This is a genomic window from Sphingomonas pollutisoli (assembly GCF_029167165.1).
Classification (GTDB): Bacteria; Pseudomonadota; Alphaproteobacteria; order Sphingomonadales; family Sphingomonadaceae; genus Sphingomonas; species Sphingomonas pollutisoli.
The window spans coordinates 509,487-564,325 of the sequence record NZ_JARFNJ010000001.1; the positions used below are offsets into that span (position 1 = coordinate 509,487).

The 54,839-nt window shown below is 67.4% G+C and carries 56 protein-coding genes and 1 pseudogene (1 of these 57 only partly in view); 20 read left to right on the plus strand and 37 right to left on the minus strand.

Annotation, left to right across the window (positions count from 1 at the left end; translation table 11 throughout):
* From tsaB to PX554_RS02485, 4 genes are all read right to left on the minus strand, one after another.
* On the minus strand, positions 1-506 hold the 5' portion of the coding sequence (tsaB, locus tag PX554_RS02470; RefSeq protein ID WP_275498643.1) for a tRNA (adenosine(37)-N6)-threonylcarbamoyltransferase complex dimerization subunit type 1 TsaB. The gene continues 112 nt to the left of window position 1, outside the view; only the first 506 of its 618 coding nucleotides appear in the window; it begins with the start codon at positions 504-506; its stop codon lies off the left edge, out of view.
* A 6-nt stretch (positions 507-512) separates the two neighbouring features.
* Entirely contained in the window at positions 513-1,112 is a 600-nt protein-coding gene (locus PX554_RS02475; protein WP_093223601.1) for a malonic semialdehyde reductase, read from the minus strand.
* A 50-nt stretch (positions 1,113-1,162) separates the two neighbouring features.
* Positions 1,163-1,735 (minus strand): NifU family protein, encoded by a 573-nt coding sequence (locus tag PX554_RS02480; RefSeq protein ID WP_093223787.1) that lies wholly within the window; start codon positions 1,733-1,735, stop codon positions 1,163-1,165.
* An 83-nt stretch (positions 1,736-1,818) separates the two neighbouring features.
* Positions 1,819-2,643: an aspartyl/asparaginyl beta-hydroxylase domain-containing protein gene (locus tag PX554_RS02485; RefSeq protein WP_275498647.1), complete on the minus strand. Its 825-nt coding sequence runs from the start codon at positions 2,641-2,643 to the stop codon at positions 1,819-1,821.
* 164 nt (positions 2,644-2,807) lie between these two features.
* Here PX554_RS02485 and PX554_RS02490 point away from each other — a divergent pair, with 164 nt between their 5' ends.
* The 9 genes and pseudogenes from PX554_RS02490 (at position 2,808) to PX554_RS02530 (ending at position 12,016) form a co-directional block, all read left to right on the plus strand.
* Complete coding sequence (locus tag PX554_RS02490) at positions 2,808-5,717, plus strand: M16 family metallopeptidase (RefSeq protein ID WP_275498649.1); 2,910 nt, start codon at positions 2,808-2,810, stop codon at positions 5,715-5,717.
* Between the two features lie 95 nt (positions 5,718-5,812).
* Positions 5,813-6,211 (plus strand): annotated as a pseudogene (locus PX554_RS02495) (SUF system Fe-S cluster assembly regulator); the annotation flags it as partial.
* A gap of 155 nt (positions 6,212-6,366) precedes the next feature.
* Positions 6,367-7,839 (plus strand): Fe-S cluster assembly protein SufB, encoded by a 1,473-nt coding sequence (sufB, locus tag PX554_RS02500; protein WP_093223598.1) that lies wholly within the window; start codon positions 6,367-6,369, stop codon positions 7,837-7,839.
* Between the two features lie 2 nt (positions 7,840-7,841).
* Complete coding sequence (locus PX554_RS02505; RefSeq protein ID WP_275498655.1) at positions 7,842-8,147, plus strand: hypothetical protein; 306 nt, start codon at positions 7,842-7,844, stop codon at positions 8,145-8,147.
* Positions 8,134-8,973, plus strand: a complete 840-nt coding sequence (gene sufC, locus PX554_RS02510; RefSeq protein WP_093223594.1) for a Fe-S cluster assembly ATPase SufC — start codon at positions 8,134-8,136, stop codon at positions 8,971-8,973. Before PX554_RS02505 ends, sufC begins: the two co-directional genes overlap by 14 nt.
* A 145-nt stretch (positions 8,974-9,118) precedes the next feature.
* Positions 9,119-9,943: a SufD family Fe-S cluster assembly protein gene (locus tag PX554_RS02515; RefSeq protein WP_176787119.1), complete on the plus strand. Its 825-nt coding sequence runs from the start codon at positions 9,119-9,121 to the stop codon at positions 9,941-9,943.
* The gene (locus PX554_RS02520) at positions 9,940-11,205 is read left to right on the plus strand and encodes a cysteine desulfurase (protein WP_275498660.1); all 1,266 of its coding nucleotides are present in this window, start codon (positions 9,940-9,942) and stop codon (positions 11,203-11,205) included. Before PX554_RS02515 ends, PX554_RS02520 begins: the two co-directional genes overlap by 4 nt.
* Complete coding sequence (locus tag PX554_RS02525; RefSeq protein ID WP_093223591.1) at positions 11,202-11,663, plus strand: SUF system Fe-S cluster assembly protein; 462 nt, start codon at positions 11,202-11,204, stop codon at positions 11,661-11,663. Before PX554_RS02520 ends, PX554_RS02525 begins: the two co-directional genes overlap by 4 nt.
* The gene (locus tag PX554_RS02530) at positions 11,663-12,016 is read left to right on the plus strand and encodes a HesB/IscA family protein (RefSeq protein WP_093223590.1); all 354 of its coding nucleotides are present in this window, start codon (positions 11,663-11,665) and stop codon (positions 12,014-12,016) included. Before PX554_RS02525 ends, PX554_RS02530 begins: the two co-directional genes overlap by 1 nt.
* Positions 12,017-12,158: 142 nt before the next feature.
* Here the strand turns inward: PX554_RS02530 and PX554_RS02535 are convergent, their stop codons facing one another.
* Positions 12,159-13,016: a helix-turn-helix domain-containing protein gene (locus tag PX554_RS02535; protein ID WP_275498664.1), complete on the minus strand. Its 858-nt coding sequence runs from the start codon at positions 13,014-13,016 to the stop codon at positions 12,159-12,161.
* Between the two features lie 280 nt (positions 13,017-13,296).
* Between PX554_RS02535 and PX554_RS02540 the strand changes: the two genes are divergently transcribed.
* The 4 genes from PX554_RS02540 (at position 13,297) to PX554_RS02555 (ending at position 18,499) form a co-directional block, all read left to right on the plus strand.
* Positions 13,297-14,346 carry a quinone-dependent dihydroorotate dehydrogenase gene (locus PX554_RS02540; RefSeq protein WP_093223587.1) on the plus strand — a complete coding sequence of 350 codons (1,050 nt, stop codon included), beginning with the start codon at positions 13,297-13,299 and terminating at the stop codon, positions 14,344-14,346.
* Positions 14,347-14,389: 43 nt separating this feature from the next.
* Complete coding sequence (gene ggt, locus PX554_RS02545; protein WP_275498666.1) at positions 14,390-16,129, plus strand: gamma-glutamyltransferase; 1,740 nt, start codon at positions 14,390-14,392, stop codon at positions 16,127-16,129.
* Positions 16,130-16,204: 75 nt separating this feature from the next.
* Entirely contained in the window at positions 16,205-17,989 is a 1,785-nt protein-coding gene (locus tag PX554_RS02550) for an AMP-dependent synthetase/ligase (RefSeq protein WP_275498668.1), read from the plus strand.
* Between the two features lie 321 nt (positions 17,990-18,310).
* Positions 18,311-18,499 (plus strand): hypothetical protein, encoded by a 189-nt coding sequence (locus PX554_RS02555; RefSeq protein WP_093223582.1) that lies wholly within the window; start codon positions 18,311-18,313, stop codon positions 18,497-18,499.
* A 163-nt stretch (positions 18,500-18,662) separates the two neighbouring features.
* On the opposite strand, the gene PX554_RS02560 is transcribed toward PX554_RS02555, so the two are convergent.
* Genes PX554_RS02560 through PX554_RS02570 form a run of 3 tightly spaced genes read right to left on the minus strand, consistent with a single transcriptional unit; the run spans position 18,663 to position 21,167 of the window.
* Entirely contained in the window at positions 18,663-19,634 is a 972-nt protein-coding gene (locus PX554_RS02560; RefSeq protein ID WP_275498960.1) for a quinone oxidoreductase family protein, read from the minus strand.
* Positions 19,634-20,260 carry a nucleotidyltransferase family protein gene (locus tag PX554_RS02565; protein WP_275498670.1) on the minus strand — a complete coding sequence of 209 codons (627 nt, stop codon included), beginning with the start codon at positions 20,258-20,260 and terminating at the stop codon, positions 19,634-19,636. Before PX554_RS02565 ends, PX554_RS02560 begins: the two co-directional genes overlap by 1 nt.
* On the minus strand, positions 20,247-21,167 hold the full coding sequence (locus PX554_RS02570) for an XdhC family protein (RefSeq protein WP_275498672.1): 921 nt from the start codon (positions 21,165-21,167) through the stop codon (positions 20,247-20,249). The genes PX554_RS02565 and PX554_RS02570 overlap by 14 nt, the downstream gene beginning before the upstream one ends.
* Before the next feature lie 110 nt (positions 21,168-21,277).
* On the opposite strand from PX554_RS02570, the gene PX554_RS02575 reads away from it, so the two are divergent.
* On the plus strand, positions 21,278-22,390 hold the full coding sequence (locus PX554_RS02575) for a glycerophosphodiester phosphodiesterase (protein ID WP_275498962.1): 1,113 nt from the start codon (positions 21,278-21,280) through the stop codon (positions 22,388-22,390).
* A gap of 9 nt (positions 22,391-22,399) precedes the next feature.
* Positions 22,400-22,648, plus strand: coding sequence for a hypothetical protein (locus PX554_RS02580; protein ID WP_093223576.1), 249 nt, complete (start codon positions 22,400-22,402; stop codon positions 22,646-22,648).
* Between the two features lie 109 nt (positions 22,649-22,757).
* On the opposite strand, the gene PX554_RS02585 is transcribed toward PX554_RS02580, so the two are convergent.
* The 4 genes from PX554_RS02585 to PX554_RS02600 are packed head-to-tail and all read right to left on the minus strand — an operon-like array spanning position 22,758 to position 25,461.
* Positions 22,758-23,204: a hypothetical protein gene (locus PX554_RS02585; RefSeq protein ID WP_275498674.1), complete on the minus strand. Its 447-nt coding sequence runs from the start codon at positions 23,202-23,204 to the stop codon at positions 22,758-22,760.
* Positions 23,201-23,578 carry a PaaI family thioesterase gene (locus PX554_RS02590; RefSeq protein ID WP_093223573.1) on the minus strand — a complete coding sequence of 126 codons (378 nt, stop codon included), beginning with the start codon at positions 23,576-23,578 and terminating at the stop codon, positions 23,201-23,203. Before PX554_RS02590 ends, PX554_RS02585 begins: the two co-directional genes overlap by 4 nt.
* Complete coding sequence (locus PX554_RS02595; protein WP_093223571.1) at positions 23,578-24,009, minus strand: PaaI family thioesterase; 432 nt, start codon at positions 24,007-24,009, stop codon at positions 23,578-23,580. The genes PX554_RS02590 and PX554_RS02595 overlap by 1 nt, the downstream gene beginning before the upstream one ends.
* A gap of 54 nt (positions 24,010-24,063) precedes the next feature.
* Positions 24,064-25,461, minus strand: coding sequence for a DEAD/DEAH box helicase (locus tag PX554_RS02600; RefSeq protein WP_093223570.1), 1,398 nt, complete (start codon positions 25,459-25,461; stop codon positions 24,064-24,066).
* Between the two features lie 269 nt (positions 25,462-25,730).
* On the opposite strand from PX554_RS02600, the gene PX554_RS02605 reads away from it, so the two are divergent.
* Positions 25,731-26,084: a response regulator gene (locus tag PX554_RS02605; protein WP_093223779.1), complete on the plus strand. Its 354-nt coding sequence runs from the start codon at positions 25,731-25,733 to the stop codon at positions 26,082-26,084.
* 77 nt (positions 26,085-26,161) lie between these two features.
* On the opposite strand, the gene pnp is transcribed toward PX554_RS02605, so the two are convergent.
* The 13 genes from pnp to rimP all read right to left on the minus strand — a co-directional run bounded on the left by pnp (position 26,162) and on the right by rimP (position 38,355).
* Positions 26,162-28,507 (minus strand): polyribonucleotide nucleotidyltransferase, encoded by a 2,346-nt coding sequence (gene pnp, locus PX554_RS02610; RefSeq protein WP_275498680.1) that lies wholly within the window; start codon positions 28,505-28,507, stop codon positions 26,162-26,164.
* Positions 28,508-28,741: 234 nt separating this feature from the next.
* Positions 28,742-29,011, minus strand: a complete 270-nt coding sequence (gene rpsO, locus PX554_RS02615) for a 30S ribosomal protein S15 (protein WP_093223567.1) — start codon at positions 29,009-29,011, stop codon at positions 28,742-28,744.
* A gap of 20 nt (positions 29,012-29,031) precedes the next feature.
* The gene (gene truB / locus PX554_RS02620) at positions 29,032-29,985 is read right to left on the minus strand and encodes a tRNA pseudouridine(55) synthase TruB (RefSeq protein ID WP_275498682.1); all 954 of its coding nucleotides are present in this window, start codon (positions 29,983-29,985) and stop codon (positions 29,032-29,034) included.
* A gap of 32 nt (positions 29,986-30,017) precedes the next feature.
* Positions 30,018-30,440 (minus strand): DUF6491 family protein, encoded by a 423-nt coding sequence (locus tag PX554_RS02625; protein ID WP_275498684.1) that lies wholly within the window; start codon positions 30,438-30,440, stop codon positions 30,018-30,020.
* A 28-nt stretch (positions 30,441-30,468) separates the two neighbouring features.
* Positions 30,469-31,047, minus strand: a complete 579-nt coding sequence (locus tag PX554_RS02630) for a thymidine kinase (RefSeq protein WP_275498686.1) — start codon at positions 31,045-31,047, stop codon at positions 30,469-30,471.
* Positions 31,048-31,440: a type II toxin-antitoxin system VapC family toxin gene (locus PX554_RS02635; protein ID WP_275498688.1), complete on the minus strand. Its 393-nt coding sequence runs from the start codon at positions 31,438-31,440 to the stop codon at positions 31,048-31,050. It lies immediately after the preceding gene.
* Positions 31,437-31,775, minus strand: coding sequence for an AbrB/MazE/SpoVT family DNA-binding domain-containing protein (locus PX554_RS02640; protein WP_275498689.1), 339 nt, complete (start codon positions 31,773-31,775; stop codon positions 31,437-31,439). The genes PX554_RS02635 and PX554_RS02640 overlap by 4 nt, the downstream gene beginning before the upstream one ends.
* Positions 31,741-32,139, minus strand: coding sequence for a 30S ribosome-binding factor RbfA (gene rbfA, locus PX554_RS02645; RefSeq protein ID WP_275498691.1), 399 nt, complete (start codon positions 32,137-32,139; stop codon positions 31,741-31,743). The genes PX554_RS02640 and rbfA overlap by 35 nt, the downstream gene beginning before the upstream one ends.
* A gap of 135 nt (positions 32,140-32,274) precedes the next feature.
* Positions 32,275-35,052: a translation initiation factor IF-2 gene (gene infB, locus PX554_RS02650; protein WP_275498693.1), complete on the minus strand. Its 2,778-nt coding sequence runs from the start codon at positions 35,050-35,052 to the stop codon at positions 32,275-32,277.
* Complete coding sequence (locus PX554_RS02655; protein WP_093223556.1) at positions 35,053-35,916, minus strand: DUF448 domain-containing protein; 864 nt, start codon at positions 35,914-35,916, stop codon at positions 35,053-35,055.
* Positions 35,897-36,133, minus strand: coding sequence for a tautomerase family protein (locus tag PX554_RS02660; protein ID WP_093223555.1), 237 nt, complete (start codon positions 36,131-36,133; stop codon positions 35,897-35,899). The genes PX554_RS02655 and PX554_RS02660 overlap by 20 nt, the downstream gene beginning before the upstream one ends.
* A 6-nt stretch (positions 36,134-36,139) precedes the next feature.
* Positions 36,140-37,759 carry a transcription termination factor NusA gene (gene nusA, locus PX554_RS02665; protein ID WP_093223553.1) on the minus strand — a complete coding sequence of 540 codons (1,620 nt, stop codon included), beginning with the start codon at positions 37,757-37,759 and terminating at the stop codon, positions 36,140-36,142.
* On the minus strand, positions 37,759-38,355 hold the full coding sequence (rimP, locus tag PX554_RS02670) for a ribosome maturation protein RimP (protein ID WP_093223552.1): 597 nt from the start codon (positions 38,353-38,355) through the stop codon (positions 37,759-37,761). Before rimP ends, nusA begins: the two co-directional genes overlap by 1 nt.
* A gap of 164 nt (positions 38,356-38,519) precedes the next feature.
* Between rimP and PX554_RS02675 the strand changes: the two genes are divergently transcribed.
* Entirely contained in the window at positions 38,520-39,728 is a 1,209-nt protein-coding gene (locus PX554_RS02675) for a PQQ-dependent sugar dehydrogenase (RefSeq protein ID WP_093223550.1), read from the plus strand.
* Between the two features lie 143 nt (positions 39,729-39,871).
* Here the strand turns inward: PX554_RS02675 and PX554_RS02680 are convergent, their stop codons facing one another.
* The 5 genes from PX554_RS02680 to rpiA form a co-directional block, all read right to left on the minus strand.
* Positions 39,872-40,687 (minus strand): Cof-type HAD-IIB family hydrolase, encoded by an 816-nt coding sequence (locus tag PX554_RS02680; RefSeq protein ID WP_093223549.1) that lies wholly within the window; start codon positions 40,685-40,687, stop codon positions 39,872-39,874.
* Positions 40,684-41,667 carry a phosphogluconate dehydrogenase (NAD(+)-dependent, decarboxylating) gene (gnd, locus tag PX554_RS02685; RefSeq protein WP_093223547.1) on the minus strand — a complete coding sequence of 328 codons (984 nt, stop codon included), beginning with the start codon at positions 41,665-41,667 and terminating at the stop codon, positions 40,684-40,686. Before gnd ends, PX554_RS02680 begins: the two co-directional genes overlap by 4 nt.
* Positions 41,668-41,790: 123 nt before the next feature.
* Entirely contained in the window at positions 41,791-42,915 is a 1,125-nt protein-coding gene (gene tal / locus PX554_RS02690) for a transaldolase (RefSeq protein WP_275498702.1), read from the minus strand.
* The gene (tkt, locus tag PX554_RS02695) at positions 42,916-45,000 is read right to left on the minus strand and encodes a transketolase (RefSeq protein ID WP_275498704.1); all 2,085 of its coding nucleotides are present in this window, start codon (positions 44,998-45,000) and stop codon (positions 42,916-42,918) included.
* 109 nt (positions 45,001-45,109) lie between these two features.
* Entirely contained in the window at positions 45,110-45,790 is a 681-nt protein-coding gene (gene rpiA / locus PX554_RS02700; RefSeq protein ID WP_275498706.1) for a ribose-5-phosphate isomerase RpiA, read from the minus strand.
* Between the two features lie 123 nt (positions 45,791-45,913).
* Between rpiA and PX554_RS02705 the strand changes: the two genes are divergently transcribed.
* Positions 45,914-46,543 carry a DedA family protein gene (locus tag PX554_RS02705; protein ID WP_275498708.1) on the plus strand — a complete coding sequence of 210 codons (630 nt, stop codon included), beginning with the start codon at positions 45,914-45,916 and terminating at the stop codon, positions 46,541-46,543.
* Positions 46,544-46,573: 30 nt separating this feature from the next.
* On the opposite strand, the gene PX554_RS02710 is transcribed toward PX554_RS02705, so the two are convergent.
* From PX554_RS02710 to PX554_RS02730, 5 genes are all read right to left on the minus strand, one after another.
* Entirely contained in the window at positions 46,574-48,028 is a 1,455-nt protein-coding gene (locus PX554_RS02710; RefSeq protein WP_338061558.1) for a hypothetical protein, read from the minus strand.
* A gap of 81 nt (positions 48,029-48,109) precedes the next feature.
* Positions 48,110-48,523: a hypothetical protein gene (locus PX554_RS02715; protein WP_275498712.1), complete on the minus strand. Its 414-nt coding sequence runs from the start codon at positions 48,521-48,523 to the stop codon at positions 48,110-48,112.
* Between the two features lie 28 nt (positions 48,524-48,551).
* Positions 48,552-49,088, minus strand: coding sequence for a demethoxyubiquinone hydroxylase family protein (locus PX554_RS02720; protein ID WP_275498714.1), 537 nt, complete (start codon positions 49,086-49,088; stop codon positions 48,552-48,554).
* Positions 49,085-49,570 (minus strand): disulfide bond formation protein B, encoded by a 486-nt coding sequence (locus PX554_RS02725; RefSeq protein WP_275498716.1) that lies wholly within the window; start codon positions 49,568-49,570, stop codon positions 49,085-49,087. Before PX554_RS02725 ends, PX554_RS02720 begins: the two co-directional genes overlap by 4 nt.
* A 3-nt stretch (positions 49,571-49,573) precedes the next feature.
* Positions 49,574-50,920, minus strand: coding sequence for a S41 family peptidase (locus PX554_RS02730; protein ID WP_275498718.1), 1,347 nt, complete (start codon positions 50,918-50,920; stop codon positions 49,574-49,576).
* A gap of 203 nt (positions 50,921-51,123) precedes the next feature.
* Here PX554_RS02730 and PX554_RS02735 point away from each other — a divergent pair, with 203 nt between their 5' ends.
* Together PX554_RS02735 and PX554_RS02740 are read left to right on the plus strand one after the other, a co-directional pair.
* Positions 51,124-52,386: a NupC/NupG family nucleoside CNT transporter gene (locus PX554_RS02735; RefSeq protein ID WP_275498720.1), complete on the plus strand. Its 1,263-nt coding sequence runs from the start codon at positions 51,124-51,126 to the stop codon at positions 52,384-52,386.
* Positions 52,387-52,479: 93 nt separating this feature from the next.
* Positions 52,480-52,968 (plus strand): GNAT family N-acetyltransferase, encoded by a 489-nt coding sequence (locus PX554_RS02740; protein WP_275498722.1) that lies wholly within the window; start codon positions 52,480-52,482, stop codon positions 52,966-52,968.
* Between the two features lie 151 nt (positions 52,969-53,119).
* On the opposite strand, the gene PX554_RS02745 is transcribed toward PX554_RS02740, so the two are convergent.
* Both PX554_RS02745 and PX554_RS02750 read right to left on the minus strand, forming a co-directional pair.
* Positions 53,120-54,445, minus strand: a complete 1,326-nt coding sequence (locus PX554_RS02745; RefSeq protein WP_275498724.1) for an ammonium transporter — start codon at positions 54,443-54,445, stop codon at positions 53,120-53,122.
* A gap of 26 nt (positions 54,446-54,471) precedes the next feature.
* Positions 54,472-54,810, minus strand: coding sequence for a P-II family nitrogen regulator (locus PX554_RS02750; protein ID WP_275498726.1), 339 nt, complete (start codon positions 54,808-54,810; stop codon positions 54,472-54,474).
* Positions 54,811-54,839 lie beyond the last annotated feature (29 nt).

Genomic DNA, 54,839 nt, shown 5'->3' on the forward strand with positions numbered 1-54,839 from the left:
GCATCGCCCCGCCCCGGATCGACGTCAACGAGCAGCCGCACCCCGCTGCCGACCGCGAAGCGGCCCTCGAGCGCGGCGAGCGCGGCTTCGGGGCGAAGCGAAACCAGTTCGCTTCGCGCGCGAAGCGGGGCGTCGAAGGTCTGCATGAAGACCTCGCCATGCCCGCCCTCGATGATGGTCGCGAGCGTGTGCTCACCCGGGTTGCGCACGAACGCCGCGGCGGCGAGCAGCGGCAACGACGAGAAGCCGTCGAGACTGGCACCCCAGCCGAGCGCCAGTGCGCGCGCCGCCGCGATCCCGACCCGCACGCCGGTGAAACTGCCGGGGCCGCAATCGACGAGGATGCGCCCCGCGCGTCCGCCATCGGGCAGCGCCGCGATCATCGGCAGGAGCCGCTCGGCATGGCCGCGCCCGACCACCTCGTGCGCGGCGGCCACGACGATGCCATCTTCCAGCAGGGCGACCGAACAGGCGGCGGTCGCGGTTTCGATGACGAGCGTCCGCAAGCCGGCTCAGACGATCCGATTGAAGGTTTCGAACGGCGGCCGGGGCGAGCGCCCGAACACCGTGGCGGGATCGCCGACGCCCAGCGTGGCGATGAAGTTCGAGGTGATGTTGGGCGTGTCGGCGAAGAACGCCGCGTCGACTGCGGCATTGTCGAAGCCCGACATCGGCCCGGTATCGAAGCCGAGAGCGCGCGCGGCGAGGATCAGATACGCGCCCTGCAGCGACGAGTTGCGGAGCGCGGTTTCCCTGCGCAGCGCCGCCTTGTCGTCGCCCGCGAACCAGGCACGGGCATCGGCATGCGGGAACAGCGTCGGCAGATGTTCGTGAAAATCCGAATCCATGCCGATGATGACGGTGACCGGCGCCTTGCGGATTTTGCCGGCATTGGTGCCGCTCGACAGCGCGGCGAGCTTCTCCTTCGATTCGGGTGTCATGCACCAGACCAGCCGCGCCGGCAGCATGTTCACCGAGGTCGGCCCGAACTTCATCAAATCCCAGATCGCGTGCAGATCGGCTTCGGTGACGGGGGCATCGGTATAGCCGTTATAGCTGCGCGCGGACCGGAAGATCGTGTCCAGAGCGTCATCGGACAGCTTGGCGGCCATGAAGATTCCTCGGTGATGCTGGATGAAAAAAGGCTCTGGTGCGCCGGTCGTCAGACCGCACGCACCTCGGTGACTTCGGGCACGTAGTAGCGCAACAGTTGCTCGATGCCGTTCTTGAGCGTCGCCGAGGACGACGGACAGCCCGAACAGGCGCCCTGCATCTGGAGGAACACCTTGCCCTTGTCGAAACCGCGATAGACGATGTCGCCGCCGTCATTGGCGACGGCGGGGCGCACGCGCGTCTCGATCAGATCCTTGATCTGCGCGACGATATCGGCGTCCTCAGGGTTTTCCGCGAAGTCGTCTTCCGCCGGAACCGAGATCCCGGCGGCGCTGCCACCCCGGAACAGCGGCATGCCGGCACTGAAATGATCGAGCAGCAGCGCCAGGACATCGGGCTTCAACTGCGCCCAGTCGGTCCCCGGCCCCGCGGTTACCGAGATGAAATCCCGGCCGAAAAAGACGCCGGTGACATCGCCGAGCCCGAAGATCGCATCGGCGAGCGGCGAGGCTTCGGCTTCTTCGGGCGTCGCGAAATCACGCGTGCCGCTGTCCATCACGATACGGCCCGGAAGGAACTTCAGGGTCGCGGGATTGGGTGTCGCTTCGGTTTCGATCAACATGCGGTGCATGTGGCGTGGCGTGATGGCGGGATCAAGGCGCGTTTGCGAAAGCTTGTCTTTCCGGTTGGTGCCCCACGGCCACATCAGAAGCTCGTCTTCTTGATCGTTTCGTTCCAGCTCAGGATGTTGTCGCGCGTCTCCTGAACGAAGGCCGAACGGCGGATCAGCCGCAGCACGAGATCCGCGACGATCCTGCCGGGGCGCCGCAGCGGCCGGGCGAACTGGATCAGCAGCACGACGCGCGTTCCGCTGGTGTCGTTCCACACCTCATGGTTGTAGGTATCGTCGAACACCAGCGTCTCACCCTCGGCCCAGCGCACGATGCGGTCGCCGATCCGCATCCGCACATCGCCGTCGCGCGGCACGATCAGCCCGAGGTGGCAGGTCAGCAGCCCCTTGGTGACACCGCGGTGATCCGGGATGTGCGTGCCGGGTGCGAGGATCGAAAAGAGTGCGGTGTTGATGCCCGGTATCCGCGCCACCGCCGCCGCCGTCGCGGGACAGCGCGCGATATTCTCGTCGATCGCGCAGCCATAGCCCGACAGGAAGAACGACTTCCACTGGCCCACGCGCGCGATCGCGCGGTGATCGGGCGAGATCGTCGCGAGGCTCGGCGCGGCGTCGCCCTGCAGCGCGACGCCGAGCGCCTCGTCCCGAATCGCGCGCCAGTTTTCGCGCAGCGGCGCGGTCCAGGCGAAATCGCGCACGTCGAGCACGGGGTCATTGGGCACCAGCGAGGATGCCGCGATCAGCCGATCGAGAACCCCGCGCAGCCGTTTGCCGATCCGGATCGCGAGCGGACGTCCGCGTTCGGCGCGGAGCGGAGACTCCACCGCATCATGGCGCGGCATGGCCGCGCCGGGCGGATGCCCGTGCGGGCGCATGATCGATTCGGTATTGGTACGCACGGCGCCGCCTGAACCCCTTGGAACCGTCGGCGGGCGAAGGCCGACCCCGTCATGGCTAATCGCGATGTGGGTCGGAAACATGGCGAGCATTCCGGTTTTCACGGCGCTTTGTGTTGGAAACGGGGCCGCTGGCGGTGTCCGGCCAAGGACGCTAGGGTCTCGCCATGTTGTCGCTCTCGCGCACGATGCGCCCCCTCATCGTCTATGGCCTCATTGCCAGCCTCCTCACCGGCGTCGCGCCAACGCTCGCGGGGCAGACCGCGCCGGCGTCCGCACCCGCCGACGCGCCGGAAAGCGCGATCGCCAGTCGCGACGCATGGCTCTACAAGGGCAGCGACATCACGCCCGATCCGGCGTGGCATTTCGGCACGCTCAAGAACGGCCTGCGCTACGCGGTGCGCAAGAACGGCGTGCCGCCCGGCCAGATTTCGGTGCGCGTCCGCATCGACGCGGGTTCACTTTACGAACAGGACAGCGAGCGCGGCTTCGCGCATCTGATCGAGCATCTGTCGTTCCGCGGCTCGAAATACGTGCCCGACGGCGAGGCCAAGCGCATCTGGCAGCGAATGGGCACGACGTTCGGATCGGACACCAACGCGCAGACCACGACGACGCAGACCGTGTTCAAGCTCGACCTCCCCTCGGCGACGCCGGCCGGGATCGACGAGAGCCTCAAGATCATGTCGGGCATGGTCTCCGCGCCCAACATCACGCCCGAAGCGCTCAACGCCGAGCGCCCCGCCGTGCTCGCCGAACAGCGCGAGCAGCCGGGCGCGCAGGTGCGTTTCCTCAATGCGCTCAACGCGACGCTGTTCGCGGGCCAGCCGCTCGCCGACCGTTCGCCGATCGGCAACATCAAGACGCTGGAGGCGGCCACTGCCGATTCGGTGCGCGCCTTCCACGATCGCTGGTACCGGCCGAGCCGCGTGCTGGTCTCGATCGCGGGCGATGCCGATCCGGCGACGATCGAGCCGATCATCGCCAAATATTTCGGTGGCTGGCAGGGCATCGGCCCCGCCCCCTCGGACCCCGATTTCGGTACGCCCGATCCGAAGCAGCCGACCGCCGCCACCATCGTCGAACCGAGCCTGCCGACCCGCATCACGCTCGCGGTGGTGCGGCCGTGGCATTTCAACAACGACACGATCCTGTTCAATCAGGCGCGGCTGGTCGATCAGGTCGCGCTCGCGGTCATCAACCGACGGCTCGAGGCGCGCGCGCGCGCCGGCGGCAGCTATATCGCCGCGCAGGCCGCGCTCGACGATCCCTCGCGCTCGGCGAACGTGACGATCGTGTCGATCCTTCCGGTCGGCAACGATTGGGAAGCGGCGCTTCGCGACGTGCGCTCGGTGATCGCCGCCGCGCAAGAACATGCACCGACCCAGGCCGAGATCGACCGCGAACTCGCCGATCTGGAGGTCAGCTTCCGCACCAGCGTCGAAACCGCGCGCGCCGAGGCCGGATCGAAGGAAGCCGACGACATGGTGCAGGCGCTCGACATCCGCGAGACGACGACCGCGCCCGATACGATCCTCAAGGTCTATCACGACGCCGTCGCCAAGAAGATGTTCAACCCCGCCGCCGAACTCGCATCGACCAAGCGCGTGTTCCAGGGCACCGCGACGCGCGCGCTGCTGAGCCTGCAAGCGCCCGACGATGGCGCGACCGCCAAGCTCACCACGGCGCTCACCGCCAAAGTCTCCGCCGTCGGCAAAAGCCGGGTGCAGGGCGCGGTGTCGTTCGCGAAGCTGCCCGCGCCCGGCGGCAAGCCGGCCACGATCGTTTCGCGCGAGAAGGTGCTTCGGTTCGGGCCGGACATGGACCTTACCAGCGTCGCCTATTCGAACGGCGCGAAGCTGATGGTCTATTCGACCAACGCCGAGGACAATCGCATCTACGTGCGGGTGCGCTTCGGCGGCGGCTACAACGCGCTGCCGGCGGACAAGACGACGCCGGCCTGGGCCGCCGAGATGGCGCTGGTCGAGGGGGGCATCGGCAAGCTGCGCCAGGGCGATCTCGACCAGATGACCGCCGGACGGCGAATCGGGCTCGATTTCGATATCGAGGACGACGCTTTCTCACTGTCGGCGCAGACCTCGCCCGCCGATTTCGCCGATCAGATGCGGCTGCTCGCCGCCCAGCTCGCGGCACCGGGGTGGGATCCCAATCCGGTTCTGCGCGCGAAGAGCGTCGCGCTCGCCGGCTATGCCGGCCTTAGCGCGTCGCCGGGCGGGGTGCTGCAGCGCGATCTCGAACGATTGCTTCGCGATGGAGACCAGCGCTGGGGTTCACCCAGCCGCGCGCAGATCGAGGCGCTGACGCCGCAATCGTTCCGCGCGCTGTGGGAGCCGCTGATGAAATCCGGACCCGTCGAGGTGCAGGTGTTCGGCGACGTGCCCGCCGAGCTCGCGATCGCGACCGTCGGCAAGACGATCGGCGCGCTGCCGCCGCGCCCCGCCACGCCCGCGCCCACGCCGCCGGTGCGTTTCCCTGCGCATAATACGACGCCGGTGGTGCTGACGCATGACGGCCCCGACAATCAGGCGGCGGCGGTGATCGCCTGGCCGACCGGCAGTGGCGTCGAAGGGCTGACCGACTCGCGGCGGCTCGACGTGCTCGCCTCGATCTTCAGCGACCGGCTGTTCGACCAGCTCCGCTCGCAGGCTGGTGCGAGCTACAGCCCCAACGTGTCGAGTACTTGGCCGGTCGGCCTTCCCGGCGGCGGACGGATGGTCGCGATCGGGCAGGTCACGCCCGAGAACGTGCCTTTGTTCTTCCGCCTGTCGCGCAGCATCGCCGCCGATCTCGTCGCCAATCCGATCAGCGATGATGAGCTGAAGCGAACGATCGGGCCGATGCTCCAGTCGATCATGCGCCAGTCGACCGGCAACCAGTTCTGGATGCTGCAACTGACCGGCGCGTCGTACGACCCGCGACGGATCGACGCGCTCGCACGGCTGTACCATGATGTCTCGACGATGACGGCGGCGGACCTGCAGGCGACCGCGCGCAAATATCTGCGGCCAGAGGCGGACTGGACGATGGACGTGGTGCCCAAAGCGGCCGCCAAATAGCGCGGCAAACCGGCTTTTGAGGTGTTGACGCGCGCGGTGTTCGGGGCCACATGCCCAATCGGATCGATATTGTCCGATTTGAGAACCGCTCGCAAATGCGCCTTTCCAGCCTGACCGATTATGCCGTGGTGATGCTGTCGGCCGCCGCCCGGCGCTGCGGCGGCGCGGCGCGGCTCAACGCGACGGTGCTCGCCGAGGAGAACGGGCTGCCGCTGCCGACCGTGCAGAAGCTGGTCAGCAAGCTCTCCGCCGCCGGACTGATCGAAAGCACGCGCGGCACCGGCGGCGGCTTCCGCCTGTCGCGGCCGCCCTCGGCGATCACGCTCACCGAGATCATCGAGGCGATCGAAGGCCCGATCGCACTGACCGCCTGCGTCGAGGCGAGCACGCACGACTGCGCGATCGAGGGCGATTGCCGGGTCAAGCCGCATTGGAACGGCGTCAACGGCGCGGTGCGCGGCGCGCTCGCCAACGTGTCGCTGGCGAGCCTGTCCTCTCCCCTCCCGCTTGCGGGAGGGGCAAACCCTTCTCCCCTCCCGCTTGCGGGAGGGGCTGGGGGAGGGCCTGTTCCAACCGTCGAAACACATGGGGACACGCCCTCCCCTAGCCCCACCGCCAAGCGGGAGGGGAATTTGGTGAGGATCATATAATGGCCACCCGCAACGCAGACGCCTTCGCGGCGGCGAACAAGACCTATGAATGGGGTTTCAGCTCGGACATCGAGCAGGACTTCGCGCCCAAGGGGCTGAGCGAGGACATCGTTCGCTTCATCTCGGCGAAGAAGAACGAGCCCGAATGGATGCTGGAGTGGCGGCTCAAGGCCTATCGCCACTGGCTGACCATGCCCGCGCCCGACTGGGCCAAGCTCGACATCCCGCCGATCGATTATCAGGACGCTTATTATTACGCCGAGCCCAAGGCCAAGCCCAAGCTCGGCTCGCTTGACGAGGTCGATCCCGAGATCCTGCGCGTGTACGAGAAGCTCGGCATCCCGATCGAGGAGCAGAAATTGCTCGCGGGCGTCGAGGGCGGCGCGCCGCCGCGCAAGATCGCGGTCGATGCGGTGTTCGATTCGGTTTCGGTCGCCACCACCTTCCGCAAGGAGCTCGAGGCGGCGGGTGTGATCTTCCGCTCGATCAGCGAGGCGATCCGCGAATATCCTGATCTGGTGCGCAAGTGGCTCGGCCGCGTCGTGCCGATGCACGACAATTATTTCGCGGCCCTCAACTGCGCGGTCTTCTCCGACGGGACGTTCGTGTACATCCCCGAAGGCGTGCGCTGCCCGATGGAGCTGTCGACGTATTTCCGAATCAACGCCGAGAATACCGGCCAGTTCGAACGTACTTTGATCGTCGCCGACAAGGGCGCCTATGTCTCGTACCTCGAAGGCTGCACCGCGCCGATGCGCGACGAGAACCAGTTGCACGCCGCCGTGGTCGAACTGGTCGCTCTCGACGATGCCGAAATCAAATATTCGACCGTGCAGAACTGGTATCCCGGCGACGAGAACGGCAAGGGCGGCATCTACAATTTCGTGACCAAGCGCGCGCTGTGCCAGGGCGCGCGCAGCAAGGTGAGTTGGACCCAGGTCGAGACCGGCAGCGCGATCACCTGGAAATATCCGAGCTGCGTGCTCAACGGCGAGAATTCGGTCGGCGAGTTCTATTCGGTGGCCGTTACCAACAACCGCCAGCAGGCCGATACCGGCACCAAGATGATCCACAACGGCAAGGGATCGCGCTCGACGATCGTGTCGAAGGGGATTTCAGCAGGCCGTTCGGACAACACCTATCGCGGTCTGGTGCGTGTCGCGGCGGGCGCCGAGGGCGTGCGCAACTTCACCCAGTGCGATTCGCTGCTGCTTGGCGACCAGTGCGGCGCGCACACGGTGCCCTATATCGAGGTGCGCAACCCGTCCGCGCAGATCGAGCATGAGGCGACGACATCGAAGATCAGCGACGACCAATTGTTCTACGCGATGCAGCGCGGACTCGATCAGGAAGCGGCGGTGGCGCTGATCGTCAACGGCTTCGCCAAGGAAGTGCTCCAGCAACTGCCGATGGAATTCGCGGTCGAGGCGCAGAAGCTGCTGGGGATTTCGCTCGAGGGGTCGGTGGGGTGATCTTGCTGCCGATGCTCCTCGCCGCGCAGGCGCCCGACACGACATCCGATATCGTCGTGACCGGAGAGCGGCTGCGTCGCCTGCGGGTCAACGCCAACGTCGATCGTCGCGGCCGCGTGCGCCGGTGCGAGATCGCGGTGTCGAGCGGCGACGCGGCAATCGACCGGCAAGCGTGTGTGAGTACGCGCGATTGCGTCGCAACCGGCCTCCGTGCTGGCGCGCCGCTCGCGGACTGCGTCGATGCCGCGCTGATCGCTTTCGTCCGCGCCGAGCGCGGCGATCTAGGGAATGAGAATGCTGAAAATTGAAAACGTCCACGCCGAAATCGACGGCAAGGAAATCCTCAAGGGCCTGTCGCTGACGGTGAATGCCGGAGAGGTCCACGCGATCATGGGGCCGAACGGCGCGGGTAAGTCGACGCTCGGCTATGTGCTCGGCGGCCGGCCCGGTTATGAGGTGACGGCGGGGTCTGTCCTGTTCCAACCCAACCCCGTTCGTGCTGAGCCTGTCGAAGCACGTGGCGAAGCCGCAACGCCCGATACGCGCCCTTCGACAAGCTCAGGGCGAACGGAGGGCGAGTGGATCGACCTGTTAGACCTCGCGCCGCACGAGCGCGCTGCCGCCGGGCTGTTTCTCGGCTTCCAATATCCGGTCGAGATCCCCGGCGTGTCGAACGTGCAGTTCCTGCGCGAAGCCTTGAACGCGCAGCGCAAGGGGCGTTCCGAGCCGCCGCTGTCGGGCGCGGAATTCCTCAAGATCGCGCGCGCGCAGGCGGCGGCGATCGGGATGGATGCCGAGATGCTCAAGCGGCCGGTCAACGTCGGTTTCTCGGGCGGCGAGAAGAAGCGCAACGAGATGGTGCAGATGGGCATCCTCAACCCGAGCTTCGCGATCCTCGACGAGACCGATTCGGGGCTAGACATCGATGCGCTGCGCGCGGTCGGCGACGGCATCAACCGCATCATGCGCGGGCCAGACAAGGCGGTGCTGCTCATCACCCATTACCAGCGGCTGCTCGATTACGTGAAGCCGGATGTCGTGCATGTGCTCGCCGGCGGGCGGATCGTGAAGACCGGCGGGCCGGAACTGGCGCTGGAACTCGAAGCGGCGGGCTACGCCGAGGTGACGGCATGAACGTCCTTCTTCCCTTCTCCCCTTGTGGGAGAAGGTGGCCGAGCGCTGCGAGGTCGGATGAGGGGGCGTGTGGCACGCCCCCCCTCGCCCTCCCACTCGACTGCGTCGAGCGGGCCCCTCCCTCTCCCACAGGGGGAGAGGGGATTTGAGCGCCCTCCCCACGCGACGCGATGAGACCTGGCGGTACAGCGATCTGGAGGCTGTCGCGTCGGTGTGGCCGCTGGAAGCACCCAAGGTGATCGAAGTCGCCGCCGGCGAGTCGATCACGCGAGTCATCGTGCAGGATGCGCCGACCGATGCCGTCGCGATCCACGACTATCGCGTGATCCTGCATCCGCGCGCGACCGCGACGCTCCACGTGCTCAACACCGGCGGCAAACTCGGCCGGGTCGCGATCGACGTGACTTGCCACGCGGGCGCACATTTCGAACTCGGCGCGGCGATGCTCGGCGCGGGCGAGCAGACGCTCGAGATCGTGACCACGCTCAACCACGTCGCGCCGAACGCGACCTCGAACCAGACGGTGCGCTCGGTGCTGGGCGGGCATGCAACCGGCAGCTATCTGGGCAAGGTCGCGGTCGCGCGTGATGCGCAGAAGACCGATGCGAGCCAGTCGGTGAAGGCGATGCTGCTCACGCGCACCGCGACCGCCAATGCCAAGCCCGAGCTCGAAATCTTCGCCGACGACGTGAAATGCGCGCACGGCGCCACGGTCGGCGAACTCGATAAGGCCGGGCTGTTCTATCTCGGAAGCCGCGGGCTCCCGCCCGCAGAGGCGAAGGCGCTGCTGCTGCGCGCCTTCATCGGATCGGTGTTCGACGGGATCGCCGACGACGCTGAGCGCGAGGCGGTGGAAGCGGCTGCGCAAGCCGCGCTGGAGCGGATGCTGAATAGCTCCCTGTCCCACCGGGAGAGGGAAGGGGGCCGCCCGGCGCAGCCGGGTGGGAAGGGTGAGGGCGAACGCGCATGACCACCGACCTGCACCCTCACCCTTCCGCGTCTTCGACGCTCCCTCCCTCTCCCAATGGGAGAGGGAATGCCCGCCCGCTCGATCTCGTCGCCGATTTCCCGGCGATCCCTGAAGGCTGGGCGTATCTCGACACCGCCGCCACCGCGCAGAAGCCGCAAGCCGTGATCGACGCCATCACGCGCGGCTACGACACCACCTACGCCACCGTGCATCGCGGCGTGTACCAGCGCAGCGCCGACATGACGCTCGCCTATGAGGCGGCGCGGCGGCGCGTCGCCGGGTTCATCGGGGCTGCGGAAAACGAGATCGTGTTCGTGCGCGGCGCGACCGAGGGGATCAACCTCGTAGCGACCTGCTGGGCGCGCGAACAGCTCAAGCCGGGCGACCGCATCCTGCTGTCGATGCTCGAACACCACAGCAATATCGTGCCGTGGCAGATGGCCGCCGAGGCGGTCGGCGCCGCGATCGACGTGGTGCCGCTGACGCGCGATCACCGCATCGATCTCGACGCGATGGCGGCGATGATCCGTCCCGAACACAAGCTCGTCGCGCTCGCGCATGTCTCGAACGTGCTCGGCTCGGTGCTCGCCGCCAAGCGCGCGACCGGAATCGCGCATTCGGTCGGGGCGAAAATCCTGATCGACGGCTGTCAGGCGGTGCCGCGCCTGCCCGTCGATGTCGCCGAGATCGGCTGCGACTTCTACGTCTTCTCGGGGCACAAACTTTACGGTCCAACCGGGATCGGCGTGCTGTGGGGCCGCGCCGATCTGCTCGATGCGATGCCGCCATACCAGGGCGGCGGTTCGATGATCGACCGGGTGAGCTTCGAACGTACCACCTATGCCCCGCCGCCGACCCGGTTCGAGGCGGGCACGCCGCACATCGTCGGCGCGCTCGGGCTGCACGCCGCGATCGACTATGTCGAAAGCATCGGGCTCGAGGCGATCCACGCGCACGAGACCGCTTTGGTGCGCCAGACGCGCGAGGCGCTGCACGGCATCAACTCGGTGACGCTGTTCGGACCCGAGGATGCGGCGGGAATCGTCTCGTTCAGCATCGAGGGGGTGCATCCGCACGACATCGGCACCATCTTGGACGAGAGCCGGGTCGCGATCCGCGCCGGGCACCACTGCGCGCAGCCGCTAATGGAAACGCTCGGCGTACCGGCGACGGCGCGGGCGAGCTTCGGAGTCTATAACGGCCCGCAGGATATCGAGGCGCTCGTGAAGGGCATCGAGAGAGTTACGAGGATCTTCGGATGAACGAGCAAGGCAGGATCGCGGTGGAACAGGTCGATGCGGTCGAAACGCCGCCGCGCGCGCGCGTGGACGATGCGGTCGCCGAACCGCGCCAGCGCGATTATCTCGAAGGCTTCCTGTCGCAGAAACCGGCAGGCGATGCGCCCGGTGAGCCAGGCGGCGCGCTGTACGAAGGCGTGATCGAGGCGCTCAAGGAAATCTACGACCCCGAGATTCCGGTCAACATCTACGATCTCGGGCTGATCTACGGCGTCGAGGTGACGAGCGAAGGCCATGCCGTCGTGACGATGACACTGACGACGCCGCACTGCCCGGTCGCCGAATCGATGCCGGGTGAAGTCGAACTGCGCGTCGGCGCGGTGCCGGGGATCGGATCGGCCGAGGTCAATCTGGTGTGGGACCCGGCATGGGACCCGCAAAAGATGAGCGACGACGCCAAGCTCGAACTGGGGATGTTGTGATGGCCACCGCGACGCGCGCGCGCCCGGCGGCGCTCAACCTGACCGCATCGGCGGAGGCCCGGATTGCCGAGTTGATGGCGAAGGCGCCCGAGGGCGCGATCGGCGTCAAGCTCTCGACGCCGCGGCGTGGCTGTTCCGGCCTCGCCTATTCGGTCGATTACGTCACCGAGGCCAAGCCGTTCGACGAGCGGATCGACACCCCCGGTGGCACGTTGTTCGTCGATGGCGGTTCGATCCTGTATCTGATCGGCAGCCGGATGGACTGGGTCGAGGACGATTTCGCGGCCGGCTTCGTGTTCGCGAATCCCAATGCCAAGGGCGCGTGCGGCTGCGGCGAGAGCTTCACGGTGTAATCCCTCTCCCATTGGGAGAGGGAGGGAGCCGCCGGAGGCGGCGGAAGGGTGAGGACGAAAAGCTCGTCCTCATACCCGCCCTCACCCTCCCACTCGGCTTCGCCGAGCGTGCCCCTCCCTCTCCCATCGGGAGAGGGTTTCATCACGTATCGCTGATGAGCGGGCTGGCCCGGCCGCCGAGCGCGGAGCGCTGGGTGATCGTCATACGCGACAGCATCGTCGCCTCGTCCTTGATCTGCCCCGGGGTCAGGCCGGTGAATTGCTTGATCTCGCGGATCATGTGCGACTGATCGTAAAAGCCGCGTTCGAGCACGTCGTCGAGCGGCTCGCCGGTGGCGAGCATCGCGTTCGCGGCGCGCAGCGCCCGGTACTTGCGCGCGAGCAATTTGGGCGGCACGCCGTACAACGCCTTGCACTTGCGCTCGACCTGACGGCGCGACAGCCCGGCGATCTCGACGAGGTCATCCATCTCGGGCGAGGGACTCGCCGCCAGCCAGCCATCGACCTGCCGCACGAACCGCCGCGCGCCGGCATCACCCGCTTTGACCAGGTCGCGCACCAGCGTCTCGCCGATCACCACGCGCGCCGCCGGCTCGGCGGTCGTGCGCAGCGCCGCGATCGCATCGCGCAGCCGTGCCGCGCCGAACAATGTCGTCGCGTCGATCGCGCGGTTCATCATCGTCGAGGCGTCGTCGCCGATCATCGCGGCCCAGCCGGCGGGCGTCAGCCCCATGCCGAACACCTCGACCGGTCCTTCGGCACGCACCTTCCACGCGCCGCTGGTGGGGCCGATGACGTGGATGTCGGCCGCGTCCTGCACGCTGCCATCGGGCATGCGGTATTCGGCATGGCGCGCGCTGAGGCGGAAGCGGATCTGCGCATTGTCGGCGCGCTCGGTGTCCTCGAACACCGGCAGGTCGGCGTGGAAATGGTAGAACAGCGTCACGAACTCGGCGACGTCGTCGGCCGGGACGGAATAGTCCAACTTGATCTGGGTCATTGATGCGCCCCCGCTTCTTTGTGCGAAGCCGTTAGCGGTACCGGCGCGCAAAGAAAAGTGGCCCGGCCGGAGACCGGCCGGGCCATGAAGGTGCAGGGCCCCCGGTCGAGAGCCCCTTGGGTCGCAAGCACCTTCTCGCAGAAGGGCTCGGGAGCGTCTTGTACGAATGCGACAAGTAGGGGCGCGCCGAGAAATTTACGTCCGCTGCGGACCGGTGAACCACCGGACCGGACCTATCTTTGGCTTTTGACGATCGCGCGGCGCGGTGCCATCAGGCGATATGGTCTTTTCCGTGGTCCGCCCCCTGCTTTTCGTGTTCGATGGTGAGCGCGCACACGGGCTGACGATCGACGCGCTTGCCGCATGGGGCTCGCTCGGGGCGCCGCTCGGCGGTATCGTGCGCGACCCCCGCCTCGCGACACGCGTCGCCGGTGTGGACTTCGCGAACCCGATCGGGCTGGCGGCGGGGGTCGACAAGGACGGCCACGCGATCGACGGCTTTTTCGGGCTGGGCTTCGGCAGTGTCGAGATCGGCACGCTGACGCCGCTGCCGCAGGCCGGCAACCCGCGTCCGCGGCTGTTCCGGCTGGTCGAGGACAAGGCGATCGTCAACCGCATGGGGTTCAACAACGCCGGGCTCGACGCCGCGCTGCCCCGGATCGCACGGGCGAAACGGGCGGGCGTGCTCGGTGTGAACGTCGGCGCCAACAAGGACGCGGCGGATCGCATCGCCGATTATGTCCACGGCGTATCGCGCGCGGCGGCGGTGGCGGATTATGTCACGATCAACATCAGCTCGCCCAACACGCCCGGTCTGCGCGACCTGCAGCATGGCAGCGCGCTCGCCGAGCTGCTCGCCGCCACCGACGAGGCGCGGCGCGGGCCGGTCAGACAGCCGCCGCTGTTCCTCAAGGTCGCGCCCGATCTTGACATGCCCGCGATCGACGCGATCGCGCGCGCCGCGATCGAACATCGGATCGACGCGCTGATCGTCAACAACACCACGATCGAGCGGCCGTTCGGGCTGTCCTCGCCGTTGAAGGACGAAGCGGGCGGGTTGTCGGGCGCGCCGCTCGCGCCGCTCGCGCGCACCCGGCTGGCCGATTTCCGCAAGGCGACCGGCGGCGCGCTGCCGTTGATCTCGGCGGGCGGCATCGGCACTGGCGCGGAGGCATATCGCCGCATCCTCGCCGGGGCGAGCCTCGTGCAGCTCTACAGCGCGCTTGTCTATGAGGGACCGGGGCTGCCGCGCCGGCTGTGCCGCGAACTGTCCGCACTGCTCGCGCGCGACGGCCATGCCAATGTCGCCGATGCCGTGGGGAAAGGCTGAAAGCGGGTTGCCCCAGCGCGCGAGTGCGTTACGTTTCGCCGCGATGCAAAAAATCCTGGTCGCACTCGCCTTCGCCCTCCTCCCCGTACCGCTCGCTGCCAAAGCGCCGGCGGCGCCCGCGCCGGGGATCGTCTCCGCTGCCGATCCGCGCGCGGCAGCGGCCGGAGCGGAGATCCTAAAGCAAGGCGGCACCGCCACCGATGCGGCGATCGCGACGATGCTCGTGCTCAACGTCGTCGAACCGCAGAATTCCGGGATCGGCGGCGGCAGCTTCATGGTCTATCACGACGCCAAGAGCGGCAAGACGATCACGCTCGACGGGCGCGAGGCGGCGCCGCATGCGGCCGATCCCAAATGGTTCTACGGCGACGACGGCAAGCCGCTGAGCTTTCGCGACGCCTACCCCGGCGGACGCAGCGTCGGCGTGCCGGGGAACCTGCGGATGATGGCGCTGGCGCATCGGCGCTACGGCAAGCTGCCGTGGGCAAGCTTGTTCGCGCCCGCGATCCGCTACGCGCGCGACGGGTTCACCGTGTCCCCGCGCATGCACAACGGCCTCGAACTCTACGGCCGGCATGTCGAGGCGTGGGGCCGCGCGCATATGTTCACGCCCGAGGGACATGCAGTGGCGGTCGGATCGGTGTTCAAGAACCCCGAACAGGCGGCGCTGTTCGAAGGCATCGCGCGGCACGGTGCCGAGAGCTTCTACACCGGCCCGACCGCGCAGAAGATCGTCGCCGCCGTCAACGGCGCCGAGCGCAACCGATCGAAGATGACGCTCGGCGATCTCGCCACCTATGACGTCAAGGATCGCGCGTCGATCTGCGGCACGTACCGGCGCTACAAGATCTGCGGGATGGGGCCGCCTTCCTCCGGCGGCATTTCGGTACTGATGATCCTCAAGCAGCTCGAACGCTTCGACATGGCGAAGCTCGGCCGCGCGTCGCCGGTGGCGTGGCATCTGTTCGCGGAGAGTTCGCGGCTCGCCTATGCCGATCGCGACATGTACATCGGCGATCCCGATTATGTGCAGGTGCCGGTCGCGGGCCTGCTCGATCCCAAATACATCGCCGCGCGCTCGGCGCTGATCTCGCCCGAGCACAGTCTCGCGACGATCGCGCCCGGCGTGCCCGCCGGTGCGCCCAAACGCCTGCGCGCACCGTTGAGCGAAGTGCCCGGCACCAGCGATCTCGCCGCCGCGGATGCCGCCGGCAACGTCATCGAGGTGACGACGACGATCGACGGCTATTTCGGTTCGGGCATTTCGGTCGACGGCGTATGGCTCAACAACGAGTTGACCGACTTCGACATCGTGCCCGAGAAGGACGGCTATCTCGTCGCCAACCGCGTCGAGGGCGGCAAGCGGCCGCGCAGCTCGATGTCGCCGACGATCGTCTATGGACCGGATGGCAAGGTCCGCCTCGCGATCGGCGCGGCGGGCGGCTCGACGATCATCGCGCAGGTGGCCAAGGCGATCATCGGCGTGATCGACTGGAAGCTGTCCGCGCAGGATGCGATCGCGATGGGGCTGGTCTACGCGCCGGGCAAAAGCGCGGTGATCGAGGCGGGCACCGAGCTCGAGACGATGGTGCCGGCGCTCCAGGCGCTCGGCGAGGATGCCAAGGTCGGGCCGCTGGGCCTGAAGGCCAATGCGGTCGAGCGCATCGGTTCCGCCTGGGTCGGCGCGGCCGATCCGCGCAGCGAGGGCGTCGCGGTCGCGACCGACGGCAGCGTGACCAGAATCGCGCGGCGCGCCAACGAGCTCAACGGCGCGCACGAATAATCCTGTAGGGCGGAACCCTCGACAGCGGTATGGGTAGGATAAGACGGCCCGATCAAGGAGCCGGCAGGAGCAGGGATGCGCAGGCTCGAACATTTTCCCAATCTGGTCGCGATGTTCCTCGCACGCGCGGCCGACAAGGGCGACGCGCCGTTCCTCTGGCATAAGGAGGGCGGCGACTGGACGCCGATCTCGTGGCGGCTCGTCGCGGATCGCGTCGCGAGCCTCGCGGCGGGGCTGAAGGCGATCGGGCTGAAGCCGGGTGACCGGGTGATGCTCGTTTCCGAGAACCGGCCCGAATGGTGCATCAGCGATCTCGCGATCATGGCGGCGGGCTGCATCACCGTACCTGCCTACACCACCAATACCGAGCGCGATCACGGCCATATCATCGAGAATTCGGGAGCGAGCGCGGTGATCGTGTCGAGCGCGAAGCTCGCGCGCACGCTGCTGCCCGCCGCGATCCGATCGAGCACGATCCGCACCGTGATCGGGATGGAGGATATCCGCCTCGGCCAGTCGGGCGCGCTCGACCTCCATCGCTGGGCGGATCTGATCGCGGCGCATCGCTGCGGCCCCGAGACGATCGCCGCGACCGCGAGGCGCGAGGATACCGCGTGCATCATCTACACCAGCGGCACCGGTGGCGCGCCGCGCGGGGTGATGCAGCACCACGGCGCGATCCTGCACAATGTCGCCGGCACATCGGCGATCATCGCCGAGGATTTTGGCTGGGACGACGAGGTGTTTCTATCGTTCCTGCCGCTCAGCCACGCCTATGAGCATACCGCCGGTCAGCATCTGCCGATCGGTCTTGGCGGACAGATCTATTATGCCGAAGGCATCGAGAAGCTCGCCGCCAATATTTCCGAGGTGCGCCCGACGATCATGGTGGTGGTGCCGCGGTTGTTCGAAGTGCTGCGCGCGCGCATCACCAAGGAAGTCGAGAAACAGGGCGGCATCGCGCCGTGGCTGCTCGACCGTGCGGTCGAGATCGGCATGCGGCGCTATCGCGGCGAACCGCGCGCGTTCGACAAGGCTCTCGACCTGCTGATCGGCGCGACGCTGCGGCCCAAGATCGCCAAGCGGTTCGGCGGGCGGATCAAGGCGATGGTCTCCGGCGGGGCGCCGCTCACCCCCGAGGTCGGCGTGTTCTTCGACTCGCTCGGGCTCACCTTCCTGCAAGGCTACGGCCAGACCGAATCGGCGCCGGTGGTGTCGTGCAACCGTCCCTCTGTCGGTCTCCAGATGGACACCGTCGGCCCCCCGCTCGCCGATACCGAGGTGCGCATCGCGGCGGACGGCGAAATCCTGGTGCGCGGCGAACTCGTCATGCACGGCTATTGGCGCAACCCGGAGGAAAGCGCGCGCGTCCTCCAGGACGGCTGGCTCCACACCGGCGATATCGGACTGATCGACGCGCGAGGCCGCATCAAGATCACCGACCGCAAGAAGGACATCATCGTCAACGACAAGGGCGACAATGTCGCGCCGCAGCGGGTCGAGGGGATGCTGACGCTGCAGCCCGAAATCGCGCAGGCAATGGTCTATGGCGATCGCAAACCTTATATGGTCGCGCTGCTCGTGCCCGATCCCGACTGGACCCAGCAATGGTGCGCGGCCAACGGCGACCCGTGCAATTTCGCGCGCCTGGCGGAGAATAGCGAATATCGCACGATCATCGGCCAGGCGGTCGAGCGGGTGAATCGCGACCTCTCGGTGATCGAGCGCGTGCGCCGATACGTGCTGGCGGAGGAGCCGTTCAGCATCGAGAACGGGCAGCTCACGCCCTCGCTCAAGGTCCGGCGTCACGTCCTGCGCGACGTTTATGGCGAGCGGCTCGACGCGCTGTACCGAAGCTGAAACCGGCTATTTCTACGGTCGACGACGGACGAGGCCGGCCGGGACGAGCGTTCGGGCGCAAGGCCGCGGCGCCCGCGTCCAGACCTGCGACACCGACGACAAATGCGTCGAAACGCTGTTTGCGTCAGCCAAATGGACCTAAAACGGCCATTTTTGCGACGAAATGACGCCAGATCATTACGGAATCGGTGCGACGGGCGTGCGATTTCCCTACCAATCGCATCGGCTTTCTTTCATAAGGCGCTCGGACATTCAGGGCCGGGGAGGGGTAACACTAGGGTTGCCCAGGCAAAGGCCTGACCAACTATGGGAGAAACGTCCATGAAGAAGTTCGTCACGATGTCGCTGATCGCCGCTGCTGCTCTGGGCGCCGCCGCTTGCACGCCCAAGACCGAGACCTCCAACGACACGATCGTCAGCAATGACACGGTCGTCGAAGAGTCGAACCTGACCACCGTCGACGACGCGAACGTTGTGGACGCGAACGCGACGACCGCGAACGCGATGTAATCGGCATCGCGGGCGGCTCGGGCTTCCCCGGTCGCGCGCGGTACGACGATACTATCTATACCCGTTACGACGGGGGTCGAGTCGTTCCGGGTGCTCCCTGGACAAAACCTCGGGGCCTGGCGCCATGCCAGGCCCCTTTTTCATGGCTGCGCGCGCCGCCCTGTCAGGGCAGCAATATCGTCGCGCCCTTGGTCGTCCCCGCTTCCAACGCACGGTGCGCGTCCGCGACATCCTCGAGCGCGAAGGTCTGGCCGATATTGGCGGCGATCGCGCCGCGCTCCAGCATCTCGAACATGCGCGCGATGCCGGCGGCGCGCTCCTCCGGCGTGACGTAATAGTCGAACAGCGTGGGCCGGCTGACGAACAGCGATCCGCTGCGCGCGAGCACGCCGAGGTTGACGCCCTCGACCGCCCCGCTCGCGTTGCCGAAGCTGACCACCAGCCCCCGCCGCGCGGTCGCGGCGAGCGACGCGTTCCAGGTAGCCTTGCCGACCCCGTCGAAGGTCACCGCGACGCCCTCGGCGATGATCTCGCGCACCGCCTTGGCGGTATCGATCTGCTTGTAGAGGATGACGTGCGCCGCGCCCGCCGCCTTGGCGGTGGCGACCTTATCCTCCGCGCCGACGGTCGCGATCACGGTCGCGCCGATCGCGTTCAGCCAGCCGCACAGTAACTGGCCGACACCACCCGCGCCGGCATGGACGAGCACTGTCTGCCCGGCGCGCACCTTCGCGCAGCGTTCGACCAGGAATTCGGTGGTGCAGCCCTTGAGCATCAGCGCGGCGGCGGTGCGATCATCGACCGCGTCGGGCAGCTTGAAGAGTTCGCGCGCGGGCACGTTGCGTTCGGTGGCATAGGCGCCGCGCGTCGGGCCGAACGTGGCGACGCGGTCGCCCGGCGCGAAATCGGTCACGCCCGCGCCGACCGCCTCGACCACCCCCGCCGCTTCGCTACCGAGGCCGGCGGGCAGATCGACCGGATATAGCCCGCTGCGGTGATAGGTGTCGATGAAGTTGAGGCCAACCGCCGTGTTGCGCATCCGCACCTCGCCCGGTGCCGGTTCGGGCAGCGTCACCTCGCGCCAGCCGATCACTTCGGGTCCGCCGGTGCGGTCGATCATCGCGATACGGGTCATCATGCGTCCTTTGCGAAAGCGGGTGCGCGGCCTTGGCCGAACTTGGCCTGAAGATAGGCGAGTTCCTCCTCGGTATCGATGTCGACCAGTTCGTCGGCATCGGTGACGACGTGTTTGCCCGCGAGGATCAGATGGCGCGCGCCGGTGTCGCCCTGCAGCGTTTCGAGCGCGTCGAAATGTGCCCGGCCGAACAAGGCCGGCGGGCGCGGCTGAGTTCCGTCGCTGGAGGCGACCACCGTCTCCGCGCCCGTGCTGGCGTCGAACAGCCGGTAGATGTGCGCGGCGGTGACGCGCGGCATGTCGGCGAGCGCGAGCAGCACCGCATCGCACCCCGCCGCGCGGGCCGCCTTGACGCCGCGGCGCACCGAATAGGACACGCCCGCCTCGGCGCGATCGGTGACGACAACCTGATAGCCGCGCGCGGCGTAATCGAGGGCACCGCCGTCGCACACCGCGATCCGCGCCTGGAACGGCACCGCCGCCAGCGCGGTGACGACGTGATAGCCGAGCGGCTTGCCGAGGAAGGGCGCGCCCAGCTTGTCCGACAGCCCGAACCGTTCGGATTTGCCGGCGGCGAGCAGCACCAGCGCGGCGCGGGCCGGCGCGAGCCGGTCAGGCGCGATCATGGAACGCCTTCACCATCGCCGCCGCGATCGACAGCGCGATCTCGGCGGGGCCGATCGCGCCGATGTCGATCCCGACCGGCGCGTCGATCCGGTCGATGTCGTCTGCCGATACACCAGCCGCCGCGAGCCGCTCGCGCCGGGCGGCGTGGCTGCGCCGGGAACCGAGTGCGCCGACATAGCGTGTGGGCGCCGCCAGCGCGGCGATCAGCGCGGGATCGTCAATCTTGGTATCGTGGCTGAGCGTGACCACCGCCGTGCCGGGGCCGGGCGCGAGCGCTGCGATCGCCTCGTCGGGCCAGCGATCGTCGAGCGTGACGCCGGGGAAGCGCTCGGGCGTCAGGAAGCGCGCACGCGGGTCGATCAGCGTCGTGGCGATGCCCAGTTCGCGCGCGAGCCCGCACAAAGCCTGCGCGATCTGGACCGCACCGACGATCAGCAGCCGGCGCGGCGGATCGTAGCGGTTGACGAAGGCGGCGCCCTCCGCCGGGCGCAGACTCGACTGGCCGGTATCGAGATCGGTCGTGACGGTGAGCGCCTGGCCCGCGTCGCGCGCCTCGGCGATACGGTCGAACAGTTCGGGATCGAATCCCTCCGCCCCGACCGGCTGGACCAGCACCGCGATCTGCCCACCGCAGGGCAAACCGACTTCCCAGGCGGCAGCATCGGCGACGCCATAGTCCTTGAGCTGGAACGGCGCGCCCGCGATCACCGCAGCGGCGGTCGCGAGGATATCGCTCTCGACGCAGCCGCCCGAGACCGAGCCTTCGAAACGGCCATCGGCATGGACGAGCATATGGCTGCCGCGCGGGCGCGGCGCCGATCCCCAGGTCGAGACCACGGTGGCGAGCGCCATCGGCGCGCCGCGCCACTGCGCGGCGGCGGCGAGGACCGAATCGTTATCGGCCATGCGGGCGCACCGGACCGGTGGTTGCGGAGGCGGTTATCGTCAAGGTGTCATGATCCTGTTGCATCAGCGCGGGCGTGTGACGCTTGGAACTTGGGACAACGCCTGTGATGATGATGGTTTCCGCGCTGGATACGGCAAAGCGAGGCCTTTCGCGAGCCTCGATCGATCGGCTCGTCGTGGCCGCGCTGCTGCTCGCGCCGGCGGCGGCGGTCGGGCAGGATGTATCCGCGCCTCGGCTCGACCCGAAGGCGCCGATCGTCCTGATCGGGCATCGCGGCGCGAGCGGCTATCGCCCTGAGCATACGCTTGCGTCCTATGACCTCGCGATCGACCAGGGCGTCGATTTCATCGAGCCCGATCTGGTGCTGACCAAGGACAAGGTGTTCGTGGCACGCCACGAGAACGATATCACCGGCACCACCGATGTCGCCAGCCACCCCGAGTTCGCCGCGCGGAAAACCACCAAAGTGATCGACGGCGAGGCCCACACCGGCTGGTTCACCGAGGATTTCACGCTTGCCGAGTTGAAGACGCTGCGCGCCAAGGAACGGCTGCCGTCCCTGCGCCCCGCCAGCGCCAAATATGATGGCCAGTTCAGCATCCCGACGCTCGACGAGGTGATCGCGCTCGCCAAGCGCCGGACGAAGGAGACGCACCGCACGATCGGCATCTATCCCGAGACCAAGCACCCGAGCTATTTCGCGTCGATCGGGTTGCCGATGGACGAAGCGTTGGTCGCGCAATTGAAAAAGGCGGGCTGGAGCAAGCCGTCCGACCCGGTGTTCATCCAGTCGTTCGAGGTCAACAACCTCAAGCACATTCATTCGCTGACCGGAATCCGGTTGATCCAGTTGATGGGAGCCGAGGGCGGCCCCGCCGACAAGGCCGCGCCGAGCTATGCCGCTATGGCCACGCCCGCGGGCCTCAAGCAGATCGCGCGCTATGCTTACGGGATCGGTCCGGGGCTGGACATGATCCAGAACGGCGACGCGCCGCCATCGGTGCTGGTGCGGGATGCGCATGCCGCCGGCCTGCGGCTGCACCCTTGGACCTTCCGGGCGGAGAACGTCTTTCTGATCCCGAGCTTCAGGGCGGGGGCGGCGCCTGCGGCACATGGCCGTCTTTCTGACGAAATTCAGCTATATCTGCGGCTTGGCATCGACGGCTTCTTCACCGACTTCCCCGATATCGGGGCGGCGGCGCGGGCAGCCGCCCAAAAATGAGAGTGTTTCATGCGTACCGTGTTGATCCTGGCCGCCCTTCCCCTGCTCGCGGGAGGCTGTGTCCGCACCGTTGCGCATGTCGTGACCGCTCCGGTGCGCGTCACCTCGAAAGCCGTTGACTGGACGACGACCAGCCAGTCCGAGGCCGACCGCAATTACGGCCGCAAGATGCGCAAGCAAGAGGCGCGCGAGGGGCGTGAGCGGCGCAAGGCGGCGGCGGACTGCCGCCGCGCGCATGGCGAGAATTGCGAGCGGTAATCTCACGTCGACCGTTCGCCCTGAGCGAAGTCGAAGGGCGTGCCGCAGGCGAAGCGCTTGGGGCACGTGCTTCGACTTCGCTCAGCACGAACGGAGCACGTGAGTCGCGCTACTCCCCGCCCAGCGCCTCGATCCGCGCAGTCGCCTCGGCGACGCCGGGGTTGGCGGCGCTCCCGGTCATTGCTTCGAACAGGTCGCTCAGCGCCGCATAGCGGGTCCGCGCCTCGCGCCACAAGAGGATCGCGCCCGCCACGTCGCCGACCGCCTCGGCCTGGGTCGCCGCGCAGCGCACCGCGTTGGCGATGTCGAGCGGCGGCGCGTCGGGCACCTGCGCATAGAACCACAAGGCTTGCGCGCAATCCTGCTCGGCATCGCCGGCGCGGTCGCTCGCGATCAGCATGTCGGCGCGGTGGCGCAGGGCCTGCGCCAAAGCGAGCGGGTTGCTGCCGCCGCGCAGCATCTCGATCGCGACCGTCTGATGGTCGATCGCGGCGGCGAGATCGCCCGCCTGCCGCGCCGCCTGCGCGGTCCCCAACAGCGCCTCAACCGGGTTCATGCGCGCACGATCAGATAGTTCATCCGCGCCGCCGCGATCGGCCGCGCGGGATCATCCTGCCACGCGGTCGCATCGACATTGGCGACGCGCGTGCCCAGTCGCGTGACGACGCCGCGCGCGAAGGTCGGCTTGTCGCGCCCACCGCGCATGAAATCGACGGTCAGGTTGATCGGCTTGATCCGCGCATCGCTTTCGATGCCGAGCGCGTGGCGCAAAGCGACGATCGAGGCGACCTCGAGGAACCCGCCGATTGCGCCGCCATGCAGGAAGCCGGGCCGCCCGACCACCGCGTTCGCGAAGGGCAAAGTCAACAGCGTCGGATCGCCTGCCACGGGCGTGGCGCCGAGCGCGTGCGCATAGGGCAGATCGTCCATCACAGATCCGTGAACATGAAGGTGCCGGCGACATTGGCGATCGGATCGGCGGTGTCGCCTTCGTGCGCGATGCCGCGCACGAACGCGATCGCGCGCGTGATCCGGTAACATTCGCCGCGACCGATCACCGTCTTTCCCGGCGTGGCGGGGCGGACATAGTCGATGCGCAGGTCAAGCGTCGCGTGCGGGCGCTCGACGCCATGCTTGAGATGCACCGCGAGCGAGGTCGCGGTGTCCATCAAGGCGAGGATCGGCCCCGAGGCGAGCACGCCGCGCTCGGGATCGCCGATCAGCGCCTCGCGGTATGGCAGCGCCAGTTCCGCCCAGTCGGCGCCATGCGCGCGATGCTCAACGCCGAGTAGACCGCCGTGGCCGGCCTGCATCAGCGCCATGAACGCGACGGGATCAAACACGGACTCTGGATGCGCCATGCCGCCGTCCTACCGTATCATCGCACGCGCACAACCCGGCACGCGGCGCCGCGATCAGCCCGCGGCGGGCGACCGGCGACCGCCGCCCGACGATTGGCGCCGCGGACCGCCGGGGCGGCCGCCGCCGCCGGCCGGACGACCCTGGCCGCCGGGGCGGCCCTGACCGCCGGGACGCCCCGCGCCGCCGGCCGGACGTTCGCCGGTCGGGCGCGCCGAATGCGTCGCGCGCGGACCCTGCCGGTGACGGCCCGAATCGTCGATGCGCCGCTCGGGCGTGTCCGATCCGGCCGGGCGCGCCGCCTTGATGCGCGCCTGCTCGGCGGTGAAATCGGCCGGCAGCGGCAGCGGAGTCGGCTTGACCTTGGTCAGCCGCTCGATGTCGCGCAGGTACGGCTTTTCGTCATCCGCGCAAAAGCTGATCGCCACGCCCGACGCGCCCGCGCGCGCGGTGCGGCCGATGCGGTGGACGTACTGCTCGGGGACGTTGGGCAGTTCGAAGTTGAAGACGTGGCTGACGCCCGAGACGTCGATGCCGCGCGCGGCGATATCGGTCGCGACGAGCACCTTGACCTTGCCCGACTTGAACTCGCCGAGCGCGCGTTCGCGCTGCGGCTGGCTCTTGTTGCCGTGGATCGCGTTGGACGCGATGCCATTGGCGGCGAGCAGCTTCACGACGCGATCGGCACCGTGCTTGGTGCGCGTGAAGACGAGGCAGCGCTCGATCTCAGGGTTGCGCAGGTGGATCGTCAGCAGCGCCTGCTTTTCCGACTGGTTGACCAGCGTGACGAACTGATCGACGCGCTCGGCGGTCGAGGACACCGGCGCGACCTTGACGGTGGCAGGGTCGGTCAGGAACTGATCGGCGAGGTCGCGGATCGCAGCGGGCATCGTCGCCGAGAAGAACAACGTCTGGCGCTGCTTGGGCAGCATCCGCACGATCTTCTTCAGCGCGTGGATGAAGCCGAGGTCGAGCATCTGGTCGGCTTCGTCGAGGACGAGGATTTCCAGCGTCGCGAGGCTGACGAAGCGCTGCTCGATCAGATCGAGCAACCGGCCCGGCGTGGCGACGAGGATATCGACACCGCGGCTCATGTCCTGGCGGTTCTTGTTGATGCTGACGCCGCCGAACACGGTGGCGACGCTCATCTTGGAGAATTTGCCATAGTCACGCGCGCTATCGGCGATCTGGCTGGCGAGCTCGCGCGTGGGCGCGAGCACGAGCATGCGGCAATGCGTCGGCAACACGCGCTTGCCGCTGGCGATCAGGTTCTGGATCGAGGGCAGCACGAAAGCGGCTGTCTTGCCGGTGCCGGTCTGCGCGATGCCGAGCAGGTCGCGCCCTTCGAGCAAGGTCGGGATCGACTGCTGCTGGATAGGCGTCGGCGCGGAATAGCCCTTGGCGTCGAGCGCGCGGACGAGCGGTTCGGCGAGGCCGAGGTTTGCGAAAGTCATATGGATAAGGTCCAGATATCAGGCCTGGCCCCGGCGCCGATAGGCGCAAGGGTGGCGGGGGAAGATGACGCCCCGCGTGAAAAGGGAAGCCTTGCGACAATACCGACACGGAGCCCGGACCTCTCGGTCTCGATCACGCTGCAAAACGCATCGGTGCGCCAGATATGTACGCTGCGGTGCGGAAAGTCAATCCGACTCGCGGAAATCCGCGCAGCCGTGCGTCCGTTTCGACTTTACCTGCGTTATGAAACGGCAAAGGAGGCGCAATGATGTGTCATGTACTGATCATCGAGGACGAGCCGCTGCTGGCGTTCGACCTGCAGGACATGCTCGCGGCGGCTGGCGCGACCAGCTTCGCCTTCGCGGAGACCGAGGATGAGGCGGTCTCCGAGGCGCGCGCGCGCCGCCCCGATGTCATCACGTCCGATGTGATGCTGCGCGAGGGCACCGGCCCGCGCGCGGTGGCGGTGATCGTCGAGGAACTGGGGCCGGTGCCGGTGCTCTTCATCACCGCCTCGCCCGATCAATGCACGCCGTGCGATCCGCCGACCCGCATTCTCGCCAAGCCGATCGCCGACGAGATGGTGCGCGCCGCGTTCCGGGAGATCGCGCCGGTCCGCTGACGCGCCACCGCCCGTGCGTTGCATGAAAAAGGCCCGGGGTCACCCCCGGGCCTTTTCTTGATCGCCTCGGCGAGAGATCAGTCGCGATCGCCGGTCAGGAACGCGGGCGCGAATTCGGGCGCGGGGCCGTCCTCGTTGCCGCTTTCCCGCTTGGGGCCACGCCCTTCGCGGCGGGGGCCGCGGTCGCCACGGCCTTCGCCGCCCCGACCTTCACCACCACGTCCGCCTTCGCCGCGCGGGCCACGGCCGCCGTCGCCGTCACGGCGGGGCCCACGCGAGCCACGCTCGCCGCCTTCACGCGGTTCGCGCGCCGGGCGCGAATCTTCCAGTTCGGCGCCGGTTTCCTGATCGACGACGCGCATCGACAGGCGAACCTTGCCGCGCGGATCGATCTCGAGAACCTTGACCTTGACCTCCTGACCTTCCTTCAGGACGTCCGAGACCTTCTCGACGCGCTCGTTCTTGATCTCCGAGACGTGAACGAGACCGTCCTTGCCGCCCATGAAGTTCACGAACGCGCCGAAATCGACGAGGTTGACGACCTTGCCGTCGTAGATCTTGCCGACCTCAGCCTCTTCGACCAGGCCCTTGATCCACTTGATCGCGGCTTCGATCTGCGCCGGATCGGACGACGACACCTTGATGACGCCCTCGTCGTCGATATCGACCTTGGCGCCGGTGGTGGCGACGATCTCGCGGATCACCTTGCCGCCCGTGCCGATCACGTCGCGGATCTTCGACTTGTCGATCGTGAAGCTCTCGATGCGCGGTGCGTGCGCCGAAAGCTCGGTGCGGGTCGAGGACAAGGCCTTGTTCATCTCGCCGAGGATGTGCGCGCGGCCTTCCTTGGCCTGATCGAGCGCCGCCTTCATGATCTCGTCGGTGATGCCGGCGACCTTGATGTCCATCTGCATCGTGGTGATGCCGGCATCGGTGCCCGCGACCTTGAAGTCCATGTCGCCGAGGTGATCCTCGTCGCCGAGGATGTCGGACAGGATCGCGAAGTCCTTGCCTTCGAGAATCAGGCCCATCGCGATGCCCGACACCGGGCGCTTGAGCGGCACGCCGGCGTCCATCATCGACAGCGAACCGCCGCAGACCGTCGCCATCGACGACGAGCCGTTCGACTCGGTGATGTCCGAGAGAACGCGGATCGTGTAGGGGAACTCGTCCTTGGACGGCAGCACCGGATGCAGCGCGCGCCAGGCGAGCTTGCCATGGCCGACCTCACGACGCCCCGGCGCGCCGAAGCGGCCGACTTCACCGACCGAATAGGGCGGGAAGTTGTAGTGGAGCATGAAGTTTTCGTAGGACAGGCCGGTCAGCCCGTCGATCATCTGCTCCGCATCCTTGGTGCCGAGCGTGGTGGTGCAGATCGCCTGCGTCTCGCCCCGCGTGAACAGCGCCGAGCCATGCGCGCGCGGCAGGAAGTGGACCATCGCCTCGATTGGGCGGATCTGCTTGGTGTTGCGGCCGTCGATGCGGGTGCCGTCCTTGAGGATGGCGCCGCGGACGATTTCCGCTTCCAGCTTCTTCATCAGCTTGCCGGCAGCCATCTGGTCCTGCGGGGCGGCATCGGCGAACGCGGCCTTGCCCTTGGCGCGCGCCTCGTTGAGCAGGCTCGAACGCTTGGACTTGTCGGTCACCTTGTAGGCGGCGGCGATGTCCTTGCCGATCAGCTTCTTGAGCTTGTCCTTGGCGGCGGTCAGGTCAGCCTGCGGGGCCATTTCCCACGGATCCTTGGCGGCCTGCTCGGCCAGATCGATGATCGCATTGACGACCTCACGGCACGCCTTGTGCGCGAACTGCACCGCGCCGAGCATGACCTCTTCCGAAAGCTCCTTGGCTTCCGATTCGACCATCATCACGGCATCGCCGGTGGCGGCGACGACGAGGTCGAGATCGCCGGCCTTGATCTGCTCGTTGGTCGGGTTGAGGATATATTCGCCATCGACATAGCCGACGCGCGCCGCGCCGATCGGGCCCATGAACGGCACGCCCGAAATGGTGAGCGCCGCCGACGCAGCTACCATCGCGAGAATGTCCGGCTCGTTCTCGCCATCATAGCTCAGCACCTGGGCGATGACGTTGATTTCGTTGTAGAAACCTTCGGGGAACAGCGGGCGGATCGGGCGGTCGATGAGACGCGAGACCAAAGTCTCCTTCTCGGTCGCGCCGCGTTCACGCTTGAAGAAGCCACCGGGGATGCGGCCGGCCGCGCTGTACTTTTCCTGATAATGGACGGTGAGCGGGAAGAAGTCCTGCCCTTCCTTCACCGAGCGCGCCGCCGTGACGGCGCAGAGCACGACGGTTTCGCCGAGCGTCGCGAGGATCGCGCCGTCGGCCTGACGGGCAACGCGGCCCGTTTCCAGCGTGAGGGTCTTGCCGCCCCACTGGATGCTGGTGGTCTTGGTATCGAACATGAGATTTCCTTCACTCCGCCGCGCCCTATGCGCGCCGGGGCCTGTCTGCGGACTTGACCGGTCCGCGCGGTTCGGAGCCTGTCGTGGCTCCCCGATTGGGAGACTGCGGCCGGATTGCCGGTTTCCCGTCCCGACCCCGGCGACGCGCCGGGGCCTGCCGTACCCGCGTACACCATTTCGGCGCGCGGGGCTTGAGCCTTTTGAAAAAGGGCGCCCCGAAGGACGCCCTTTCGTTTACTTGCGAAGGCCGAGCTTCGCGATGAGATCGAGGTAGCGCTGACCATCCTTGTGGCGGAGATAGTCGAGCAGCGCGCGGCGCTTGTTGACCATCATGAGCAGACCGCGACGCGAATGGTTGTCCTTGGCGTGGCCCTTGAAGTGCTCGGTCAGGTTGCGGATGCGCTCGGTGAGGATCGCGATCTGGACCTCGGGGCTGCCGGTGTCGCCTTCGGCGCGGCCGTGATCCTTGATGAGTTCCTGGCGCTTCTCTGCGGTGATCGTCATGTATTTTCCTTCGACATCTTCTACAGGTTGAAGCCGCGTTCGACCCGGGCATTACGGTCCGAAACCTCGACCAGCGCGACGGGCATATCACCCAGCAGCGCGAAATGGAGGCCATCTTCAGCGGCGATCCCGGCCAGCACACGCCCCTGTCGGAGCGCCCCTGCCTGGTCGGGGGTGAGGGATAGAGCCGGGATGTCGTCCAGCCCCGCCCTCAAGGGCAGGAGTATCTGTTCAAGGGTGCGCGCCATAGCGTGTTCGTCGAGTTTGTCCAGCGATATCGCTCGGACAAGATCGAACGGGCCGGCCTTGGTGCGACGGAGCATGGTAACAGAGCCAACTGTGCCAAGCGCGAGCGCAATGTCCCGCGCGAGGCTGCGGATGTAGGTGCCCTTGGAGACATGCGCGGTGAGGGTGGCTTCTTCCAGCGTCGCCCCGGCGACGGCCGGGGCCGCTGCATGTGGGGCAGCCGGATCGCCAAGCAACGCGGCGGCCCCGGCCTCCGCCGGGGCGACGGTGAGGCTGTGAATCGTCACCGCACGCGTCGCCAGCACCACCGCTTCGCCGGCCCGCGCGAGATCATAGGCGCGCGCGCCATCGACCTTGAGTGCGGAATAGGCCGGGGGCACCTGCGCGATCGGCCCGGTGAAACGCGGCAGCACCGCCGCCAGCGCTTCGCGGGTCGGCCGCACATCGCTGGTGGCGATCACCGTCCCTTCGGCATCGAGCGTATCGGTCTGCGCGCCGAAGCGGATCGTGAAATCATAGACCTTGTCGCTGTCGAGCATCCGCCCGGCGAGTTTGGTCGCCTCCCCCAACGCGATCGGCAGCACGCCGGTCGCGAGCGGATCGAGCGTACCGCCGTGCCCGACCTTCCACTTGCCGTAGCCGCCCTGCCGCAGCGCCCGCTTCACCGCCGAGACGCCTTGCGTCGAACCCAGTCCAAGCGGTTTGTCGAGTATGATCCAGCCGTGCATCCCGGTGTGCCTAACGCGGGAAAGCCGCCCCGTCAGCCCCGCTTGATGCGGTTCAACCCCGGCTTGAGCTTGCCGGGCTTGGGCGGCGGCCCCTCGCTCGCGGTGAGGCTGCTGAGCGGGCAGCGCTGGCCATCGACGAGCAAGGTGCCGGTGCGATCGAGCGAATCGCCACTGAAGCGCGTGTCGACGCCGATCATCGTCGCCAGGCCGAGGCCGGCGCACCGCCCGAGCGGCTTGGCATAATACCAGCGCCGGCGCTGATCCTGCAGCCATACGCCACGATCACCATCGCTCTCGAAGCCGTAGAGGCGCTGATCGCGGATGAAAGGGATGCTGGCTTCCTTGCCGATTTCGGCCCGCGTCCACCCGCCCAGCCGGGCATCGGCCGGAGCGTCGGCCAGCGCCGCGCTTGGCGACAGGACGAATGCGGCGGCGAGCAACATTGCCTTTTGCATCAAGGGTCTCCGAAATCGCGCGGGAGACTTACGCGGCGTTGGCTGAACGCTCGCTGAAATGCCGCCGACAGAGCGCGACGTAACGATCGTTGCCGCCGATCTCGGTCTGTGTGCCACGGGTGACGGCGCGCCCGGTGTCGTCGACGCGCAGGTTCATCGTCGCCTTGCGCCCGCATTCGCACACCGACTTGATCTCGATGAGCGCGTCGGCGAGCGCCAGCAGCCGCGCCGAGCCCTCGAACAATTCGCCCCGGAAATCGGTGCGCAAGCCATATGCGAGCACCGGAATGTCATGCCGGTCGGCCAGCCGGGCGAGCTGATCGACCTGCGCGGCGGTGAGGAACTGCGCCTCGTCGACCAACACGCAGGCCGGCGGCTGGTCCTGGCCGAGCGTCATCGCCGCGAGATCGGTCGCGGCGTCGAACGCCAGCGCCGGCGCCGTCAAGCCGATCCGCGAGGTGATCGTCCCCGCCGCGAACCGGTCGTCGATCGCGGCGGTGAACAGCAACGTCCGCATGCCGCGCTCACGATAGTTGAAATCGGCTTGCAGCAGGTTGGTCGATTTGCCCGCGTTCATCGAGGCATAGTAGAAATAGAGCTTGGCCATTCAGGTGAGCACTTCAATCGCCGCGGGTGAATCCGGGCCAGCGCGGACGGCAAGTTTGCGCTCGAATGAGGCAAAGCGGCCAATCGGGCGCGCGGCGGCAATATGAACGTAATCCGCGAATTCACCGGCTACTCGATAGCGACCCAGCGCCCAGCGGACATCCTCCTCGGCTTGAAAATGGAGGTTCGTCAAATCGCTCAGTTCGAAAAGCGCGTTCGCAATACGCAACCGATCATAGCGATAGGCAGAACGCAACACCCACTCGGCCTCGATCAGAACGGTGTGACTGACGAACAAATCCTCCCGCTGGAGCAACGCCAGCACACGCTCCACCTGGATCGGGTCGTCGTTCGTAATCAGGCGGACAACAATGTTAGTATCGACGGCGATCACGGGCGCGATGGCCAATCCTCGAACAGTTCGCCGATACGCGCGCTCATCTCCTCGACCGCGACAGGCGGCCCCTCGTAAGCGGGGATGCGCCGCCTGAACTCTTCGTAGCTGATACGCTCGCGCACGGGTTCGCCGACAGGCTCCATCGTGATCCGGCGGCCCCGATGCGAGAGTCGGAGTTTTTCGCCCGCCCGCAACCCCAGCGCATCACGCACATCCTTCGGGATGACGACCTGCCCCTTCGAGGAAATGGTGATCTCGACACTCATGCCGGTAAGATGTGTCTTACCGGCAACTGAGTCAATCGTCGTCGCCCGCCAGATCCCGCGCGACATGCGGCGCGCGCAGCAGCGAATCGATGTGGCTGCCCTCGTCGAAACTCTCGTCGGCGATGAACTTGAGCTTGGCGGCGTAGCGCGTCTGGACGCGCTGGGCGACCTCGCGCTGGAGGTAAGCGGTGTTGGTGCGCAGCGCCTTGAGCACCGCATCCTCATCCTTGCCGAGCAGCGCCTTCACGAAACAGGTCGCGTGGCGCAGATCGGGCGACATGCGGACTTCGGTGATCGTCACCGCATGGCTGGCGAGCGTCTCGTCATGCACGTCGCCGCGCATCAGGATATCGCTCAGCGCATGGCGCACCTGCTCGCCGACACGGAGCAGGCGAACAGAGCGGGTTTCGGGGGTTTCGGTTGGGCGCATTTGTCTCTCTTACACCTCTCCCACCGGGAGAGGGAGGGGCCCAAGCCGTCAGGCTTGGGAGGGTGAGGGTGATGGCGGTCGGCGCCCTCACCCCTCGCCGCTTCGCGGCTCGACCCTCTCCCACCGGGAGAGGGTTTAGAGCGTCCGTTCGCGCAGTTCGACCTCGAAGGTTTCGAGGAAGTCGCCCGGCTTGATGTCGACGAAGTTCTGCGTGAACGTCACGCCGCACTCCAGACCGGCGCGGACTTCGGGGACATCGTCCTTGAAGCGCCGCAGCGAGGCGATTTCGCCCTGGTAGATGATGACATCGTTGCGCGTAATGCGCGCCTTGAGCGCCTTGCGGATGACGCCTTCGGTGACGAGCAGCCCCGCCGCCTTGCCGTGCTTGCCCGCCGAGAACACCTCGCGGATTTCGGCGCGGCCGACCACGGTCTCGAACGCTTCCGGCCCGAGTTCGCCTGCCATGCCCGCGCGGATCTCGTCGATCAGGTCGTAGATCACGTCGTAATATTTGAACGCGACCTTCTGCCGCTCGGCGATCTCGCGCGCCTTGGCGTTGGGGCGGACGTTGAAGCCGATGATCGGCGCGCCGCTGGCACCCGCCAGCGTCACGTCGCTCTCGGTGATGCCACCCACGCCCGAATGCAGCACGCGCGCCTTGATGTCGTCGGTCGAGATCTTGTTGATCGACGACACGATCGCCTCGACCGAGCCTTGCGTATCGGCCTTGACGACGAGCGGATATTCGATCGCCTGCTTGTCCTTCAATGCGGAGAACATGCTCTCCAGGCTCGCCGGGACGGAGGTGGTGCGCTTGTTGGTGATGACGCTCTGACGATATTCAGCGACCTCGCGGGCGCGCGCCTCGTTCTCCACCACCGAGAGCAGATCGCCCGCGCGCGGCACGCCCGAGAGACCCAGCACCTCGACCGGCATCGCCGGACCGGCTTCCTTGATCTGCTGGCCCTTGTCGTTGGTCATCGCGCGGACCTTGCCGCTCTCGGCGCCGACGACGAACACGTCGCCAACCCTGAGCGTGCCGCGGCTGACGAGGATCGTCGCGACCGGGCCGCGGCCCTTGTCGAGCTTGGCCTCGATCACCGCGCCTTCGGCCATGCGGTCCGGGTTGGCGCGCAGTTCGAGCAGTTCGGCCTGGAGCTGGATCTTCTCGATCAGCTCGTCGAGACCGGTCTTCTTGAGCGCCGAGACTTCGACGTCCTGCACGTCACCCGACATTTCCTCGACAACGACGTCGTACTGGAGCAGCGCCTCGCGGACCTTCTGCGGGTTGGCGTCATGCTTGTCGACCTTGTTGATCGCCACGATCATCGGCACGCCGGCCGCCTTGGTGTGGTTGATCGCCTCCACCGTCTGCGGCTTGATGCTGTCGTCCGCCGCGACCACGAGCACGACGATGTCGGTCACGTTGGCGCCGCGTGCGCGCATTTCCGTGAACGCCTCGTGGCCCGGCGTGTCGAGGAAGGTGATCTTCGACTTGTCCTTGAGCGTCACCTGATAGGCGCCGATGTGCTGGGTGATGCCGCCCGCCTCGCCGCGCACCACGTCGGTGCCGCGCAGCGCGTCGAGCAGGCTGGTCTTGCCGTGATCGACATGGCCCATGATCGTGACCACCGGCGGACGCGGCTTGAGCGTCGTGGCATCGTCGGTGTCGGTCTCGATCGCGAGATCGATATCCGAGTCGCTGACGCGCACGATGTTGTGGCCGAACTCGGTAACGAGCAGCTCGGCGGTGTCCTGGTCGATCGTCTGCGTCATCGTGACGGGCATGCCCATCTTGAACAGCGTCTTGACGAGGTCCGCGCCCTTCTCGGCCATACGGTTGGCGAGTTCCTGCACGGTGATCGTCTCGGGAACCTGCACGTCGCGGACCTGCTTGGCCTGCACCTCGCGCGGGCCGCCCATGCGGCGATGCTCCTTCTCACGCGCACGCTTGAGCGCGGCGAGGCTGCGCGCACGCGCGCCGTCGCTGTCGCCGAGCGCGCGGTTGACGGTGAGCTTGCCGGCGGTGCGGCGGTCATCGCCCTTGCGGTCGCGCTGGACCGGACGGGGCGGCTCGGCGCCGGGGCGTTTGAGCGCGCCGGCGCCCGACGGCGTGGCGGACGCGGTGGTGCTGGCCGGCGTGCTCGCGGTCGGCGCGGGCGCGGGTGCCGGAGCCGGCGCCGGGCGCGGCCGCTCGGGGCGGGCGACGGGCGTGAACAGACGCGGCGCGGGCAGGCTCGAATCGAGCGTGATCGTCAGCGGCTCGGGCGGACGCGGCGGTGCGGGCGGCGCGGCGGGAGCCGGTGCCGGCTTGGCCGCGACCGGAGCGGGCGCAGGCGCGGGTGCTGCCGCGACCGGCGCGGGTGCCGGTTCGGGCTTGGGCGCAGGTGCCGGAGCGGGCTGCTCCGCGACCGGCGCGGGCTTGGCCTCGGGTTCCGGCGCGGGCGCTGGCACGGGTGCCGGCGGCGGGGCCGCGGCGGCGCGCGCGCGCTCCTCGGCGCGACGACGCTCTTCCTCGAGCGCTTCCTGGCGATTGCGCTCCTCGCGGCGGCGGGTCTCCTCGAGCGCGTTCATGCGCGCCTCTTCGGCCTCGCGCAGCAGCTTGGCCTGAAGTTCCTGACGCGACAGCAGCGAGTTGGCCGGTGACGTGGGCGCCGGGCGCGGCTCGGGCGCGCGCGCCTGCGCGGCCGGCGCCTGTGAGGCGGCGGCGGGGGCGGGCGGTGCTGCGCGCGCCGGGGCGCGCTCGGCCTCGCCATCGCGGCGCAGCGTGCGGCTGCGCTTGACCTCAACCACGACGTTGTTCGAACGCCCGTGGCTGAAACTCTGTTTGACCACGCCGGTCTCGACGGTGCGCTTCAGCCCGAGCGGCTGGCGCATGCCAAGTTTCGGCTTCTCGTTATCGGTATCGCTCACTCAAATTCCTCGTAACGTCGTATCGGCATCGGGCTCCGGCCCTGAAGTCTCTGCCCCGGCGTCGTGTGGAAACGCCGATGCGCCCTGCGAGGCCGTTTCGCAAGGCGAGAGGATGGGGTCGGGTCCGAGAAAATGCAGCCAGCGGTGGAGCGCTTCTTCCACGCGCGCGGCGGCATCACGCTCCGTCAGACCGATATGTACCACATTCTGCCGTCCGAGCGCCACGGCCAATGTGGTGCGTGGCACCGGCAAAACCAAGCCCCTGAGATCACTTCCTTCCGCGTCGCGCCCGACTCGCCACGCTTGGTCGAGCTTGCGGTTGCCGTCGGCGCCGGCGTCGCAGGCGTGGAGCAGCAGGTGGAGCTGGCCCGAACGCGCGGCGGTCTCGATCTTTTCCGATCCCGTCAGCAGCGTGCCCGAACGCGATTCGAGCCCGAGCCGGTCGAGCGCGGCGCGTTCGAGCGCGGCGGCGAGCCGTTCGGGCAGGTCTTCGGGAATCGCGATCGGGCCGGTCTTGAAGGCGCGTGCGAGCGCCCCCTTCAGCTTGCCCTTGGCGATCGCGGTTGCAAGCTCCGCGCGCGTCACGCCGATCCAAGCCCCCCGCCCCGGCGCCTTGGCGCGCACATCGGGCAGCACCGCGCCCTCGGGCGACAGCGCGAGCCGCACCAGCGCCTCGCGCGGCGCACGGTCGCCGGTGAGGATGCACTTGCGAACAGGGTCTTCTTTCCCTTCCCGCGCGCGGGAAGGGTTAGCGGAGGGCGTGTTCTTGGGAGACGCGCCCGCAACAGGCCCTCCCCCAGCCCCTCCCGCATGCGGGAGGGGAGTTTTGGCGTCGCCTAGCGCCTCATCGTGGGGATTCCGCATGTGCGTCCTCCTGCACGATGGGTTTGGGGGCGTCGCGATCGGCGATCAACTGGCCGGCCGCGCCGTAATTTTCGGGCGAGATTTCCTCGATCACCACCTGCACAGCCGCCGCTGGCTTGCCCAGCCGCGCGACGAGGGCAGCGGTGACGTCGGCGACGACGCCCGCCTTCTGCTCGCGCGTGGCGGTCCCCGCCAATCGGATGCTGACGAACGGCATCGCGGCTTACGCCTCCTCGCTCGTGGCGGCTGGCGCAGCCGGCTCGTCGTCGAACCAATGCGCGCGCGCGGCCATGATGATCTCGTTGCCCTGCTCTTCGCTCAGCCCATATTCCCCGAGCACGCCGCCGCGATCCTCGGCGCGGCCTTCGAAGCGCTTGGCCGCCTCTTCGTTGCGGCGGCGCTGTTCCTGGCGCTTCTTCTGGACGAGTTCGTCGGTGGCGAGATCGGCGAGATCGTCGAGCGTCTTGATGCCGGCCTTGCCGAGCGTGACGAGCATCGCCTCGGTCAGATACGGCATCGTCGCGAGATCGTCCTCGACGCCGAGTTCGCGGCGCAACGCGCGATTGGCTTCCTCGCGGCGTTCGAGCGCCTCGGTCGCGCGGCTCTGCAACTCGGCGGCGAGATCCTCGTCGAAGCCTTCGATGCCGGCGATTTCATCGGCCTCGACATAGGCGACTTCCTCGAGGTTGGTGAAGCCCTCCGCAACCAGCAACTGCGCGAGCGTCTCGTCGACGTCGAGCTCGTTCTGGAACATCTCGGTGCGCTCGACGAATTCCTTCTGGCGCTTCTCGCTCGCATCCTGCTCGGTGAGGATGTCGATCGCCTTGGCGGTGAGCTGCGAGGCGAGCCGCACGTTCTGGCCACGCCGGCCGATCGCGAGGCTGAGCTGGTCGTCGGGAACGACCACCTCGATCCGGTCCTCTTCCTCGTCGATCACGACGCGGCTGACGCTCGCGGGCTGGAGCGCGTTGACGACGAAGGTCGCGGTGTCGGGCGACCAGGGGATGATGTCGATCTTCTCGCCCTGCATCTCCTGCACCACCGCCTGAACGCGACTGCCTTTCATGCCGACGCACGCTCCGACCGGATCGATCGACGAATCGTGGCTAATGACGCCGATCTTGGCGCGGCTGCCGGGGTCGCGCGCGGCGGCCTTGATCTCGATGATGCCGTCGTAGATTTCGGGCACTTCCTGCGCGAACAGCTTCTTCATGAAATCGGGATGCGCGCGGCTGAGGAAGATCTGCGGGCCACGGTTCTCGCGGCGCACGTTGAGGATCAGCGAGCGGATGCGATCGTTGACGCGCACCACTTCGCGCGGGATCTGCTGGTCGCGGCGGATCACGCCTTCGGCGCGGCCGAGATCGACGACGACATGGCCGAACTCGACGCGCTTGACGACGCCGGTGATGATCTCGCCCTGACGATCCTTGAACTCTTCGAACTGACGGTCGCGCTCGGCATCGCGGACCTTCTGGAAGATCACCTGCTTGGCGGCCTGCGCGGCGATGCGGCCGAACTCGATCGGCGGCAGCGGATCGACGATGTAATCGCCGATCTCGGCGTCCTTCTGGAGCTTCTGCGCTTCCTTGAGGTTCACCTGCTTGAAGAAATCGTCGACCGCCTCGACCACTTCGACGACACGCCACAGCCGCAGATCGCCGCTGTTGGGATCGAGCTTGGCACGGATGTCATTTTCCGCGCCGTAGCGCGCCCGCGCCGCGCGCTGGATCGCGTCTTCCATCGCCTCGATGACGATGCCCTTGTCGATCATCTTTTCGCTGGCGACCGCGTTCGCGATTGCGATCAGCTCGGCCTTGTTGGCGGAAACGGCGGTGGCCATCACTTCAGTCCTTCATCTTCGGCGCTCTCCAGCGCGTCGCTGTCGTCGTGTTCGAATTCTTCTTCGTCGGCGCCATCCATCGAAAGCGGCCGGGTGGCGGCGATCAGCCGGTCGGTCAGCAGCAGCTTGGCATCGCCGACATCGGCGAAACCGATCGTGATGTCGCCATGCTTGCGCACGTCGATCGTGATCCGATCGCCTTCGACGCCCTTGAGGACGCCGGTGAGCTGCTTGCGCCCATCGACCGGCTGCGCGAGATTGATGCGCGCGTCATGCCCGGCCCAGTCGGCGAAGTCCGCCAGCCGCGTCAGCGGCCGGTCTATGCCGGGCGACGAGACTTCGAGGCGATATTCCTCGTCGATCAGGTCGGTACCCTGCTCCTCGAGCGCATCAAGCCGGTCCGAGATGCGGCGCGACAGCTCGGCGCAATCGTCGATCGTGAGCTGGCGCGTGTCGGGGCGCTCGGCCATCACCTGCAAGGTGAGGTCGCCCGCGCCGCCGAACAGCTTGACGCGCACGAGATCGAAGCCGAGCGCTTTCGCCTCAGGCTCGATCAATGCGTTCAGCTTGGCCCGGATCAGGTCGGGGTCCGCCATCGATGCTCCAAACAAGCAGGATTGTCGCCGGAACCGGGTGGCTCCGACCTCTTCACCATAACGATGTAGAGAATATGCCGGTGATATAGGCGAAGCATGAAGGGCTGGCAAGCGCCTCCGCGTTTCCGCTTGGGAACGCGCGATGATGCCGCTACCATGCGGCCATGAACCTCCGCCCGCTCGCGCTGCTCCTGCTCGCCACCTCGGCCTGCTCCCCCTCCGCCAATGTCGGCGGCAACGCCTCCGCCACGGCGGCCACGTCGGGGCCGCCGTTCGTCAGCGCCAAGCAGGCGCAATTCGACACGCCGTTCGCGATGGCGTTCCTGCCCGACGGCAGCCTGCTCGTCACCGAGAAAGCCGGGAAACTCAAGCTGCGCGACGCGAGCGGTCATATCCGCGATGTCGCGGGCGTGCCCAAGGTCCAGGAGATCGGCCAGGGCGGCTTGCTCGACGTGGCGGTGGCGCCGGATTTCGCGTCCAGCCACGCGATCTACCTCACCTATTCCGAACCGCGCCCGCATGGCGCCGCGCTCGCGCTGGCGCGCGCGACCTTGCTCGGCACGCAATTGCAGGGCACGCAGGTGCTGTGGCGGCAGGGATCTGACGGCGAAGGCGGCCAGTTCGGCGCCAACATCGCCTTCGCACCCGATGGCAAATCGCTGTTCCTCTCTTCGGGCGAACGCCAGCGCTTCACGCCCGCGCAGGACATCAACCAGAAGCTCGGCAAGATCCTGCACCTCACGCTCGACGGCAAACCCGCGCCCGGCAATCCCTTCGCGGGCAAGACCGGCACGCCCACCGTCACGGTGTTCGACCCGCCCGAGAACACCGGCGCGGCCTTCAAGGAAAAGGGCACGCAGCAGCCGGTCGAAGGCGGCGTGAACACCGCGCCAGCCGAAATCTGGAGCATGGGCCACCGCAATCCCTATGGCCTCGCGTTCGATTCGGCCGGCCGCCTGTGGGAGATCGAGATGGGGCCGAAGGGCGGCGACGAGGTCAACCTGATCCTGCCCGGCAAGAATTACGGCTGGCCCAAGGCGTCGAACGGCAGCAATTACGACGGCACCGATATTCCCGATCATAAGCCCGGCGACGGCTTCGAGGCGCCCAAGGTGTTCTGGAACCCGTCGATCTCGCCCGGCGGCATGATGATCTATTCGGGCGATCTGTTCCCGCAGTGGAAGGGATCGATGTTCATCGCGGCGCTCTCCGGCGAGGCGCTGATCCGCGTCAAGCTCGACGGGGAGACCGCGACCAAGGCCGATCAATGGCCGATGGAGACGCGCATCCGCGACGTGGCGCAGGGGCCGGACGGCGCGATCTGGCTGCTCCAGGACGATGGCGCGCTGGTGAAGCTGACCCCGCCGCGCTGAAGGAACGCCGTAGAGTTGGCAAATCCCCAAGCCGCCGCGTCACCCCGGATTTATTCCGGGGTCCACCGTTCCGCAAAATTAACGGCGTGAGGGCTTGTTGAACGGTGGATGCCGGAACACGTCCGGCATGACGGCGGCACGTTTTACGCCAGAATGATCTCGTCGATCGCCTGCGCCACGCCATCGGCGTCGTTCGCACCCGTAACGTGCTGCGCGAGCGCCTTCACGCCCTCCGGCGCCTGCCCCATCGCGATTGACAGGCCGGCGCGTGCGAACATCGGCAGATCGTTGAACTGATCGCCGATCACCGCGGTCTGCGACAGCGGCACGCCGAAGCTCTCCGCCAGCGCCGCCACGCCGTCGCCCTTGTTGGCGGCGGTCGCGGTCACATCGAGATAATAGGTCTGCGACTGGGCGATCGTCGCCGCCTCGCCATAGGCCGCCCGCGCGCGGTCGAGCAGCCCCGCGAGTAGCGGCGGATCGTCGCTGACGAAGGTGATCTTGTCGGCGCGATCGTAATATGGAGAGAAATCCGAGACGACCACCGGGGACTGGTTCGCCGATACGCGTTCGCTGTCGAAATGCATGCCCTGTTCGGCGAGCGCATACCAACGGTCATCGGCGAACAGCCAAGGCGCGACATCGAGCCCCTGCGCCAGCTCGAACACGCCCGCCGCGACATGCGGCGCGATGCGGTGCTCGGCCAGCACCGTGCCGTCGCGCTTGAACAAGGTGCCGCCGTTGAACGCGCCGATCGGCACGTCGAGTTCGAGCGCATCGACGATCGGCCGCACCCCCGAGCGCGGCCGCGCGCTGATGACGGTGAAGCCGATCCCCGCCGCCTTGAGTCGCGCGACCGATGCGATCGTACCCGCCGTCAGTTCCTTCTTCCGATCGACCAGAGTGCCGTCGAGATCGGAGATGAACAGTCGGATGCCGTCCTTCGTCACCCCGCTCATTGCGGCATTTCGACGTGGCCACCGAAGCCGAAGCGCATCGCCGACAGCAATTTGTCGCCGAACGTATGCTCGACGCGGCTGCGATAGCGTGCGTACAGCGCCGCACTCAGCACGTTCGCCGGCACCTTCTCTTCCATCGCCGCGTCGATCGTCCACTGGCCTTCGCCCGAATCGGCGACATTGCCCGAGAAATGATCGAGCATCTGATCCTTGGCGAGACCGATCGCGGTGAGATCGAGCAGCCACGACGAGATCACGCTGCCGCGCCGCCAGACTTCGGCGATGTCGGTGAGGTTGAGATCGAAGCGTTCGTCCTCGGGCAGATGCTCGGAGGACTTGCCCTTGAGGATGTCGAAGCCCTCGGCATATGCCTGCATCAGCCCGTATTCGATGCCGTTGTGGACCATCTTGACGAAATGGCCCGCACCCGCCGGCCCTGCATGGATATAGCCCAGTTCGGCGCGCGGATCTTCCTTGTCGTTGTCGCGGCCCGGCGTGCGCGGGATCGTGCCGATGCCCGGCGCCAGCGCTTCGAAGATCGGATCGAGCGTCTTGATCGTCTCCGGGTCGCCGCCGACCATCATGCAATAGCCGCGCTCCAGCCCCCAGACGCCGCCCGAGGTGCCGACGTCAACGTAATGGACCTGCTTTTCCGCAAGCGCCTTGGCGCGGCGGATGTCGTCCTTGTAGAAGCTGTTGCCGCCGTCGATGATGATGCCGCCGGGACCGCATTGCTCGGCGAGCGCCGCCACGGTCTGTTCGGTCGGGCCGCCCGCCGGGAGCATCACCCAGTAGATCGCCGGATCGGCGAGCTTGCCTTGCATGTCGGCGAGCGAGGAGGCGCCGACCGCCCCGTCGGCGACCAGCGCCGCGACCGCCTTCTCGTCCCGGTCGAACACGACGGCCTCATGGCCGGCGCGCATCAGCCGCCGCGCGATGTTGCCGCCCATCCGGCCGAGGCCGATGATACCGATCTTCATGAGGATACTCCTACGATTCTGAACACCGTTCCCCCGCGAAGGCGGGGGTCCACAGCAACAAACGCCGCGCGGCCAGCTCTGGTCCCCCGCTTTCGCGGGGGAATAGGGTCATGCGGCAGCCGGTTATGCGTCCGCCGGCTGCTTCTTCGCGATCGCGCCGAGCAGATCGTCGAACGCCTTGGAGAAGGACGCGACGCCCTCCTCGACCAGCGTTTCGGTGACGCCGTCGAGATCGAGCCCAAGCCGCTCGGCCTCGGACAGAACGTGCCGCGCGCCGGCGATGTTGGTGCCGAGCGTGTTGGCGGGCGTGCCGTGGTCGCGGAACGCGTCCATCGTCTTGGGCGGCACGGTGTTGACCGTGTCCGGCCCGATCAGCTCGTCGAGATACAGCGTGTCGGGATAATCCGGGTTCTTCGTCCCGGTCGAGGCCCACAGCAGCCGCTGGACCTGCGCGCCCTTGGCGGCGAGCGCCTGCCAGCGCGCGCTCTTGTTGAACTCGAGGAACCAGTCATAGGCGAGCTTCGCGTTGGCGATCGCGACCTTGCCGCGAATCGCCTTGAGCGCCTCGCTCTCGGGATCGCCGGCCTTGATGCGCGCGTCGATCTTGTCGTCGATCTTGCTGTCGATGCGGCTGACGAAGAAGCTCGCGACGCTGGCGATCCGGTCGATCGGCAGGCCCTGTTCGACGCGCTGCTCGAGCCCCTCGACATAGGCGAGCGCGACCGCCTGATAGGCCGAGTTCGAGAACAGCAGCGTCACGTTGACGTTGATGCCCGCGGCGATCGTCGCGGCGATCGCGGGCACGCCCGCCGGGGTGCCGGGGATCTTGATCATGAGATTGGGGCGATCGACCGCCGCCCACAGTTTCTGCGCCTCGGCGATCGTCGCGTCGGTATCGCTGGCGAGATAGGGCGACACTTCCAGGCTTACATAGCCGTCTTTGGCCTGCGTCGCCTCATAGACCGGCGCGAGCGTCTCGGCGGCGGCCTGTATGTCCTGGATCGCGAGCGCTTCGTAGCGGTCCATCGTCGCCGCGCCGGGATGCTGCTTGTCAAATTCGGCGAGCGTGGCGTCATAGGCGTCGCCATAGCCCATCGCCTTTTCGAAGATCGACGGATTGGAGGTGACCCCGGTCAGGCCATCTTCCTCGACGAGCTTCTTGAGGCCACCCGCCTCGAGGAACTTGCGATCGACGAAATCGAGCCACACCGCCTGGCCGTGGCTGGCGAGATCCTTGAGGAGACTCATTTATGCGTCCTTTCCGAGCAGTTCGCGCGAGACCTTGACGACGTTCTCGACGGTGAAGCCATATTTGTCCTGCAGCTTGGCGAGCGGCGCCGACGCACCGAAGGTCGACATGGTGATCGTCGCGCCGTCGAGCCCGACATAGCGATCCCAGCCGATCTCGCCGGCCTGTTCGATCGCGAGGCGCGCGCGGACCGCTTTCGGCAGGACGCTTTCCTTGTACGCGGCATCCTGCATCTCGTAGCGGTGCCAGCTCGGCAGCGACACGACGCGCGCGGCGACGCCCTGCTCGACCAGCCTTTCGTAGGCGCTCAGCGCAAGCGACAGTTCGCTGCCGGTCGCGATCAGGATCAGCTCCGGGGTCTCGCTGTCGGCGATGACATAGCCGCCCTTCATCAGCCCTTCGGCCGATGCGTATTTGCTCCGGTCGATCGTCGGCAGCGCCTGACGCGAGAGGACGAGCGCGGTCGGGTTGTTGCCGGACTCGAGCGCAGCCTTCCACGCTACCGAGACTTCGTTGGCGTCGCCCGGGCGGATCGTGTCGAGCCCCGGCGTCGCGCGCAGCATCGCGAGATGCTCGATCGGCTGGTGGGTCGGGCCATCCTCGCCGACGCCGATCGAATCGTGGGTGAACACCCACACCACGCCGAGCTCCATGATCGCCGAGAGGCGGATCGGCGCGCGCATGTAATCGGTGAAGACGAAGAAGGTCGAACCGTAGGCGCGCAGGTAGGACAGCGCCATGCCGTTCACCACGCCGCCCATGCCATGCTCGCGCACGCCGAAGTGGAAGTTGCTGCCGGCGTAATTGTCCGCCTCGAACGAGGGCGCGCCCTTGATGTCGGTCTTGGTGGACGGCGCGAGATCGGCCGCGCCGCCGACCAGCCACGGCACCGGCTTGACGAGCGCGTTGAGCACCTTGCCGCTCGAATCGCGGCTGGCGATGCCCTTGGGGTCCGCGTCGAACGTCGGCAGCGCCGAGTCCCAGCCCTTCGGCAGCTTGCTCGCGAACAGATCGTCGAGTTCGGCGGCGAGCTCGGGATGCGCGTCATGATATTTGGCGAAATTCGCCTGCCATGCCTCGCGCAGCGGCACGCCGCGTTCGGTCATCGCGCCCTTGAAGGCTTCGGCGACACCCTCGGGCACGAGGAACTTGGCATCCTCGGGCCAGCCATAGGCCTGTTTGGTGAGGCGGATATTCTCCTCGCCGAGCGGCTCGCCATGCGCCTTCTCGCTGCCGGCGCGCGGGGAACCCCAGCCGATGATCGAATGGACGACGATGAAGGTCGGCTTGTCGGTGGTCGCGCGGAACGCGTCGAACGCGGCGGTCAGCGCGGCGATGTCGTTGGCGTCGTTCACATGGATGACGTTCCAGCCATAAGCCTCGAACCGCTTGCCGACATCTTCATCGAACGCGAGCGCGGTGTCGCCTTCGATCGAGATGTGGTTGCTGTCGTAGATCCAGCACAGGTTGGAGAGCTTGAGGTGTCCGGCGAGCGACGCCGCCTCGGCCGAGACGCCCTCCATCATGCAACCGTCGCCGGCAAGCGCATAGACGTCATGGTCGAACAGCGTGTAGCCCGGCTTATTGTAGCGCGCGGCGAGCCAGCGCTCGGCGATCGCCATGCCGACCGAGTTGCTCACGCCCGCGCCCAGCGGACCGGTGGTGGTTTCGACGCCGGTGGTGTGGCGATATTCCGGGTGCCCCGGCGTCTTCGAGTTGAGCTGACGGAACTGCTTGAGATCGTCGAGGCTGAGCGCGGGCTTGCCGCTCTTCTTGCCGTCCTTGTCGATCTCCTCGATCCCGGCGAGGTGGATCAACGAATACAGCAGCATCGAGGCATGGCCGACCGAGAGCACGAAGCGGTCGCGGTTGGGCCAGTCGGGCGTTGCCGGATCATAACGCAGGAACTTGGTCCAAAGCGTATGCCCGACCGGCGCGAGCGCCATCGGCGTGCCCGGATGCCCCGAATTGGCGGCCTGCACCGCATCCATCGACAGCGTGCGAATCGTGTCGATCGCGAGGCGCTCGGGCGATCCGTCTTCGTGCAGATCCGGCGTGGTGCTCACCGTCTGGGCATCGGACATTCAAAAGACCTTTCTTGTCGTCAACGGCTAACGCCATCGCGCTGATGTGGTTGCGTGACGGTCGCTCGAATTTTCGCGCTCGAACGATCCGGCTGCGTCATGATCTTCCCTACACGGGCCGGTCGATCCGTGTCACCTGCCCTTGTTCGCAGATGATAGCGCTATCAATTTCACGAAGAAAGAGGCCGTGGCCGAGCACCCCGGGGATCGCCGCCAGCGCCTCGGCGAGTGCGAAAGGATCGCCCAGCGCGGCGAAGCGGCAGTCGAGCACGAGATTGCCCTGATCGGTACGGAACGGCGCCGCCGCGCCGCCGCGCACCGTCACCGCCGCGCCGAGATCGGCCACCCGGCGCGTGACGAAGCTGCGCGCGAATGGCAGCACCTCGACCGGCAGCTTGGCGGCGCCGATCGCGGCGACGCGCTTCGATCCATCGGCGATGACAATCATCCGCGCGGCGGATTCTGCGACGATCTTCTCGCGCAGCATCGCCCCACCCGCGCCCTTGATCGCGTGGAGCCGCGCGTCGATCTCGTCGGCGCCGTCGATCGCGAGATCGGTGGCGGCGACGTCGGCGAAGTCGAGCGTGTCGATACCGGCCGCGCGGGCCTGTTCCAGACTGCGCAGCGAGGTGGCGACCGCGCGCACCCGCAGCCCCGCTCGCACGCGCTCGCCGAGCCGCGCGATCGCGAACGCCGCGGTCGATCCGGTGCCGAGCCCGACGAGCATGCCGTCAGCGATCTCGCCGACCGCCGCGTTGGCCGCCGCGCGCTTGTCTTCGTCCGCGTTCATACCGGCCTTTCGCACGTTCGCGGCGCAGACGTAGGGCAGGCGACCGTGAATTTCCATCCGCCGCCAGCGCCAGCAACGTTTTTACACTGGCGAGATGCGCCATGTTCGGGGCAGAGCGATGGCATGATCGAAAAGATACTCGGCTTTCTCGCCACCATCATCATCGCCATCATCTCGAGCGGCGGCTATCTTGGCATCGCGCTACTGATGGCGATCGAATCGGCGTGCATCCCGTTGCCCTCGGAGATCATCATGCCGTTCGCGGGCTATCTGGTCTGGAAGGGCGAACTGAACCTGCTGCTCGTCGCGACGGCGGGGGCGATCGGCTGCAATCTCGGCTCGATCGTCGCCTATGAGATCGGCAGGCACGGTGGCCGCCCGCTCGCCGAGCGCTGGGGCCGGTACGTGCTGGTCGGGCCGGGCGAACTCGACACCGCCGATCGCTTCTTCGCCCGCTTCGGCGGCCCCGCGGTGCTGATCGCGCGGTTGCTGCCGCTGATCCGTTCGTTCATCGCTTTTCCGGCGGGCGTCGCGCGGATGCCGCTGGTGCCATTCCACCTTTACACCTTCATCGGCTCATGGCCGTGGTGCTTCGCGCTGGCCTGGCTCGGCGCGACGCTCGGCGAGAAATGGGACAGCGACCCGCGCGTGAAGGCGGCGTTCCACAGCGCCGACGTGGCGATCGCGGGCGTGCTGCTGGCGGCGGTGGCGTTCTTCGTCTGGCACCGGATACGGGGGATGAAACGAGGCTGAAACCCGCTCCGTTCGTGCCGAACGGCGAATTTATCTCGCCTGGTGCTCCGCCGCGCGCGTCCAAACGATCAGCAGCACCAGCAGCGGCACGGCGACGTCAAGATACAGGAAGAAGCCGCGCCACGCGCTCCAGCCGAAGAAGTCGCTCGGGATCGTGCTGAGATTGCCGGGCAGGAACATCGCGACGATCGTGCGGCTCCACAGCGGATCGGCATAGGCTTCCGAACCGAAGATGTCGGTCGAGGCGATCATCAGATTGACCGCCACCGAAACCACCAGCAGCGCGACCAGCGCGGCACGCCGCCCCGCCCCGCGCCAGCGCGCCCACAGCACCGCCAGCCCGATCGCGAGGAACGGGATCGCCGGCACCGAATGACGCGGGCCGATCGACGCGCCGCCGTCCCAATAGACGTAGGAGGCGTTGACCATCAGCACGATCGCGATCACCACCGCCGCGAGCACGCCCAGATCGCGCGTCTCGCGCGTGCGAATCATCCCGGCTAGTCCGACCGCGCCCAGCATGATGACCGGCGACACCCAGAGCAGCCCGCGCCGCACCCCGAACAGGATGCCGAACAGCGCCTCCGGCTTGGGATAGGTCAGCCCGAACAGCCCCTGCTGCATGCCGTTGAACCCGACCACCCCCTGATAGCCGAGCCGGAACAGCGTGCCGAACGTGAACAGACTATAGGCGAACAGCGGCAGCATCGCGACGATGCCCGTCCCCACCGCCATCGCCAGCACGCGCCCGCGCACCGGCCACGCCACGTCCCGCGTCCGCCACAGCGCCCAGCCGGCGATCGCGACGCCGCCGAGCGCGGCCTGGAATTCGACCACCACCGCCCAGCCGAGCGCGAGGCCCGCCAGCAGCGGATAGCGCCAGCGCGCCAGTTCCGCCGCGCCGCTCGTGCCCCGCCAGATCGCCCAGGTCGCGATCAGCAGCAGCGCCGCGACCGGCGCATGGCCGAGCATCGTCGTCGACCAGCCCCACACGATCGACCCGAGCGCATAGGATAGCGCGGCATACAGCCCCGCCGCCGGGCTGCCGGTGATGCCGGTGGCGAGATCGAGCAGCAACACCGCCGCGAAAGCGGTGAGCAGCGCCGCGCCGAGCGCGACCGCCACGCGCAGCCGCAGCGCCATGAAGCGCATCAGCCGCGGGTTGGCGGCGTCGATCACCTGCGTGTCCGTCTCCCCGCCGGTGATCTTCTCGACAGCCCATACGAGCGGCACCGCCATCAGCGTCATGCCCGGCGCCTTGTCCATGTAATAATGGTCGCCGAAGCGCGCCTTGTCGATCGTCAGCGACTGAAAGCGGTCGATCGTCGCATCGCCGCGCTCGACGATCGAAAACGCCGCGAACAGCCGGGTCGCGTTGTTGGGGTTGAGCTCCCATGAGCCGAACCACGCGCAGGAGAACCACACCAACGCGAACAGCATCAGCGCGACGCCATGCGGCCCGCGCTCCATCGGTCTTGCGCCCATCATGCCCCCAACCGAACACCCAGGTGCCGAACATGCGCCCCCACGGCCGCCGTGTCCGTCATACCGCCCCCGGCCGCGACGTTACTTGCCGATGGTCGATTCGAGCACGCGCTGGTCGCGCGCGCGTTCCTTGTTGGTCGCGCGGTTGATCTGCGAATTCTGCAGGAAGCAGCCGCTCGCGCCGCCCGGGCCGACGTTGCTGCAACTGCCGATGCCGCTGTCGGCCACGTGATCGTTGGCGGCGACCTTCGCCGCCCAGCTCTCGTTCTCGGGCGTCACCTTGAAGTCGCGCAGTTCCTTCGGGATGCGGAACTGCTCGCTCGCCGGGCGGCGGACGCAGACGACGACCTCGTTGCCGTCATTGTCGGTCGGACATTTCTGGTCGCCATAGATGACGAGCGAGGGAACCTGCTTGCCCTGCGCCGCCACATGGGTCGGCGCGGATGCCAAGACCGTCGCCAGCGCGGCCATCGCCCACGAAACCATCTTCTTCATCGCATCACTCCTGTACGGGCACCGCCCGTCAAATGCGTTTCGCCGCCGCGATCACGACGCGGCAGCCGAGCCGGATCGCCCCGCTCAGCAGCAGATAGGCCGGCGCGGCCTCCGCCCCCGAGGCGAGCGCGGTCTCGCGGTGTTCGACTTCCTCCGCCTGGAACTCCAGCACCGCCGCCGACAGTTCGGGGTCCGAATCCCCCAGCGCGTCGAGCTGATCGGCGTAATGCTTGTCGATCTCGGTCTCGACCGCGGCGGTGCAGGCCATCGCCGCTTCCGGGCCGAGCGCCGCCGTCACCGCCCCGAGGGTGAAACCCGCCACATCCCAGAACGGTTGCAGCAACGTCGGGCGTACACCGCGCGCGACGATCATCGCGTCGAAGAACGCGCGGTGCCGCTCTTCCTGGTTGGCCATGCCGGCGATCGCGCGCGCGGCGGGCGTACGGTCCCCCATCACCGCGAGCTGACCGGCGTAGATCCGCGTCGCGCCATATTCGCCGGCCTGATCGACACGCACCATCGAGCGCGCGTCGCGGCGGGGGTCACCGGGTTTCCAGCCGCTCATCTCTGGCCTTTCGGAAGCAATGCGAAGATCACCAGCGCGGCCGGGATCGAGGTCAGTGCGTTGAACCCGGCGAGCGAGATGCCGAACAGCGTCCATTGCGGCACGTCGCAGCGCACCACCGGCGCCTTCATGATCCGCGCGAGCATGTCATCGACCGAGCCGCCATGCCCCGCCATCGTGGAACTGCAGGCAGTGATGCCCTCCCACCAATGATATTCCACGCCCGCATGGTACACGCCGATCGCGCCGCTCACGAAGATCGCGAGCGCGGCGCACGCCACCAGCAGGCGGCCAGCCCGCGTCGGCACGACGAAGGCGGCAAGCGCGAGCACGACCGCCGCGAAATGCGGATAGCGCTGCCACCAGCACATTTCGCATGGGTACAGATGCCCGAGATATTGGAAGCCATAAGCCCCGGCGAGCAGCGCGGCGGGGACGATCAGCGCGAGCGCGCGGGCGTGGGCGAAGCGATCCGGGCCCATCGCTCAGCGCCTCGCCGCGGCGACCTGCGGCGCGGGGCCGAGCCGCGCGAGCGTCTTGATCGCATAATCGAGCTGGAAATCGTCGATGCCCTTGGCCTTCAGCTCGGCCGGGGTCGCGGCGAAACGCGGATCGGGCTTGCTGTCCTGCTCCAGCACCGAATCGTCGTTCTTGATTTCGTTGATGAGGTGGCGGCGCAAATCATCCTCGCGGAATGTCGGGCGTTTCTTGTAATCGGGGTCGGAAATCTGCGGCACCTGCACGTCGGGTTCGATCCCGCCTTCCTGCACCGACCGGTCCGACGGCGTGTAATAGCGCGAAGTGGTGAGCCGAAGCGCGGTGTTGTTGCCCATGTCGATGACGGTCTGGACCGATCCCTTGCCGAACGAACGCTCGCCCATCACCAAAGCGCGGTGATGATCCTGCAACGCGCCCGCCACGATCTCGGACGCGGAGGCGGTGCCCGCGTTGGTGAGCACGATCACCGGCAGCCCGTGCGAGGGATCGCCCTTGAAATAGCTCTCGGCATAGAAGGTCTCGACATCGCTGCGGTCGCGCCCGCGCTGCGACACGATCACCCCCGACGACAGGAAATTGTCGGCGACCGCGACCGCCTCGTCGCGAAGCCCGCCGCCATTGTCGCGCAGGTCGACGACATAGCCGGTCGGCTGGTGACCGAGCTGCTTGTCGATGCCGAGGATCGCGGCATGGACGGCATCGCCCGTATGTTCGGAGAAGGTGTTGATGTTGATGATGCCGATATCGCCCTTCACCGACCATTTGACCGGCTTCTGGACGATCTGTTCGCGCACCATCGTCACGATGATCGGATCGGACGCGCCGGGGCGCTGCAAGGTCAGCGTGATCTTGGTGCCGGGCTTGCCGCGCATCTTGGCGATCGCCTCGTCGAGCGTGTCGCCGAAGATCAGCTTGCCGTCGATATGCGTGATATAGTCGCCCGACTTGACGCCCGCGCGCCAGCCCGGCGTGTCCTCCTGCGGCGCGATCACCTTGACCGCGCCGTCCTCCATCGTGACGGTGAGGCCGAGCCCGCCGTAGCTGCCCGTGGTCTGGATGCGCAGATTGTCGTAATCGAGCCCGGTCTCGAAGCTGCTGTGCGGATCGAGCGCGGCGAGCATCCCGTCGATCGCGCCCTTCACCAGCGTCTTGTCGTCGACCTTGTCGACATATTCCGCCTTCACGCGGTTGAACACCTCCATAAACACGGAGATCTCGCGATAGGCGCTGGTGTCCACCGCCGCCATCGCGCCGGTGCCGAGCGGAACGATCGCGAGGACGGCGGCGATCGCAGTGGCTTGCAGAAAGGCACGGGAACCGGGAACGCGGGGCATCAAGCGGATATTTCCATCCATCGAAGGGCAGTGTGTCGCACCGTAGCGGCATTCCGCCGCGGATCAAAGCGCGCTCGCGGCTGAACCGGGGCTGAGCGGGCGCATTTCGTTAGGCTCTGGCGTGCGCGCCTTCGCCCTGTATGGTGCGCCGCGAACAGCAGGCGCCCGGGGGCGGCCGCCGCACGATGGGCGCGAAGACACGCATGACCAAATTCCTGATCGGCCTTGCCGGTATTACCGTTATCCTCCTGATCGCGCTCGCGCTTTCCACCAACCGCCGTGCGATCCGCCCGCGCGTGGTGGGGGCGGCGTTCGCGCTGCAGGTCGCAATCGCGGTGCTGGTGCTCTACGTTCCGGCCGGCAAGGCGGCGATCTACGGCATGTCCGCCGCCGTCTCCGCGCTGCTCGGCTATGCCGGCGAAGGCACGCGCGTGATCTTCGGCGATCTCGCCACCGACCCCAAGTTCGGCCATGCCTTCGCGATCTCGTCACTGCCGGTCATCATCTTCTTCGCGGCGCTGGTCGCGGTGCTCTATCATATCGGCGTCATGCAGCTCGTGGTGCGCTGGATCGGCGGTGCGATCGAGCGGGTGACCGGCGTCTCCAAGGTCGAATCCTTGTGCGCGGCGGCGAACATCTTCGTCGGGCAGAGCGAGGCGCCGCTGGTGATCCGCCCGTATCTCGCCACGCTCACCCCCTCGCAGCTCTTCGCGGTGATGTCGGTCGGTATGGCCGGCGTGGCGGGGACGATCCTCGCCGCTTACGCCGCCCTGCTCGGGCCGGGATCGCTGCCGTTCCTGCTCGCGGCGTCGTTCATGGCCGCGCCGGGCGGATTGTTGATGGCGAAGATCATCATGCCCGACGTGCCGTTCGAGGACGGCGAGCTGCCGCTCGGCGACGACCGCGAGGAGCAGGCCGTGCGTGTCGCCGAAGTCGCCGCCGAGGAGGAGCGCGCCGCCAACATCATCATGGCCGCCGCGATGGGCGCGCAGACCGGCGTGCGGATCGCCGTCGCGGTCGGCGCGATGGTGCTAGCGTTCGTCGCGCTGGTGGCGTGCGCCAACGGGCTGCTCGCCGAGGTGGGAAGCTGGTTCGGTCTCAAGGGCCTCAGCTTCCAGTCGCTGCTCGGCACCGTGCTCGCGCCGGTGATGTACCTGCTCGGCGTGCCGTGGAACGAGACGGCGGCGGCGGGTGGACTGCTCGGCACCAAGGTGGTGCTCAACGAATTCGTCGCCTTCGCCGACATGGGGCAGATGCGGGGGCTCAGCCCGCGGACGGTCGCGATCGTCACGTTCGCGCTGTGCGGGTTCGCCAATTTCAGCTCGATCGCGATCCAGATGGCCTCGACCGGCAGCCTCGCCCCCAACCAGCGACCGATGATCGCCAAGCTCGGCCTGCGCGCGCTCGCGGCGGGCAGCCTCGCCAACCTGATGTCGGCGGCGCTGGCGGGGCTGCTGATCGCCTAGGTCCAGCATGCACGGGCTTCGACCTCCAGCCCCGTTCGTGCTGACCCTGCCGAAGCACGTGCCCCAACCGGTACCGGGCAGGGCGAGCGGGCTATGATGCTATCGATCCGTCCCGCCACCTCGGCAGACCGCGCCGCGATCTGGGCGATCCTCAAACCCGTGATCCGCGCGGGCGAGACCTATGCGATCGAGCAGACGATGCGCGAGGATGCCGCGCTCGCCTATTGGTTCGCGCCCGGCAACCGCGTGTTCGTCGCGGAGGAGGACGGCGCGCTCCTCGGCACCTATCTGTTGCGCGCCAACCAAAGCGGCGGCGGCGCGCATGTCGCCAATTGCGGCTATATGACCGCAGGGCACGCGACCGGACGCGGCATCGCGCGCGCGATGTGCCTGCATTCGCTCGATCAGGCGCGCGCGGCGGGTTTTCGCGCGATGCAGTTCAACTTCGTGGTGGCGAGCAACACGCGCGCGGTCGCCTTGTGGCGGGGCTGCGGCTTCGCGGTGGTCGGCACGCTGCCGGGGGCGTTCGCGCATCCCTCGCTCGGGAAGGTCGATGCGCTGGTGATGTTCCGAACGCTCTGAGCGTTCGGCGCTCGGCGCGCCGTGAAGGGCAAGACGACGCGGTCGGCCGCGTCGTGCGCTCACAAAAAAGGGCCGGTGCGTCGCCGCACCGGCCTTAGGTCGTCCGCAGGAGGAACGCATTGGGGGGCGGGCGCGCCCGCCCCGATTTCGATCAGTTGTAGGCGCGCTCGCCGTGCTCGCCGATGTCGAGTCCCTCGAGTTCGACTTCCGGCGTGACGCGCAACCCGGTGAGCAGCTTGGCCGCGAAGATCGCGATGGCGGTGCCGACCGAGGCCCAGATGATCGTCGTGGCGACCGCCTCGATCTGCACGATAACCTGATGGCCCATGTCGAAATCGGGCTTGCCGGGGCCGCCGAGCCACGGCGCATAGACGATGCCGGTGCCGACCGCGCCGATCATCCCGCCGATGCCGTGGACACCGAACGCGTCGAGCGCGTCGTCATAGCCGAGCTTGGGCTTGAGGAACGAGACCGCATAATAGCAGACCACCGAGGCGACGCCGCCAAGGATGATCGCGCCGAACGGGCCGGAATTACCCGCTGCCGGCGTGACCGCGACAAGGCCGGCGACGATGCCCGAGCAGAAGCCGAGCGCCGACCCCTTGTGGCCGTTGGCGCGCTCGACCAGCATCCAGAACAGGCCGGCGGACGCGGTCGCGACGAAGGTGTTGATCATGGCGAGCGCGGCCGAGCCATTGGCTTCGAGCGCGGAGCCGGCGTTGAAGCCGAACCAGCCCACCCACAGCAGGCCGGTGCCGATGCCGGTCATCGTCAGCGAATGCGGCGCCATGCGCTCGGTCGGATAGCCGATGCGCTTGCCGAGGATCAGCGCGGAGACCAGCGCGGAGACGCCGGCGTTGATGTGGACGACGGTGCCGCCCGCGAAATCCAGCGCGCCCGCCTTGAAGAACAGGCCGCCCGACGCCCAGACCATGTGCGCGATCGGGAAATAGACGATCGTCAGCCACACCGCGCCGAACACCATCACCGCCGAGAACTTCATGCGTTCGACCACCGAGCCGAGCACCAGCGCGACGGTGATCGCGGCGAAGGTCATCTGGAAGCAGATGAAGACATATTCGGGGATGGCGACGCCGGCGGTGAAGGTCGCCGCGGTCGAATCAGGCGTGATGCCCTTCAGGAACGCCTTGCCGAAGCCGGAGATGAAATCGTTGCCGCCGTCGCCGAAGGCCATCGTGTAGCCGTACATCACCCACAGCAGCATCGCGAGGCAGGCGACCGCGCCGATCTGCGTCATCGTCGACAGCATGTTCTTGGCGCGCGTGAGGCCGCCGTAGAACAGCGCCAGGCCAGGCACGATCATCATCAGCACCAGCAGCGTGGAGGTCATCATCCAGGCGGTGTCGCCCTTGTTGACGGTCGGCGCGGGCGCGGCGGCCTGCGCCCAGGCCGGCAGGGATGCGAACAGCGCCGCCCCCAGGCCGGCAACGCCGACATATTTCAACGTCTTGTTCATCATTGCCCCCTTCATGAGCCCGGAGTTCACAGTGCCGTCTCGTCGGTTTCGCCGGTGCGGATGCGCACCGTCTGGCCGACATCGAGAACGAAGATCTTGCCGTCGCCGATCGCGCCGGTGTTGGCCGAAGCCTGGATCGATTCGACCACCTTGGCGGCGAGGTCCGACGCGCAGACGATCTCGATCTTGATCTTCGGCACCATGTTGGTGCTGTATTCGGCGCCGCGATAGATTTCGGTCTGCCCCTTCTGGCGGCCGAACCCCTTCACCTCGGTAACGGTCATGCCCGCGACACCGATCTCGGTGAGCGCTTCGCGCACCTCGTCGAGCTTGAACGGTTTGATGATGGCAATAACGAGTTTCACTCGACGCCCCCTCTTGAATAGTCCCGAGA

Bases quoted from the DNA above. Each gene is read 5' to 3' on its own strand.
- PX554_RS02475 (WP_093223601.1), bottom strand. From the start codon at position 1,112: ATGGCCGCCAAGCTGTCCGATGACGCTCTGGACACGATCTTCCGGTCC.
- PX554_RS02480 (WP_093223787.1), bottom strand. From the start codon at position 1,735: ATGTTGATCGAAACCGAAGCGACACCCAATCCCGCGACCCTGAAGTTC.
- PX554_RS02490 (WP_275498649.1), top strand. From the start codon at position 2,808: ATGTTGTCGCTCTCGCGCACGATGCGCCCCCTCATCGTCTATGGCCTC.
- sufB (WP_093223598.1), top strand. From the start codon at position 6,367: ATGGCCACCCGCAACGCAGACGCCTTCGCGGCGGCGAACAAGACCTAT.
- sufC (WP_093223594.1), top strand. From the start codon at position 8,134: ATGCTGAAAATTGAAAACGTCCACGCCGAAATCGACGGCAAGGAAATC.
- PX554_RS02520 (WP_275498660.1), top strand. From the start codon at position 9,940: ATGACCACCGACCTGCACCCTCACCCTTCCGCGTCTTCGACGCTCCCT.
- PX554_RS02525 (WP_093223591.1), top strand. From the start codon at position 11,202: ATGAACGAGCAAGGCAGGATCGCGGTGGAACAGGTCGATGCGGTCGAA.
- PX554_RS02530 (WP_093223590.1), top strand. From the start codon at position 11,663: ATGGCCACCGCGACGCGCGCGCGCCCGGCGGCGCTCAACCTGACCGCA.
- PX554_RS02535 (WP_275498664.1), bottom strand. From the start codon at position 13,016: ATGACCCAGATCAAGTTGGACTATTCCGTCCCGGCCGACGACGTCGCC.
- PX554_RS02540 (WP_093223587.1), top strand. From the start codon at position 13,297: ATGGTCTTTTCCGTGGTCCGCCCCCTGCTTTTCGTGTTCGATGGTGAG.
- ggt (WP_275498666.1), top strand. From the start codon at position 14,390: ATGCAAAAAATCCTGGTCGCACTCGCCTTCGCCCTCCTCCCCGTACCG.
- PX554_RS02550 (WP_275498668.1), top strand. From the start codon at position 16,205: ATGCGCAGGCTCGAACATTTTCCCAATCTGGTCGCGATGTTCCTCGCA.
- PX554_RS02555 (WP_093223582.1), top strand. From the start codon at position 18,311: ATGAAGAAGTTCGTCACGATGTCGCTGATCGCCGCTGCTGCTCTGGGC.
- PX554_RS02560 (WP_275498960.1), bottom strand. From the start codon at position 19,634: ATGACCCGTATCGCGATGATCGACCGCACCGGCGGACCCGAAGTGATC.
- PX554_RS02565 (WP_275498670.1), bottom strand. From the start codon at position 20,260: ATGATCGCGCCTGACCGGCTCGCGCCGGCCCGCGCCGCGCTGGTGCTG.
- PX554_RS02570 (WP_275498672.1), bottom strand. From the start codon at position 21,167: ATGGCCGATAACGATTCGGTCCTCGCCGCCGCCGCGCAGTGGCGCGGC.
- PX554_RS02575 (WP_275498962.1), top strand. From the start codon at position 21,278: ATGATGGTTTCCGCGCTGGATACGGCAAAGCGAGGCCTTTCGCGAGCC.
- PX554_RS02580 (WP_093223576.1), top strand. From the start codon at position 22,400: ATGCGTACCGTGTTGATCCTGGCCGCCCTTCCCCTGCTCGCGGGAGGC.
- PX554_RS02585 (WP_275498674.1), bottom strand. From the start codon at position 23,204: ATGAACCCGGTTGAGGCGCTGTTGGGGACCGCGCAGGCGGCGCGGCAG.
- PX554_RS02590 (WP_093223573.1), bottom strand. From the start codon at position 23,578: ATGGACGATCTGCCCTATGCGCACGCGCTCGGCGCCACGCCCGTGGCA.
- PX554_RS02595 (WP_093223571.1), bottom strand. From the start codon at position 24,009: ATGGCGCATCCAGAGTCCGTGTTTGATCCCGTCGCGTTCATGGCGCTG.
- PX554_RS02600 (WP_093223570.1), bottom strand. From the start codon at position 25,461: ATGACTTTCGCAAACCTCGGCCTCGCCGAACCGCTCGTCCGCGCGCTC.
- PX554_RS02605 (WP_093223779.1), top strand. From the start codon at position 25,731: ATGTGTCATGTACTGATCATCGAGGACGAGCCGCTGCTGGCGTTCGAC.
- pnp (WP_275498680.1), bottom strand. From the start codon at position 28,507: ATGTTCGATACCAAGACCACCAGCATCCAGTGGGGCGGCAAGACCCTC.
- rpsO (WP_093223567.1), bottom strand. From the start codon at position 29,011: ATGACGATCACCGCAGAGAAGCGCCAGGAACTCATCAAGGATCACGGC.
- truB (WP_275498682.1), bottom strand. From the start codon at position 29,985: ATGCACGGCTGGATCATACTCGACAAACCGCTTGGACTGGGTTCGACG.
- PX554_RS02625 (WP_275498684.1), bottom strand. From the start codon at position 30,440: ATGCAAAAGGCAATGTTGCTCGCCGCCGCATTCGTCCTGTCGCCAAGC.
- PX554_RS02630 (WP_275498686.1), bottom strand. From the start codon at position 31,047: ATGGCCAAGCTCTATTTCTACTATGCCTCGATGAACGCGGGCAAATCG.
- PX554_RS02640 (WP_275498689.1), bottom strand. From the start codon at position 31,775: ATGTCGCGCGGGATCTGGCGGGCGACGACGATTGACTCAGTTGCCGGT.
- rbfA (WP_275498691.1), bottom strand. From the start codon at position 32,139: ATGCGCCCAACCGAAACCCCCGAAACCCGCTCTGTTCGCCTGCTCCGT.
- PX554_RS02655 (WP_093223556.1), bottom strand. From the start codon at position 35,916: ATGCGGAATCCCCACGATGAGGCGCTAGGCGACGCCAAAACTCCCCTC.
- PX554_RS02660 (WP_093223555.1), bottom strand. From the start codon at position 36,133: ATGCCGTTCGTCAGCATCCGATTGGCGGGGACCGCCACGCGCGAGCAG.
- nusA (WP_093223553.1), bottom strand. From the start codon at position 37,759: ATGGCCACCGCCGTTTCCGCCAACAAGGCCGAGCTGATCGCAATCGCG.
- rimP (WP_093223552.1), bottom strand. From the start codon at position 38,355: ATGGCGGACCCCGACCTGATCCGGGCCAAGCTGAACGCATTGATCGAG.
- PX554_RS02675 (WP_093223550.1), top strand. From the start codon at position 38,520: ATGAACCTCCGCCCGCTCGCGCTGCTCCTGCTCGCCACCTCGGCCTGC.
- PX554_RS02680 (WP_093223549.1), bottom strand. From the start codon at position 40,687: ATGAGCGGGGTGACGAAGGACGGCATCCGACTGTTCATCTCCGATCTC.
- gnd (WP_093223547.1), bottom strand. From the start codon at position 41,667: ATGAAGATCGGTATCATCGGCCTCGGCCGGATGGGCGGCAACATCGCG.
- tal (WP_275498702.1), bottom strand. From the start codon at position 42,915: ATGAGTCTCCTCAAGGATCTCGCCAGCCACGGCCAGGCGGTGTGGCTC.
- tkt (WP_275498704.1), bottom strand. From the start codon at position 45,000: ATGTCCGATGCCCAGACGGTGAGCACCACGCCGGATCTGCACGAAGAC.
- rpiA (WP_275498706.1), bottom strand. From the start codon at position 45,790: ATGAACGCGGACGAAGACAAGCGCGCGGCGGCCAACGCGGCGGTCGGC.
- PX554_RS02705 (WP_275498708.1), top strand. From the start codon at position 45,914: ATGATCGAAAAGATACTCGGCTTTCTCGCCACCATCATCATCGCCATC.
- PX554_RS02710 (WP_338061558.1), bottom strand. From the start codon at position 48,028: ATGGGCGCAAGACCGATGGAGCGCGGGCCGCATGGCGTCGCGCTGATG.
- PX554_RS02715 (WP_275498712.1), bottom strand. From the start codon at position 48,523: ATGAAGAAGATGGTTTCGTGGGCGATGGCCGCGCTGGCGACGGTCTTG.
- PX554_RS02720 (WP_275498714.1), bottom strand. From the start codon at position 49,088: ATGAGCGGCTGGAAACCCGGTGACCCCCGCCGCGACGCGCGCTCGATG.
- PX554_RS02725 (WP_275498716.1), bottom strand. From the start codon at position 49,570: ATGGGCCCGGATCGCTTCGCCCACGCCCGCGCGCTCGCGCTGATCGTC.
- PX554_RS02730 (WP_275498718.1), bottom strand. From the start codon at position 50,920: ATGCCCCGCGTTCCCGGTTCCCGTGCCTTTCTGCAAGCCACTGCGATC.
- PX554_RS02735 (WP_275498720.1), top strand. From the start codon at position 51,124: ATGACCAAATTCCTGATCGGCCTTGCCGGTATTACCGTTATCCTCCTG.
- PX554_RS02740 (WP_275498722.1), top strand. From the start codon at position 52,480: ATGATGCTATCGATCCGTCCCGCCACCTCGGCAGACCGCGCCGCGATC.
- PX554_RS02745 (WP_275498724.1), bottom strand. From the start codon at position 54,445: ATGAACAAGACGTTGAAATATGTCGGCGTTGCCGGCCTGGGGGCGGCG.